This window comes from Micromonospora sp. IBHARD004 (genome assembly GCF_052814115.1).
This window is the reverse complement of the sequence record NZ_CP199934.1, coordinates 890166-946980: the sequence shown is the minus strand read 5'-3', so window position 1 is coordinate 946980 and position 56815 is coordinate 890166. Positions and strand designations below refer to the sequence as shown.

The 56815-nt window shown below is 73.6% G+C and carries 51 protein-coding genes and 1 tRNA gene (1 of these 52 running past the window's edge); 16 read left to right on the top strand and 36 right to left on the bottom strand.

All coding sequences use genetic code 11. The features are described 5' to 3' along the window. On the bottom strand, positions 1 to 1281 hold the 5' portion of the coding sequence (locus tag ACTWO6_RS04720; RefSeq protein WP_446218413.1) for a cystathionine beta-synthase. 90 nt of this gene lie to the left of the window's left edge; 1281 of the gene's 1371 nt are visible here — the first part of the coding sequence; it begins with the start codon at positions 1279 to 1281; the stop codon falls past the left edge of the window. A 76-nt stretch (positions 1282 to 1357) separates the two neighbouring features. Then, positions 1358 to 1714, bottom strand: a complete 357-nt coding sequence (locus tag ACTWO6_RS04715; protein ID WP_446218412.1) for a YkvA family protein — start codon at positions 1712 to 1714, stop codon at positions 1358 to 1360. A gap of 179 nt (positions 1715 to 1893) precedes the next feature. Here ACTWO6_RS04715 and ACTWO6_RS04710 point away from each other — a divergent pair, with 179 nt between their 5' ends. The 4 genes from ACTWO6_RS04710 to ACTWO6_RS04695 all read left to right on the top strand — a co-directional run bounded on the left by ACTWO6_RS04710 (position 1894) and on the right by ACTWO6_RS04695 (position 6656). Beyond that, the gene (locus ACTWO6_RS04710) at positions 1894 to 2940 is read left to right on the top strand and encodes an SGNH/GDSL hydrolase family protein (protein ID WP_446218410.1); all 1047 of its coding nucleotides are present in this window, start codon (positions 1894 to 1896) and stop codon (positions 2938 to 2940) included. A 46-nt stretch (positions 2941 to 2986) separates the two neighbouring features. Continuing rightward, complete coding sequence (locus ACTWO6_RS04705; RefSeq protein ID WP_446218409.1) at positions 2987 to 3784, top strand: SGNH/GDSL hydrolase family protein; 798 nt, start codon at positions 2987 to 2989, stop codon at positions 3782 to 3784. A gap of 76 nt (positions 3785 to 3860) precedes the next feature. Further along, positions 3861 to 5123 carry an acetyl-CoA C-acetyltransferase gene (locus ACTWO6_RS04700; protein WP_446218408.1) on the top strand — a complete coding sequence of 421 codons (1263 nt, stop codon included), beginning with the start codon at positions 3861 to 3863 and terminating at the stop codon, positions 5121 to 5123. 39 nt (positions 5124 to 5162) lie between these two features. Then, positions 5163 to 6656: a CYTH and CHAD domain-containing protein gene (locus ACTWO6_RS04695; protein WP_446218407.1), complete on the top strand. Its 1494-nt coding sequence runs from the start codon at positions 5163 to 5165 to the stop codon at positions 6654 to 6656. Positions 6657 to 6680: 24 nt separating this feature from the next. Here the strand turns inward: ACTWO6_RS04695 and ACTWO6_RS04690 are convergent, their stop codons facing one another. From ACTWO6_RS04690 to ACTWO6_RS04675, 4 genes are all read right to left on the bottom strand, one after another. Beyond that, a complete protein-coding gene (locus tag ACTWO6_RS04690) occupies positions 6681 to 7001 on the bottom strand; it encodes a hypothetical protein (RefSeq protein WP_446218406.1) in 321 nt (106 codons plus the stop codon). A 28-nt stretch (positions 7002 to 7029) separates the two neighbouring features. Further along, the gene (locus ACTWO6_RS04685) at positions 7030 to 7788 is read right to left on the bottom strand and encodes a Bax inhibitor-1/YccA family protein (protein WP_446218405.1); all 759 of its coding nucleotides are present in this window, start codon (positions 7786 to 7788) and stop codon (positions 7030 to 7032) included. A 126-nt stretch (positions 7789 to 7914) separates the two neighbouring features. Next, a complete protein-coding gene (locus ACTWO6_RS04680) occupies positions 7915 to 8751 on the bottom strand; it encodes a Bax inhibitor-1/YccA family protein (protein ID WP_446218404.1) in 837 nt (278 codons plus the stop codon). Positions 8752 to 8860: 109 nt separating this feature from the next. Continuing rightward, a tRNA-Leu gene (locus ACTWO6_RS04675) sits at positions 8861 to 8941 on the bottom strand. Between the two features lie 102 nt (positions 8942 to 9043). On the opposite strand from ACTWO6_RS04675, the gene ACTWO6_RS04670 reads away from it, so the two are divergent. Beyond that, entirely contained in the window at positions 9044 to 10876 is a 1833-nt protein-coding gene (locus tag ACTWO6_RS04670) for a hypothetical protein (RefSeq protein WP_446218403.1), read from the top strand. A gap of 69 nt (positions 10877 to 10945) precedes the next feature. Here the strand turns inward: ACTWO6_RS04670 and ACTWO6_RS04665 are convergent, their stop codons facing one another. From ACTWO6_RS04665 to ACTWO6_RS04615, 11 genes are all read right to left on the bottom strand, one after another. Beyond that, complete coding sequence (locus ACTWO6_RS04665; protein WP_446218402.1) at positions 10946 to 12277, bottom strand: NAD(P)/FAD-dependent oxidoreductase; 1332 nt, start codon at positions 12275 to 12277, stop codon at positions 10946 to 10948. A gap of 102 nt (positions 12278 to 12379) precedes the next feature. After that, a complete protein-coding gene (locus tag ACTWO6_RS04660; RefSeq protein ID WP_446220560.1) occupies positions 12380 to 12940 on the bottom strand; it encodes a hypothetical protein in 561 nt (186 codons plus the stop codon). Between the two features lie 67 nt (positions 12941 to 13007). Further along, positions 13008 to 14378 carry a DUF58 domain-containing protein gene (locus ACTWO6_RS04655; RefSeq protein ID WP_446218401.1) on the bottom strand — a complete coding sequence of 457 codons (1371 nt, stop codon included), beginning with the start codon at positions 14376 to 14378 and terminating at the stop codon, positions 13008 to 13010. Next, entirely contained in the window at positions 14378 to 15385 is a 1008-nt protein-coding gene (locus tag ACTWO6_RS04650) for an AAA family ATPase (RefSeq protein ID WP_446218399.1), read from the bottom strand. Before ACTWO6_RS04650 ends, ACTWO6_RS04655 begins: the two co-directional genes overlap by 1 nt. Continuing rightward, a complete protein-coding gene (locus ACTWO6_RS04645; protein ID WP_446218398.1) occupies positions 15385 to 15966 on the bottom strand; it encodes a hypothetical protein in 582 nt (193 codons plus the stop codon). Before ACTWO6_RS04645 ends, ACTWO6_RS04650 begins: the two co-directional genes overlap by 1 nt. Before the next feature lie 55 nt (positions 15967 to 16021). Further along, complete coding sequence (locus ACTWO6_RS04640; RefSeq protein ID WP_446218397.1) at positions 16022 to 16753, bottom strand: DUF4129 domain-containing protein; 732 nt, start codon at positions 16751 to 16753, stop codon at positions 16022 to 16024. Positions 16754 to 16773: 20 nt separating this feature from the next. Next, a complete protein-coding gene (locus ACTWO6_RS04635; RefSeq protein WP_446220559.1) occupies positions 16774 to 17487 on the bottom strand; it encodes a uracil-DNA glycosylase in 714 nt (237 codons plus the stop codon). A gap of 19 nt (positions 17488 to 17506) precedes the next feature. Next, complete coding sequence (locus ACTWO6_RS04630) at positions 17507 to 18193, bottom strand: dienelactone hydrolase family protein (RefSeq protein WP_446218396.1); 687 nt, start codon at positions 18191 to 18193, stop codon at positions 17507 to 17509. Between the two features lie 110 nt (positions 18194 to 18303). Beyond that, positions 18304 to 18591, bottom strand: coding sequence for an LppU/SCO3897 family protein (locus ACTWO6_RS04625; protein ID WP_446218394.1), 288 nt, complete (start codon positions 18589 to 18591; stop codon positions 18304 to 18306). Between the two features lie 102 nt (positions 18592 to 18693). Beyond that, entirely contained in the window at positions 18694 to 19719 is a 1026-nt protein-coding gene (locus ACTWO6_RS04620; RefSeq protein WP_446218393.1) for an HAAS signaling domain-containing protein, read from the bottom strand. Beyond that, positions 19716 to 20048 (bottom strand): PadR family transcriptional regulator, encoded by a 333-nt coding sequence (locus ACTWO6_RS04615; protein ID WP_446218392.1) that lies wholly within the window; start codon positions 20046 to 20048, stop codon positions 19716 to 19718. Before ACTWO6_RS04615 ends, ACTWO6_RS04620 begins: the two co-directional genes overlap by 4 nt. Before the next feature lie 289 nt (positions 20049 to 20337). Between ACTWO6_RS04615 and ACTWO6_RS04610 the strand changes: the two genes are divergently transcribed. Next, the gene (locus ACTWO6_RS04610; RefSeq protein WP_446220558.1) at positions 20338 to 20757 is read left to right on the top strand and encodes a LysE family translocator; all 420 of its coding nucleotides are present in this window, start codon (positions 20338 to 20340) and stop codon (positions 20755 to 20757) included. A 3-nt stretch (positions 20758 to 20760) separates the two neighbouring features. Here the strand turns inward: ACTWO6_RS04610 and ACTWO6_RS04605 are convergent, their stop codons facing one another. The 3 genes from ACTWO6_RS04605 to ACTWO6_RS04595 form a co-directional block, all read right to left on the bottom strand. After that, positions 20761 to 21111 (bottom strand): VOC family protein, encoded by a 351-nt coding sequence (locus ACTWO6_RS04605; RefSeq protein WP_446218391.1) that lies wholly within the window; start codon positions 21109 to 21111, stop codon positions 20761 to 20763. Positions 21112 to 21129: 18 nt separating this feature from the next. Next, on the bottom strand, positions 21130 to 22080 hold the full coding sequence (locus tag ACTWO6_RS04600) for a Ppx/GppA phosphatase family protein (protein ID WP_446218390.1): 951 nt from the start codon (positions 22078 to 22080) through the stop codon (positions 21130 to 21132). 90 nt (positions 22081 to 22170) lie between these two features. Beyond that, on the bottom strand, positions 22171 to 23175 hold the full coding sequence (locus ACTWO6_RS04595; protein WP_446218389.1) for an ArsR/SmtB family transcription factor: 1005 nt from the start codon (positions 23173 to 23175) through the stop codon (positions 22171 to 22173). A gap of 98 nt (positions 23176 to 23273) precedes the next feature. Here ACTWO6_RS04595 and ACTWO6_RS04590 point away from each other — a divergent pair, with 98 nt between their 5' ends. After that, complete coding sequence (locus ACTWO6_RS04590; RefSeq protein WP_446218388.1) at positions 23274 to 24170, top strand: alpha/beta hydrolase family esterase; 897 nt, start codon at positions 23274 to 23276, stop codon at positions 24168 to 24170. 21 nt (positions 24171 to 24191) lie between these two features. Here the strand turns inward: ACTWO6_RS04590 and ACTWO6_RS04585 are convergent, their stop codons facing one another. The 4 genes from ACTWO6_RS04585 to eno are packed head-to-tail and all read right to left on the bottom strand — an operon-like array spanning position 24192 to position 27247. Continuing rightward, positions 24192 to 24704, bottom strand: a complete 513-nt coding sequence (locus ACTWO6_RS04585; protein WP_446218387.1) for an amino-acid N-acetyltransferase — start codon at positions 24702 to 24704, stop codon at positions 24192 to 24194. 2 nt (positions 24705 to 24706) lie between these two features. Then, positions 24707 to 25264 (bottom strand): DUF501 domain-containing protein, encoded by a 558-nt coding sequence (locus ACTWO6_RS04580; protein ID WP_446218386.1) that lies wholly within the window; start codon positions 25262 to 25264, stop codon positions 24707 to 24709. A 34-nt stretch (positions 25265 to 25298) separates the two neighbouring features. Beyond that, positions 25299 to 25934 (bottom strand): FtsB family cell division protein, encoded by a 636-nt coding sequence (locus tag ACTWO6_RS04575; RefSeq protein WP_446218385.1) that lies wholly within the window; start codon positions 25932 to 25934, stop codon positions 25299 to 25301. A 29-nt stretch (positions 25935 to 25963) separates the two neighbouring features. Beyond that, positions 25964 to 27247, bottom strand: coding sequence for a phosphopyruvate hydratase (gene eno, locus ACTWO6_RS04570; RefSeq protein WP_446218384.1), 1284 nt, complete (start codon positions 27245 to 27247; stop codon positions 25964 to 25966). 233 nt (positions 27248 to 27480) lie between these two features. On the opposite strand from eno, the gene ACTWO6_RS04565 reads away from it, so the two are divergent. Beyond that, the gene (locus ACTWO6_RS04565; protein ID WP_446218383.1) at positions 27481 to 28173 is read left to right on the top strand and encodes a hypothetical protein; all 693 of its coding nucleotides are present in this window, start codon (positions 27481 to 27483) and stop codon (positions 28171 to 28173) included. A 188-nt stretch (positions 28174 to 28361) separates the two neighbouring features. Here the strand turns inward: ACTWO6_RS04565 and ACTWO6_RS04560 are convergent, their stop codons facing one another. Continuing rightward, the gene (locus ACTWO6_RS04560) at positions 28362 to 29183 is read right to left on the bottom strand and encodes an alpha/beta fold hydrolase (protein WP_446218382.1); all 822 of its coding nucleotides are present in this window, start codon (positions 29181 to 29183) and stop codon (positions 28362 to 28364) included. A gap of 239 nt (positions 29184 to 29422) precedes the next feature. Between ACTWO6_RS04560 and nudC the strand changes: the two genes are divergently transcribed. Beyond that, a complete protein-coding gene (nudC, locus tag ACTWO6_RS04555) occupies positions 29423 to 30271 on the top strand; it encodes an NAD(+) diphosphatase (protein WP_446218381.1) in 849 nt (282 codons plus the stop codon). A 69-nt stretch (positions 30272 to 30340) separates the two neighbouring features. Here the strand turns inward: nudC and ACTWO6_RS04550 are convergent, their stop codons facing one another. The 4 genes from ACTWO6_RS04550 to mfd all read right to left on the bottom strand — a co-directional run bounded on the left by ACTWO6_RS04550 (position 30341) and on the right by mfd (position 37594). After that, entirely contained in the window at positions 30341 to 31960 is a 1620-nt protein-coding gene (locus tag ACTWO6_RS04550) for a DUF885 domain-containing protein (protein WP_446218379.1), read from the bottom strand. Positions 31961 to 32058: 98 nt separating this feature from the next. Next, entirely contained in the window at positions 32059 to 33054 is a 996-nt protein-coding gene (locus tag ACTWO6_RS04545; protein WP_446218377.1) for a nucleoside triphosphate pyrophosphohydrolase, read from the bottom strand. Positions 33055 to 33056: 2 nt separating this feature from the next. Further along, on the bottom strand, positions 33057 to 33833 hold the full coding sequence (locus ACTWO6_RS04540) for a hypothetical protein (RefSeq protein WP_446218376.1): 777 nt from the start codon (positions 33831 to 33833) through the stop codon (positions 33057 to 33059). An 89-nt stretch (positions 33834 to 33922) separates the two neighbouring features. Further along, positions 33923 to 37594, bottom strand: coding sequence for a transcription-repair coupling factor (gene mfd, locus ACTWO6_RS04535; RefSeq protein WP_446218375.1), 3672 nt, complete (start codon positions 37592 to 37594; stop codon positions 33923 to 33925). Positions 37595 to 37924: 330 nt separating this feature from the next. On the opposite strand from mfd, the gene ACTWO6_RS04530 reads away from it, so the two are divergent. Beyond that, entirely contained in the window at positions 37925 to 38836 is a 912-nt protein-coding gene (locus ACTWO6_RS04530; RefSeq protein WP_446218374.1) for a cyclase family protein, read from the top strand. Between the two features lie 29 nt (positions 38837 to 38865). Here ACTWO6_RS04530 and ACTWO6_RS04525 read toward each other — a convergent pair whose 3' ends face one another. Then, a complete protein-coding gene (locus ACTWO6_RS04525; protein WP_446218373.1) occupies positions 38866 to 39342 on the bottom strand; it encodes a nuclear transport factor 2 family protein in 477 nt (158 codons plus the stop codon). A 77-nt stretch (positions 39343 to 39419) separates the two neighbouring features. On the opposite strand from ACTWO6_RS04525, the gene ACTWO6_RS04520 reads away from it, so the two are divergent. Next, a complete protein-coding gene (locus ACTWO6_RS04520) occupies positions 39420 to 39974 on the top strand; it encodes a TetR/AcrR family transcriptional regulator (protein WP_446218372.1) in 555 nt (184 codons plus the stop codon). A 153-nt stretch (positions 39975 to 40127) separates the two neighbouring features. Here ACTWO6_RS04520 and ACTWO6_RS04515 read toward each other — a convergent pair whose 3' ends face one another. From ACTWO6_RS04515 to ACTWO6_RS04505, 3 genes are read right to left on the bottom strand one after another with little or no spacing between them, the layout of a single operon-like run. After that, on the bottom strand, positions 40128 to 41153 hold the full coding sequence (locus ACTWO6_RS04515) for a glycoside hydrolase family 6 protein (protein ID WP_446218371.1): 1026 nt from the start codon (positions 41151 to 41153) through the stop codon (positions 40128 to 40130). After that, positions 41150 to 42781 carry a glycosyltransferase family 39 protein gene (locus tag ACTWO6_RS04510; protein WP_446218370.1) on the bottom strand — a complete coding sequence of 544 codons (1632 nt, stop codon included), beginning with the start codon at positions 42779 to 42781 and terminating at the stop codon, positions 41150 to 41152. The genes ACTWO6_RS04515 and ACTWO6_RS04510 overlap by 4 nt, the downstream gene beginning before the upstream one ends. Next, the gene (locus ACTWO6_RS04505) at positions 42778 to 44712 is read right to left on the bottom strand and encodes a glycosyltransferase (protein ID WP_446218369.1); all 1935 of its coding nucleotides are present in this window, start codon (positions 44710 to 44712) and stop codon (positions 42778 to 42780) included. The genes ACTWO6_RS04510 and ACTWO6_RS04505 overlap by 4 nt, the downstream gene beginning before the upstream one ends. A 248-nt stretch (positions 44713 to 44960) precedes the next feature. On the opposite strand from ACTWO6_RS04505, the gene ACTWO6_RS04500 reads away from it, so the two are divergent. Continuing rightward, positions 44961 to 45116, top strand: a complete 156-nt coding sequence (locus ACTWO6_RS04500; protein ID WP_446218368.1) for a hypothetical protein — start codon at positions 44961 to 44963, stop codon at positions 45114 to 45116. 293 nt (positions 45117 to 45409) lie between these two features. Here ACTWO6_RS04500 and ACTWO6_RS04495 read toward each other — a convergent pair whose 3' ends face one another. Next, positions 45410 to 46450, bottom strand: a complete 1041-nt coding sequence (locus ACTWO6_RS04495) for a S66 family peptidase (RefSeq protein ID WP_446218367.1) — start codon at positions 46448 to 46450, stop codon at positions 45410 to 45412. 33 nt (positions 46451 to 46483) lie between these two features. Beyond that, on the bottom strand, positions 46484 to 46891 hold the full coding sequence (locus tag ACTWO6_RS04490) for a VOC family protein (RefSeq protein ID WP_446218366.1): 408 nt from the start codon (positions 46889 to 46891) through the stop codon (positions 46484 to 46486). 82 nt (positions 46892 to 46973) lie between these two features. On the opposite strand from ACTWO6_RS04490, the gene ACTWO6_RS04485 reads away from it, so the two are divergent. Continuing rightward, positions 46974 to 48035, top strand: a complete 1062-nt coding sequence (locus ACTWO6_RS04485; protein WP_446218365.1) for a hypothetical protein — start codon at positions 46974 to 46976, stop codon at positions 48033 to 48035. Between the two features lie 123 nt (positions 48036 to 48158). Continuing rightward, positions 48159 to 50945 carry a phosphoenolpyruvate carboxylase gene (ppc, locus tag ACTWO6_RS04480; RefSeq protein WP_446218364.1) on the top strand — a complete coding sequence of 929 codons (2787 nt, stop codon included), beginning with the start codon at positions 48159 to 48161 and terminating at the stop codon, positions 50943 to 50945. A 65-nt stretch (positions 50946 to 51010) separates the two neighbouring features. Here ppc and ACTWO6_RS04475 read toward each other — a convergent pair whose 3' ends face one another. After that, positions 51011 to 51835, bottom strand: a complete 825-nt coding sequence (locus tag ACTWO6_RS04475; RefSeq protein ID WP_446218363.1) for a hypothetical protein — start codon at positions 51833 to 51835, stop codon at positions 51011 to 51013. Between the two features lie 76 nt (positions 51836 to 51911). On the opposite strand from ACTWO6_RS04475, the gene rmuC reads away from it, so the two are divergent. Next, complete coding sequence (rmuC, locus tag ACTWO6_RS04470; RefSeq protein WP_446218362.1) at positions 51912 to 53102, top strand: DNA recombination protein RmuC; 1191 nt, start codon at positions 51912 to 51914, stop codon at positions 53100 to 53102. A 152-nt stretch (positions 53103 to 53254) separates the two neighbouring features. Then, the gene (locus ACTWO6_RS04465) at positions 53255 to 56551 is read left to right on the top strand and encodes a S8 family serine peptidase (RefSeq protein WP_446218361.1); all 3297 of its coding nucleotides are present in this window, start codon (positions 53255 to 53257) and stop codon (positions 56549 to 56551) included. Positions 56552 to 56815 lie beyond the last annotated feature (264 nt).

Genomic DNA, 56815 nt, shown 5'->3' with positions numbered 1-56815 from the left:
CTCCAGCAGGCCGACCGCCTCGCTCACCGGCTGACCGCCGCCGATCATCGGCAGCGGCTCGGCCATGTGCCGCTCGATCATGTCGTGCAGGTGCGCCTGGCCGGTGAAGAGCGCGTCGAGCAGGTCCTTCTCGGCGATCGAGCCGGCCACCTCGCCGGTCACCACCGGCGGCTCGGCCTTGAGCACCGGGAGCTGGGAGACCCCGTACTCGCGCATGTAGTCGATGGCGTCGCGGACCGTCTCGGTCGGGTGCACGTGCACCAGCTCGGGCAGGCCGCCCGGCTTGCCGGCGAGGGCGTCGGCGACGGTCGGCTCGGTGCCCGAATTGTCCAGGAAGCCGTACCGGGCCATCCACTTGTCGTTGAAGATCTTCGACAGGTAGCCCTTGCCGCTGTCCGGCAGCAGCACCACGATCACGTCGTCCGGGCCGGCCTTGCGGGCCACCTCCAGGGCGGCCACCACGGCCATCCCGCAGGAGCCGCCGACCAGCAGCCCCTCCTCGCGGGCCAGCCGCCGGGTCATCTCGAAGGACTCCTTGTCGGAGACCTCGACGATCTCGTCGGCGACGCCCCGGTCGTAGGTCTCCGGCCAGAAGTCCTCACCGACGCCCTCGACCAGGTACGGCCGGCCGGTGCCGCCGGAGTAGACCGAACCCTCCGGGTCCGCCCCGATGACCTTGACCCGACCCTCCGAGGCGTCCTTCAGGTAGCGGCCGATGCCGGAGATGGTGCCGCCGGTGCCGACGCCCGCGACGAAGTGGGTCACCCGACCCTCGGTCTGCGTCCAGATCTCCGGCCCGGTCGTCTCGTAGTGCGAGCGGGGGTTGGCCGGGTTGCTGTACTGGTTGGGCTTCCAGGCGCCGGGGATCTCCCGGGCCAGCCGGTCGGAGACGTTGTAGTAGGAGCGCGGGTCCTCGGGCGCGACGGCGGTCGGGCAGACCACCACCTCGGCGCCGTACGCGCGCAGCACGTCCTGCTTGTCCTGGCTGACCTTGTCCGGGCAGACGAAGACGCACTTGTAGCCCTTGAGCTGGGCCACCAGGGCCAGCCCGACGCCGGTGTTGCCACTGGTCGGCTCGACGATGGTGCCGCCCGGCTTGAGGATGCCCGCGGCCTCGGCGTCCTCCACCATCCGCAGCGCGATCCGGTCCTTCACCGAACCGCCCGGGTTGACGTACTCCACCTTCGCCAGCACGGTCGCCTGGATGCCCGCGGTGACGTTGCGCAGCCGTACCAGCGGGGTGTTGCCGATCAGCTCGACGACGTTGTCGTAGTACTGCACCTCGTTGTGCCCTTCGTTGCGGCGCCGGCGACGGCGGCCGGGCAGACGTATTTCTCGACGCCCAGGGTACGTGCCGTCAGGGCGTCACATGTCCGGGGATGACGGAGCTGCGACGTGCCTCCCACTCCAGGAAGCGCTCGGTCTCCGACAGCACGCTGCCGGCCAGCCAGGTGACCATCACCGCGTCGTCCACCAGCCCGAAGATGGTCAGGAAAAGCTCCGGGACCACGTCGACCGGGGAGACCACGTACGCCGTCGCCGCCGTCATCATCGCCAGTCGCAGGCCGCCGTCGTACTCCCCCCGGGCGGTCGCCCTGATCATCCGGGGCAGCGCGGCCAGCCGCTCGCCCAGCGACGGCCCGCCCCGCGAGCCCGCCATGAGTGCCCGCGCCAGCGCGGTGAACGCCGCGCTCCGCTTCAACGTCTTCCCCATCGTCTGAGCCCCTTTCCGCTCGACCAGCGTGCCTCCCGGGTGCAAGCCCGGTCCGCCCGCCGACCGGACCGTCGGTCGGCGGCCCTGCCGGAACAGGTACCCAGAACGGTCGGCTCCCAGCCGCGAACCAGCCGTCGCGTGGAGAGCGGGGTGTCGGGCCGGCGCGATAATGTCGGCTCATGGGGGACGCTGGTTCCGTCGTACCGATCGGCTGGCAGCGCGCCCGGCGGATCGCCCGGGTGGCGGCGATCGGCACGGGCGCCACGGTGGCGGCCACCGTCGCGACGGGTGGGGTGCTGCTCGGCCAGGCCCGTCAGGCCCGGCGGACCATCCCGATGGCCGAGGCTCCCCCGCCGCGCTGCGACGGGACGTACGGCGCGAAGTTCCCCGGCCCGCCGGTGACCATGGTGATCCTCGGCGACTCCTCCGCCGCCGGCTACGGCGTGCACCGCCGCCGGGAGACCCCCGGCGCGCTGCTGGCCACCGGGCTGTCCCGCCGGCTGCACCGGCCGGTGCGGCTGCACCGGTACGCGGTGGTCGGCTCCCTCTCGGCCGGGCTCAAGCCGCAGGTCGAGTCGGCCCTGGAGGTCGGACCGGACATCGCGGTGATCCTGATCGGCGGCAACGACGTCACCAACCGGACCCCGCCGGCGCTGGCCGTGCGCTACCTGGTCGACGCGGTCCGCACGCTGCGGGCGGCCGGCTGCGAGGTGGTCGTCGGCACCTGCCCCGACCTGGGCGCGATCCGGCCCATCCAGCCGCCGCTGCGCTGGCTGGCCCGGCGCTGGAGCCGGCAGCTGGCCGCCGCCCAGACGGTGGCGGTGGTCGAGGCGGGCGGCTGGACGGTCTCCCTGGGCGACATGCTGGGTCCCCGGTTCGCCGCCGAGCCGGCCCGGATGTTCGCCTGGGACCGGTTCCACCCGTCCGCCGAGGGGTACGCGGTGGCCGCGGCGGCCCTCCTGCCCACCCTGCTCTCCGCGCTCGGCGCGGGCCAGGAACGCCGGGCGGCGGTCGCCCGGGGCGAAGGCGTACGGTCGCTGCCGGAGGCGGCCCACGAGGCGGCCCGGCACGCCGGCACCGAGGTCAGCGGCGTCCAGGTCCGGGGCCGCGACCGGGGGCCGGCCGGCCGCTGGGCGCAGCTGCGGCGGCGGGCCTTCTTCGGCGTCGGCGCGGTGCCGCAACCCGGCCCCGCCGCCGACTCACCCACACTGGAGGGACTGGCATGAACGAGCTGACCGGCACGTGTGCCGCCAACCGCAGGGAGGTGACGGCATGACCGAGCACCACGAGCTCGCGTTCCGGCTGGGTCGGGCCGCGGCGCTCTCGCTGGTCGCCGGCACGGTGGGCGGGGCCGCCGTCCTCGCCGGCCAGGCCATCGCCGCCCGCAACCGCCGGTACGCCCAGCCCGAGCTGGGCCTCGCCCTGCGTGCCACGGTCGGCCGGACGGGCGCGCCACCGCTGCGCCTGGTGCTGCTCGGCGACTCCTCGGCGCTCGGCGTCGGGGTGGAACGCTTCGAGGAGACCGTCGGCGGGCAGCTGGCCCACCTGCTCGCCGAGGGCCCGACCGGCCGGCAGGTGCACCTGTCCAGCGTCGGCGTCGCCGGCTCCCGCTCGACGGACCTGGCCACCCAGGTGGCCCGGGCGCTGCTGGGCGAGCGCCCCGACGTGGCGTTGATCCTGGTCGGCGCCAACGACGCGACCACGATGACCCGGCCGGCCGATGCGGCGGCCTACCTCGCCGCGGCGGTGCGCCGGCTGCGCGAGGCGCACGTCGAGGTGGTCGTGGGCACCTGCCCCGACCTCGGCGCGGTCCGCGCGGTGGCGTCCCCGCTGCGGCAGGTGCTGGGCTGGTCCGGGCGGCGGGTCGCCCGGGCCCAGACCACGGCCGTGCTGGACGCGGGCGGCAGCGTGGTCGACCTGGCCACCGAGACCGGGCCGGTGTTCCGGGCCGACGCGGGGACGCTCTGCCACGACGGCTACCACCCCTCCGCCGACGGCTACCGGGTCTGGGTGCACGCCCTCCTGCCGGCCGTCTCCGCCGCCGCGGCGGTCGCCTCCCGCCACCACTGAGCGCCCCGGCGGGGGTGACATTTCCCGCCGGGCGGGCTTCTTCCGCGTCAAGTTACTCGCGGGTTAACGTTGGTTCATGCCGATTGAGTCGTCCCGCGACGCCGTCATCGTCGCCACCGCCCGGTCCCCCATCGGCCGGGCGTTCAAGGGTTCGCTGCGTGACGTCCGTTCGGACGACCTCGCCGCGACCATCGTCCAGGCCGCCCTGGCCAAGGTCCCCGGGCTCGACCCGACCGAGATTGACGACCTGTACCTGGGCTGCGGCCTGCCCGGCGGCGAGCAGGGCTTCAACATGGCCCGGGTGGTCGCCACCCTGATGGGCCTCGACGGCCTGCCGGGCGCCACCCTGACCCGCTACTGCGCCTCCTCGTTGCAGACCACTCGGATGGCGATGCACGCGATCCGGGCCGGCGAGGGCGACGTCTTCATCTCCGCCGGCGTCGAGATGGTCTCCCGGTACGCCCGGGGCAACTCCGACACCCTGCCGCCGGAGGCGCAGGCGCTGGTCGGCGGCGGCTGGGAGAACCCGCGCTTCGCGGCGGCCCACGAGCGGTCGAAGGCCCGCGCGCAGGGCGGCGCCGGGGTGTGGACCGACCCGCGGGAGGACGGCCAGCTCCCCGACGTCTATCTGGCCATGGGGCAGACCGCGGAGAACCTCGCCCAGGTGTACGACATCACCCGCGAGGACATGGACGCCTTCGGCGTACGCAGCCAGAACCTGGCCGAGAAGGCGATCGCCGACGGCTTCTGGGCCCGCGAGATCACCCCGGTCACCACGCCGGACGGCACCGTGGTCAGCGGCGACGACGGCCCGCGCCCGGGGGTGACCCTGGAGGCGGTCTCCGGCCTGAAGCCGGTCTTCCGCCCGGACGGCCGGATCACCGCCGGCAACTGCTGCCCGCTCAACGACGGCGCCGCCGCCGTGGTGATCATGAGCGCCCAGCGGGCGCAGGACCTCGGGCTCACCCCGCTGGCCCGGATCGTGTCGACCGGCGTCACCGCGCTGTCGCCGGAGATCATGGGCCTCGGCCCGGTCGAAGCCTCCAAGCAGGCCCTGAAGCGGGCCGGGATGACCATCGACGACGTCGACCTGGTCGAGATCAACGAGGCGTTCGCCGCCCAGGTGATCCCCTCCTACCGGCAGCTCGGCATCCCCGAGGAGAAGCTGAACGTGATGGGCGGCGCGATCGCCGTCGGCCACCCGTTCGGCATGACCGGCGCCCGGATCACCGGCACCCTGCTCAACGCCCTGGAGTGGCACGACAAGACCATCGGTCTGGAGACCATGTGCGTCGGCGGCGGCCAGGGCATGGCGATGGTGCTCGAACGGCTGAGCTGAGCCCGATTCGGCGTTCCCGGGTCCGGGTACCGTTCCGACATGGCGACGGTCGTGGAGCGGGAGCGCAAGTACTCCGGTGACGAGGGATTCCGGCTGCCGGACCTGACGGGGTGCGGTGGCGTCACGACCACGTCGGACGCCACCGCCCTCGACCTCGACGCGGTCTACCTGGACACCGCCGACCTCCGGCTGGCCCGCGGCGGGTTCGCGCTGCGGCGGCGGACCGGCGGGCACGACGCGGGCTGGCATCTGAAGGTCGGCTCGGCCGGCGGCGACCGGACCGAGTACCAGTTCCCCGCCGGGGCGGGCGACGAGGTTCCGCCGGCGGAACTGGTCGCGCTGTTCCGGGCCGCGTCCCGGGGACAGCCGGTGGCCCCGGCGGCGCGGATCACCACCCGACGAATCGAGCGCCGGCTGCTCGACGAGCGGGGCCGGGTGCTGGCCGAGGTCGCCGAGGACACCGTCGAGGGACATGACCTGGTCACCGGCGAGCGGCAGGCCTGGCGGGAGATCGAGGTCGAGCTGGTCGACGGCGACGACGCGCTGCTCGACGCGGTGGACGGCCGGCTGCGCGGGGCCGGCGCCCGCCCGGTGCCGGTCTCCAAGTCGCACCGGGCGCTGGCCACCCGGCTCGCCGTCCAGGAGACCACCCCCGAACCCGGCGCCGCGCCCGTCCTCGACTACGCCCTCGCCCAGCGCGACGTGCTGATCGCCAACCACCCCGGCGCGATCGGCGGCGTTGAGGACGCGGTGCACGACATGCGGGTCGCCGTCCGCCGGCTGCGGTCCACCCTGCGGACCTTCCGCGGGCTGTGGGACCGCCGGGAGAGCGAGTGGCTGCGGCCCGAGCTGCGCTGGCTCGGCGCCCAGCTCGGGCCGGTCCGCGACACCCAGGTGATGGCGGCCCGGCTCACCGACGCGGTCCGCGCCGAGCCCGCCGACCTGGTGCTCGGCCCGGTCGCGGCGCGGATCTCCGCCCGGTTCGCCGCCGACCTGGCCACCGCCCTGGACGAGCTGCGCGCGGCGCTCGGCTCCGACCGGTACACCGGCCTGCTGTCCCGGCTGGACGCGCTGCTGGAGGGGCCGACCGCGCGGACGGTCGACGCGCGGTGGGTCGCCCGGCGGGTGCGTCGGGCGTTGACCCGGGCGGACGACCGGCTGGACCGGGCCCTCGCCGGTGACCACCCGGCCGGCGCGGCGGAGGACGTCGCGCTGCACGAGGCGCGGAAGGCGAACAAGACGGCCCGGTACGCCGTCGAGGTCCGCGAGCCGGCGGTCGGGAAGCCGGCCGCCAGGCTGGTGGACCGGCTCAAGGACCTGCAGGACCTGCTCGGCGCGCACCAGGACTCGGTGGTCACCCGCGAGGTGCTGCGGCGGCAGGCGCTGCGCGCGTACGCCGACGGCGAGAACACCTTCACGTACGGCCTCCTGCACGCACGGCAGGCCGCGGCGGCCGGCGCAGACATGCGGGCCGTCGCCCGGGCCCGCGACCGGGCCCGGCGGCGGAAGGTGCGGCGCTGGCTCAAGCGCTGAGCCGCCGCGCGCCTCGCGCCGCCGTCAGAGCGCCGAGCGGGTCGCGGTGACCGCCTCGGCGGCCCGGCTGAGCACCGCCTCCGGCGGGCCGGCCGCCAGCAGATCGGCCGCGACCACCCGGAGCTGGTCGGGCAGCACCAGGTCGTTGGCCAACCGGGGTACGTCCCGCCGCGGTTCGCCCTCCACGTCCGCCGCCAGGTTGGCGATCTCCTGCACCAGCTTGTGCACCAGGGCGGCCCGGGACACGTTGCCGCCCTCGGCCGCCGCCGACCACCGGGGCTGCTGCCAGTGACCGACCTGACGGACCAGCAGCTCCACCGCCCGCTCCAACTCCGCTGCGCTCATCGCCGCCGAGTCTACGAGGGGCCGCGGGTCACCGGCGCAGGTAGCTGAGCAGGCGCAGGATCTGCCAGTACAGGAAGATCAACCCGACCAGCAGGCCGAACGCGCAGAACCAGGCGTACCGGCGGGGCAGGCCGGCGCGGACCGACCGCTCGACCAGGTCGAAGTCGAGGATGAAGCTGAACGCCCCGGCGATGATCGCCACCCCGGAGATGACGTACGGCAGCCAGCCGACCTCGGCGGTGAGGCTGTACGCCTCCAGCCCCTGACGCCCGGTGAGCAGGTACGTCACCAGGTTGACCAGACTGAGCGCGACGATGCCGAGCAGCGCCCCGACGACGAGCCGGGCCAGCCGCGGGGTGGCCCGGATCAGCCGGGCCCGGTAGAGCAGCGCCATGCCCAGGAAGACGCCGAACGTGCCGACCACCGCCTGCACCACGATCCCGGGGTAGACCAGCTCGAAGGCCCGGCTGGCCACGCCGAGCAGCAGCCCCTGGAGCACCGCGTACGCCGCGATGGGCAGCGGGTTGGTGATCTGCTTCAGCGAGATGACCAACACCAGCACCAGCCCGGCGAGCGCGCTCCCGGCCAGCGCCGCCGGGAGCCACACCGCCTGCGGGAACACCACCCAGGCGACCGCCGCGGTGACGCCGGTGAGCAGCAGCAGGCCGGCCGTCCGGGTGACCACGTCGTCCACGGTCATCGCCTCGGCGGCCCCGACCCCGAGCACCTGGCGTTCGGTCCGGCCGACGTCGTCCAGTCGGGTCAGCACCGGATTGGCACTCCGCACCGCGACCTCCTCGCCGACGTACCCCCGGGTCCCACTCTGCCCCGGACGGCCCGGCGGCGGCGGGTAAACGACGGCGCCCGCCGCCGCTGTCGCGGAGGCGGGCGCCGGGGTCGTGCGGCGGGCGGGTCAGTCGTCGCCCTGGAAGTAGCTGAGCAGGCGCAGGATCTCGAGGTAGAGCCAGACCAGGCTGACCAGGATGCCGAAGGCGGCGGTCCAGGAGTAGCGCTGGGGCAGCCCCATCCGGACGCCCTCCTCGACCTCGTGGAAGCTGAGCACGAAGCTCAGCGAGGCGACCACGATGCAGACCAGGCTGAAGCCGATGGCCAGCGGGCTGCCGTCGCGCAGCCCGGTGTTGACGCCGAAGAGCGCCAGCACCAGGTTGATCAGCATCACCGCGAAGAGGCCGGCCATCACGGCGATCATGCCCTTGACGAACTTCGGGGTGGCCCGGATGACGCGCGCCTTGTAGAGCACGGCCATCAGGAAGAAGACGCCGAAGGTGGCGGTCACCGCCTGGAGCACGATGCCGTCGTAGAGCGAGTTGAACGCCTTGCTCACCATGCCGACGAAGACGCCCTCGACGATCGAGTACGCCACGACCAGCGCCGGGTTCGCCATCCGCGAGAACGAGATGATCAGGCCGAGCACCAGGCCGACGACGGCGGCGCCGATCCAGGCGACACCGACCAGGGCGTCGGGCACGAGCACCCACGCCGCCGCGGCGGAGGCGCCGAGGATGCCGAGGAGCATGACCGTCTTGACGACGACGTCGTCGAGGGTCATCGGGGTCACGGTGGGCGGCGCCGCCGGGTAGCCGACGCCGGTCGGGTACTGCTGCTGGTACGGCGCGTACTGCTGGGGGTAACCGGGCTGTCCGTACGGCCCGGGCTGGGCGTACCCGGCCGCCCGCTCACGCTCGGCCGCCTGGCCGAGCCGGGCGAGCACCGGGTTCGAGGTCTTCACTTCTCAGGCCTCCCTCAGGGGGTCAGTGCACGTGAACGTGCACCTCAAGGGTAAACGGGGCTCGCAACCCACGCCGGGCGCAAAGCTGTGGGAAACCTGAGAGTCTGGGTGCCCGGGGCGGGGGTCGAACCCGCACGCCTTGCGGCAGCCGCTTTTAAGGCGGCCGTGTCTGCCGTTCCACCACCCGGGCGGGTGACACCGGCGCGCCGACACGCGGCGGTGCAGTCTCACCGTAGCCGTTGCGTCCCGACCCGGCGTACCCCGTGGTGGCCGCGCCACTATGGTCGAGGCCGTGACCAGCGCAGCCCGTACCGCCCCCGGGCCCGACCCCGGCCAGGCTGTCCACCTTGAACCCGAGGTCGCCCGCCCGTCCCGGTCCGCCCAGCTGCTGGCCACCGCGATCCGCCACCGCGCGGACCTGCTGGCCGGGCTGCTCTTCGTGCTGCTGGCCGGCTGGCTCACCCACGGGCTGTGGCCCGCGCCCGGGCAGCGGATGCTCGCGCTCAACCCCGAGGACCAGACCCTCTACGAGTGGTTCCTGGCGGTCGACTCGCGGGCCCTGCTCGGCGACTTCAGCCTGCTGACCGACCGGCTCAACGCGCCGGACGGGGTCAACCTGATGACCAACACCACGGTGATCGCGCTCGGGGTGCTGCTCGCCCCGCTCACCCTGCTGCTCGGCGCGCCGGTCACCTTCGCGCTGCTGGCCGCCGGGAACCTGGCCGGCACGGCGGCCGCCTGGTACCTGCTGTTCACCCGGACCCTGCGGGCCCACCGGCTCGCCGCCGGGCTCGGCGCCGCACTGTGCGGCTTCGGCCCGGGGATGATCTCGCAGAGCAACAGTCACCTGCACATGACCGCGCAGTGGCTGGTCCCGGTGATCGTCTGGCTGGTGGTCCGGCTGCTCCGGGCCGCCGACCCGGACGGCACCCTGGACGGGCCGGACCACCGCCGGGTGGTCAGCTCGGCGGTCGGGCTGGCCGCGGCGGTCACGGTCCAGGTCTTCATCGGCGAGGAAGTGCTCTTCCTCGCCGCGGTCACCCTGCTGGTGATGACCGTCGTGTACGCGGTGACCGACCGGCCGCTGTTCCGGCGGGCCGTGCCCACGTTCGGCGGCGGGCTGCTGCTCGCCGCCGGCCTGGCGCTGCTGGTGCTCGCGTACCCGCTCTGGTACCAGTTCGCCGGGCCGCAGGGGGTCGCCGACGGGATGTTCAGCCCGCACTACTTCTCCGCCGACCTGAGCAGCTGGTGGACGATCTCCCCGCTCTCCGTGACGGGCAGCGACACCTCGTCCCGCCTGACCACCGGGCCGGCCGAGTACAACACCTTTCTCGGCTGGCCGCTGCTGCTGGTCACCGCCGCGTGCGCGGTCTGGCTCGGCCGCCGGCCGGTGGTCGTCGCCTGCGTCGCCGGGGCGCTGGTGATGGGCGCGCTGTCGCTCGGCCCTGAGCTGGTGATCTCCGGCGAGCGGACCGCGCTGCCCGGCCCGTACGCCCTGCTGGCCGGCCTGCCGGTGGTGGACGGCGCGCTGCCGATGCGGTTCGGCCTCGCCCTGCTGCCGCTGATCGGCACCCTGCTGACCCTCGCGGTGGACCGCGCCCTGCGGGAGCGGGGCCGGGCCCGGCGGCTGGTCCCCCTCGCGGTCGGCGCGGCCCTGCTCAGCGTCTTCCCGGCGCCGCTGCCGACCACCGACCGGCCGGCGCTGCCCGAGTTCGTCACCGCCGGACACTGGCGGCAGTGCGTACGCCCCGGCGGGGTACTGGTCCCCGTGCCGCCGGCGACCCCGAAGGACCCGTGGCCGATGCGCTGGGCGACCGCGGCGGACGCGAAGTTCGGCATGCCCGAGGGCTTCTTCATCGGCCCGTACGGCCGGGGCGGCTCGGCCACCATGGGCACCTACAAGCGACCCACCTCGGCGCTGCTGGCCGACGTGGCCAGGCGGGGCGTCCCGGCGGCCGTCGGCAACGAGCAGCGCCAGCAGGCCGCCCGGGACATCACCTTCTGGGGAGCGTCGTGCGTGGCGCTCACCGACGATGCCCCGCACGCGGAGACCCTGCGCCGGACGCTGGAGGAGCTCTTCGGCCCCGGCACCCGGATCGCCGACGCCTGGACCTGGCGCTTCTGAGCCGCCGCTGGCGCGAAAAGGGCCCGTCGCCACGACAGACGTGGCGACGGGCCCTTTCAGTACGAGAACTCAGCCGCGCAGCGCGCCGACCGGCTGGGAGGCCTCGGCGAACTCCTCACGCGGGTCGTGCAGCTGGCCCAGGGCGACCACCTCACGCTTGAGGAAGAAGGCCAGCGACCAGTCGACCACGACCCGGACCTTGCGGTTGAACGACGGGATCCGCGACATGTGGTACGTCCGGTGCATGAACCACGCCGGCCAGCCGGTCATCTTGATCCCGTAGACCTGCGCCACGCCCTTGTGCAGGCCGAGGCTGGCCACGCTGCCCACGTGCTTGTGCTTGTAGTTGACCGGCTCGCGACCGCGGATCACGTTCGCGATGTTGTCGGCCATCCGGGCGGCCTGCCGGACCGCGTGCTGTGCGCTCGGCGAGCAGAAGTTGCCCGGCTCCTTGGTCAGGTCCGGCACCGCGGCGCAGTCGCCGGCGCTCCAGGCACCCTCGACGACCCGGTCGCCGTCCACGATCTGGAGGGTGGGCAGGCAGGTGACCCGCCGGCGCTCGTCACGCGGGAAGTCCGTCGCGTCCAGCATCGGCGACGGCTTCACGCCGGCCGTCCAGACGATGGTGTCGGACCGGAAGCTGTCGCCGTCGGAGAGCTTGACCACCCCGTCGACGCAGGACTCCAGCCGGGTGTCCAGCCGGATGTCCATGTTCCGCTTGAGCAGCTGCTGCACCGTGTAGGCGCCCATGTCCCGATCGACCTCGGGCAGCACCCGCTGGGTGGCCTCGACCAGGACCCAGCGCATGTCCTCCGGCTCGAGCTCCGGGTAGTAGCGCATCGCGTCCCGGGCCATGTCCTCCATCTCGGCCAACGCCTCGATGCCGGCGTAGCCACCGCCGACGAAGGTGAAGGTCAACGCGGAACGGCGGACGTCCGGGTCGGTCGTGGCGGCCGCCACGTCCAGCCGGTCCAGCACGTGGTTCCGCAGGTAGATGGCCTCGCCGATGGTCTTGAACCCGATGCCGTGCTCGTGCAGGCCCGGAATCGGCAGCGTCCGGGACACCGAGCCGGGGGCGACGACCACGTGGTCGTACTGGATCTCCCGGGTCGGGCCGCTGATCGGCTGCACGATCGCCGTCTTCCGGCCGTGGTCGATCCGGGTCACCGTGCCGGCCACGACCTTGCACTTACGCAACTCGCGCCGCAGCGGCACCACGGAGTGCCGGGGCGAGATGTTGCCGGCCGCCGCCTCGGGGAGGAACGGCTGGTAGGTCATGTGCGGCTGCGGGTCGACGACCACGACCTCGGCCTCACGGGAGCTCAGCTTCTTCGACAGGCGCAGAGCAGCGTACAGGCCGACGTGCCCGGCACCCACGACAACGATCCGCTTCGGATTCACGCCATCTATCTTTCCCCGGGCGGCCCGGCTAATCCCGTCCGAGACCCCCTTCTGTGACGGAGCACAACACCTGTGACCTGCACAACGTCCTGCACCATCCCGCTATCTGCGACGCAGCAGCCACCCGAGCAACCCGCTGAGGGCCACCGCGACCAGCAGCCCGGCCACCGTGGCCGCCTGGAAGCCCCGGTCCGCCCCCACTCCGCCGAGCCCGGCCAGCAGGATGCCGAGCGCCGCGCTGGCGAGGACCACCCCGCCGGCCCGGGTCAACCACCGCAGGATCAGGTCCGGGTCGACAATCCCGTCGAAGGGGAGCAGCGCGGCGAGCGCGCAGAGGGTGTGCGCCAGGTAGAGCAGCGTCGCCACCGCGAGCAGCCGCCACAGCGCGATCGGCCGGTCGAAGCCGGCCGCGGCCAGCAGCCACCCGCCGACCGTGACCAGGGCCGCGAAGGTCGGCCAGACCCGGCGCGGCCCGATCGCCGGCAGCACCGCCAGCACCGTCAGGGCCAGCAGCGCCCGTGCCGCGAAGACCTGCACGGGGTACGCCAGCAGGAAGCCGACCAGCACGGTCAGGAAGATGGCGACCCGGACCAGCAGTGGGGCGGGGCTGACCCGGGTGGCCGCGTACCGCACGGCGCGGACCCGCTCGTTCAGGGCGTCCAGCATGTCGTTCACCGGTGCCCGCCTTCGTTCGCGACTGCGGGACTCCGCTGCGCTGCGTTCCTCGCGCTCACCGGACACCCACCCGGGGGGCGGTCGCCAGTCGGGCCACGTCCCGGAGCACCTGGTCCAGGCTGCCCGCGCCGGCCCAGCGCACCACCGGCACACCGTGCTCACGGAGCTGGCCGATCATGGTGTCCCGGTCCAGCCGCCACAGCCGGTACGCCACCTCGGCCCAGCCCCGCTCCTTCGGCGGCGGCAGGTCGGCCGGCAGGGTGTCCACCGCCACCACGAACCGGCCGCCCCGGGCGAGCCGGGCCAGCATCTGCGCCGACCGCTCGTCCAGCAGCGGGGTGAGCACCACCACCAGCGCGTCGGCCGAGAGCACCTGCGGCCCGAAGACCTGGTCGTACGGCTCGTGTGGGGAGGACTCGGCGTGCACGTCGAGCAGCCACTCCAGCACGGTCAGGTACTGCCGGCGACCGGTGGCCGGGCGCAGCCGGCGGGCGGCCGGACCGTACTCCAGCATCGCCACCCGGTCGCCCCGGTGCAGGTAGTGCTCGCCGATCGCGGCCGCCGCCCGGACCGTGGTGTCCAGCACCGAGGCGGGACCGTTGACGCCCCCCGAGCGACCCGCCTCGGCCAGCACGTCGAGCAGCACCACCACCTCGGCGTCCCGGTCGGAGAGGGTGGCCGCGACGTGCAGCTGGCGGGCCCGCAGCGAGACCCGCCAGTCGATCCGGCGCAGCCGGTCGCCGGGGGCGAAGACCCGCACCCCGGCCAGCTCGCCGCCCTCCCCCGGCCGCCGGGAGTGGTGCGCGCCGACCAGCCCGGCCGCGCGGGGCATCGCCTCCACCGCCTCGAACGGCTCGGTCCGCGGGTAGACCCGCATCCGCACCGGGTCGGTGATCACCGCCCGGGAGACCAGCAGCCCGTCCGCGGTGGCGACCCGGGCGCCCGCCGGACCGATCGGGTGCCGGCCCCAGCGCAGCGCCGTCCCGGACAGCGCCAGGTCGACCGCCCTACCCGTCGGCACCGAGGTGACGAAGGGCCGGTCGGCGCCCCCGGAGCGGGCCACCTCCACGCCCGCCCCGCCGAAGCCGACCTTCTCCACCCGCAGCCACGGCGACGTCCGGGTCCGCACCACCGCCACGTCGTACGACACGGTGTCCGGGTTGCCGACGGCGACCGTGGCGGCCATCGGGCCGCCCTCGACCAGGTGAGCGTCCCCGGCGCTGATCTCCAGCTCCGGGCCGGCGGTGGGCCGTCGGCGCAGCGCGTACGCGGTGCCGAGGGCGAACGGCGTGGCCAGCACGACCAGGTCGACCCGGCCGAACAGCACCGCCGCGATCAGCAGCAGCCCGGTGAGCAGCACGGCCCGGCCGAGCGCCCAGGTGGGCGCCCAGCCCGTCGCCGGCTCCGGCTCGTCACGGCTGGCCATCAGCGCCCGGGCCGCCCGGCCGCGTAGCTGGGCAGCGCGCCGCTGGCCGGGGCGGGCGTCTGCTCGAGAACCTCACCGACGACGAAGGAGGGGTCGACCCGGCGCAGCCACATCTCCGGGCGCAGCGTGATCCGGTGGGCCAGCGCGGGCGCCGCCACCTCCTTGACGTCCTCCGGCACCACGTAGTCCCGGCCGGCGAAGACGGCCCGGACCCGGGCCAGCAGCAGCAGCGCCAGCGAGCCTCGCGGCGAGGCGCCGACCAGTGCGGACGGATGCTCCCGGGTGGCCGCGGTGAGCGCCACGATGTAGCGGCCGATCGAGTCCTCGACGACCACGTCCTCCAGCGCGGCCTGCATGGCGCGCAGGGTGGCCGCGTCGACCACCGGCTTGATCTCGGCCTCCTCGCGGCGGCGGGCCATCCGCCGGCGCAGCACCTCCCACTCCTCCTCGTGGTTCGGGTAGCCGAACGACACCCGGAGCAGGAACCGGTCGAGCTGCGCCTCCGGCAGCGGGTACGTCCCCTCGTACTCGATCGGGTTGGCGGTGGCGAGCACGTGGAACGGCTCGTCCAGCCGGTAGGTGACGCCCTCGACGGAGACCTGCTTCTCCTGCATCGCCTCCAGCAGCGCCGACTGGGTCTTCGGCGGGGTCCGGTTGATCTCGTCGGCGAGCAGCAGGTTGGTGAAGACCGGACCGGCGCGGAACGAGAAGTCGCCGCTGCGCTGGTCGTACAGGAAGGAGCCGGTGACGTCGGCGGGGAGCAGGTCGGGGGTGAACTGGAGCCGACGGAAGTCCAGCCCGAGGGCCTGCGCGAAGGAGCGCGCGGTGAGCGTCTTGCCCAGCCCCGGCAGGTCCTCCAGCAGCACGTGCCCACCGGCGAGGATGCCGGCGAGGACGAGTTCCAGCGCCTCCCGCTTGCCGACCACGACCGTGCCGACCGCGTCCAGCACCGCCCGGGCCAGCCGGCCCACCTCGGCGGGGGGCATGCTCGGGTCCACGTCGTTCATCACAGCTTCTCCAGTTCGGCGACGATCGCCGCGAGATCGCGCGGCGACGGGGGGCGGCGGGAGGGCGTGCTGAGGAACGTCCACAGCGGCTCCTTCAGCAGGGTGCGGGCGCGGGCCGGGTCGGACTCGCGGGTGATGCCGTGCTTCTGGCGAAGCCGCTCGTCGGCCAGCTCGCCGATCCGGGGCAGGACCCGCTCGGTGAACCGCTCGCGGTTGCCCGCGCACCAGTCCAGCGGGCGTTCCCAGCCGTTGATCGCGGCGCGCAGCGCGTCCCGGGCGGCCCAGTTCCAGGTGCCCGGCTCCTCGCCCGCCGGCGCCCGGTAACCGGCCCGGGGCGGCGGTGGGGGCGACAGCGCCCCGGTGACCCGCCGGACGGCGAGCAGCGCGAGCACACCGGCGACGACGATCCACAGGGAGACCTGGAGGCCGACCACCCGCAGGCCCGCCACGACGACGGCCACGATCGCCGCGGTGACCAGGAGGGCACGCAGCACCGAGCGCACCCGGCCGCCGCGGGACGCGACGGCCGGTCCCGCCGGCTCCTCCTCGAACGACAGCAGGTCGTCGATGCTGGTACTCACGGCACCACCTCGGTTCCCGACTGCGGGGCTCGCAGGACCGGCTCACTCCTCGCGCTCACGGCTCCACCTGGCCGGCGAGGCTGGTCAGCTCGCCGCGCAGCCGGCGCAGCGCCGCGCCGGCCTGGTCGCGCATCCGCTCGTCGACGGTATGCGTGGCGTACCGGGCCTCACGGTAGACGTGCGCGAACCCGTCCAGCACGTCGGCGCTGGCGATCGCCGGGACGCCGGCGGCCGGATCGCCGCGCAGCAGCCGGCTGACCAGGTCGGTGGGGGTATCCCCGGCGAGCCGGGGGACGCCGGCCTCCTCGGCGGCCTCCTCCAGCCGGACCCAGCAGGCGATCACCGCGGTCCGCGGGTCGGTGTCCCGGTCGTCCAGCTCCACCAGGCCCGCGTCGAGCGCGGCCACCACCTCCCGCGCGGTGCCCTCGGCGGTACGCCGGGCCCGCTGCACGGGGATCGCCCGGGTGGTACGCCGCAGGGCGCCACCGATCAGCGTCCAGCCGACATACCCGATGGCGAGCAGGGCCGCCAGGCCGAGCACGACCATCGCGGTGGTGACGATCCAGGACGGAATCTGCGCCTGGGTGGCCCCGGCGGCGTCCCGGGGCTCGACGGCAATCGAGGGCGCGGGCTCGGCGGAGGGGTAGTCCGGCACGTAGGGGATGTTGTCCGCGGCGGGCGGGATCCGGCTGGCCCCGATGGAGGAGTGCCCGGCCGAGAACGCGGCGACGGCCAGCAGGACCGTCACCGCCGCGACCGGCCACCACCTGCGCACGCCGAGGTCCATCCCACCGCCCCACGCATTCCTCAGTCCACCCCGGCCAACTGCTTCGCCCGGGCGAACACGTCGTCCAGCATTCCTGGTGTCAGCCGCCCGGTGAAGGTGTTCTGCTGGCTGACGTGATAGCAGCCGAGCAGCGCCGGTGCGGAACTGTCGGACCAGTGTGCCCCATGGCCGAACGCCGGTCGCGGACTGGGCGGCCGGACCCCGTACACATCGCGGAGGACCGGCCACCACGCGGCCCAGGCGAAGGCACCCAGCGCGACCACGACGCGCAGGGTGGGCCGGATCAGCGCCACCTCCCGGTGCAGCCACGGCGCGCAGGTGTCCCGCTCCACCGGGGTGGGCTTGTTGTCCGGCGGCGCGCAGCGAACCGCGGCGAAGATGCGGGTGTCCCGCAGGGTCAGGCCGTCGTCGGCGGCGACGCTGGTCGGCTGGTTGGCCAGGCCGGCGCGGTGCAGCGCGGCGAAGAGCACGTCGCCGGAGCGGTCGCCGGTGAAGATCCGGCCGGTGCGGTTGCCGCCGTGCGCGGCCGGCGCCAGGCCGAGGATGGCGATGCGCGCGTCGGGAGCCCCGAAGCCGGGCACCGGGCGCCCCCAGTAGTGCTGGTCGCGGAAGGCCGCCCGCTTGACCCGGGCGACCTCCTCCCGCCAGGCGACCAGGCGCGGGCAGGCGAAGCAGTTGCTCACCGCGCCGTCGAGGTCGGCGAGGTCGGTCGCCCGCGCGGCGCGGGCGACCACCTCGTCGGGGGTACGCGGCTCAGCCAAGCTTGGCCCGGAAGAGTTCCAGGGTGCGGGCCCAGGCGGTGGCGGCGGCCCGCTGGTCGAACTTCTCCGGCCGGTCCTCGTTGAAGAACGCGTGTGACGTGCCCGGGTAGTCGTAGGTCTGGCAGGTGCCGCCGGCCGCCTCGATGGCCCCGCGGGCGGCCTGTACGCCGTCCGCGGACGAGAGGCCGTCCTCTTCGGAGCAGTGGATGAGGGCGGCCTTGCCGGCGTAGTCGGCCCAGTCGGCGCGCATCCCCTCCCAGGGCAGCCGGGGGTAGAAGCCGGCGGTGGCGACGATCCGCTTGGAGAACGTCGCCGACCAGAGCGCCAGGCTGGCGCCGGCGCAGAAGCCGGCGCAGCCGACCTTGCCGGTGACCTCGGGACGGCCGGCGAGGTATTCCGCCGCGGCGGCGATGTCCGTCGCCGCCTCGTCCATCTGCGGCGCGTTCAGCATCTGCCGGGGCTCGGTCGGCTTGCTGGCCGGCTCGCCGTGCCGGAAGTCCGGGGCGAGGGCGACGAACCCCGCCTCGGCGAAGCGGTCCACGACCGCCCGGACGTGGGGCACGAGGCCCCACCAGTCCTGGATGACGATGACCGCCGGGCTGGCCACACCGCCGGAGGGTATCGCGAGATACCCCTCGCTCGTCCCTCCGTTGCTGGTGAAGCTCACCGTCTCGCCCATGGCCCGTCCTCCTAGCGGTCAGTCATCGTTGGCTGGTCGCCCAGTGGTCCTACGTGCCGGTAGCCTGCCACGCCGCCACCGCGCCGGGGAAGACGCGGGAACAGTGGCATTCACCTCCCGTTCGTCTTCCGGACAAGGCAGAGCAGATAGCCGTCGCCGTCGCCGCCGACGCGGTAGAGGACGTACCCGTCGTCCCCGGGCCGGAAGTGCGGCTCGCAACCCGCCGCCGAGCGGCTCCGCGCCGCCGCCGGGTCGTCCACCCGGCCGACCACGGCGTAGGCGGCCCGGGCGCCGGCGCAGGGGACGATCGTGGCGTCGTCGACCGACTCCGCCCGGCTGCCGGCGACCCGGGGCAGCTCGGCGACGCAGTCGCCGGCCTTCGGGGGTGGAGTGAGCAAGCGACACCGTAGCGATCAAGCTTCGAGTGCGCTGCACCACCCCGTCCATCGTGGACATGCCGAGGGACGCCCACCGGATCGGCGGGCGCCCCTCGGCATGGTTCAGCGGGTCGGACTCGGTACCGGAGCCGTGCTGGTCGGGCCCGGGGTCACCGTCGCGGTGGGGACCGGGGTCGGCGTGGCGGCAGCCGTCGGCAACGAACTGTCCGTCGGTTTCGGCGACGCCGGGGTCGCGGCGGGCGCTCCGCCCGCCGGCGGCACCGGGACCGCGGCGGGCGGCCGCGGCCGGAACGGCGCGAGTTGCGGGCAGTACGGATAGCCGGTCCGCAGCGCGGCGTCCGGTTGGGCCGGGTCGACACACGACGGGTAGCCGAGCCGGATCGGCACGCCGTTCTGGTCGAACAGGCGGGCGTTCTCCACCAGCCGCCCCTCGCTGTCGTAGACGAAGACGTCCTGGACGGAGTCGTACCGGTCGCCGACCGACACCCCCTTGTAGCCGAACTCGTCCGACCTGGCGTTCTGGTCCACGTTGACGAGCATGGCGAAGGAGAAGAGCAGCAGCGCGGCGGTGCCGAGGCGCAGCAGACGGCGGGACCAGCCCCGCAGGCCGGCGGAGCGGTGACCCAACCAGACCGAGGCGAGGACGCCGCCGGCGAGCAGGAACAGGCCCGCCACCGCGCTGTCGCCGAGCCGGGGCAGCAGGCCCGACGGCTCGCCGAGGGCGGCGGAGACCAGCAGGGCCGCCAGCCAGCCGCGCAGCACCCACCAGGCCGGCCGGAGCAACCGGAGGAAATCGGACGCCTTGGCGTACCCGAGGAGCGGGCCGAGACGGACGTCGAGGCCGGACAGCCGGGCGCGGGCCCGGTGCGCGGTGGCGGCGATCCGCCGGTCCAGGCCGCCGCGACCGCCGAGCGGCTCGCCGGCGCCGGCGGCCGCGCGCAGCTCGGCGGCGTACGCCTCGGGCTCGCCGAGCCGGTCGACCAGCGAGCCGTCCGCCTCGGCGGCAACCTCGGCCAGGTGCTCCGGCAGGTCCTCGGTCAACTCGTCGCGGACGGTGGGCGGCAGGTCGGCCAGTGCGGCCCGCACCCGGTCGACGTAGTCCGCGATGTCCTGCCCAGTGACGGTCATGCCGCCATCCCCCGATCCTCGAGCAGTGCGTCCATGGTCGTGGCGAAGGAGCGCCAGGTCTTGCCGGAGCGGGCGAGCTGGTCCCGGCCGGCGGCGTTGAGGGCGTAGTACTTGCGGTGCGGGCCGGATTCGCTCGGCACGACGTAGGTGGTGAGCAGGCCGGCGGCGAAGAGCCGGCGAAGCGTGCCGTAGACCGAGGCGTCGCCGACCTCCTCCAGGCCGGCGTCGCGCAACCGGCGGAGGATGTCGTAACCGTAGCCGTCCTCCTCCCGGAGCACGGCGAGGACGGCGAGGTCGAGCACGCCCTTGAGGAGCTGCGTGGTATCCACGCTTCCGACACTAGTGTGGATTGCGTAGTACCGTCAAGAAAACACTAGTGAGTGTCGGACCCTCGTAGGGTCGGAAGGATGTCGTGGAGCAGCTACGGATCGTTCCTGGTGTTCGCCACGGTGCTGATCCTCATTCCCGGCCCGGACTTCGCGGTGGTCACCCGGAACACGCTGGCCGCCGGTCGACTGCGCGGCAGGTGGAGCGCGGTCGGGGTGACCGGCTCGAACGCCGTGCAGGGCGTGGCCGCGGCGGCCGGGCTGGGCGCGCTGATCGTCCGCTCCCAAACCGCTGTTCGAGACGATCCGCTGGGCCGGCGTCGCGTACCTGGCGTACCTCGGCGTTCAGGCCTGGCGCTCGGCCTGGCAGGGCCGGTACGCCCCGCTGGCCGACGGCGGCGCCACCCCGTCCGGCGAGGCGCTGACCGGCTTCCGGCAGGGCTTCCTCTCCAACATCACCAACCCGAAGGTGCTGGCCTTCTACCTGGCCGTGCTGCCGCAGTTCGTCGGCGGCTCCGCGCCCCTGGGGGCGCTGCTGGTGTTCGCGCTCAGCCACGCGGTGCTGGGGCTCGCCTACCTGCTGGTGCTGGTCGGGGCGATGAACCGGGCCCGCGAGCTGCTGTCCCGCCGCCGGGTACGAGGTTGGCTCGACGGGCTGACCGGGGTGGCCCTGCTCGGCTTCAGCGCCCGCCTCGCCACCGAACGCGCCTGACCGCTACTCGGTGTGCTGGGTCACGTTGATGACCGCGCCGTTCGGGTCGCGGACGAAGAACCGGCGTAGCCCCCAGGGCTCGTTGGTGAGCGGGTAGACGATCTCAGCGCCGGCGGCGAGGCACCGCGCGTGCACGTCGTCGACGTCATCCACCTCGATCGACACGTCCGGATGGACGCCCGCCCGGATGTCACGCTTCATCACCGAAAGCTGGACCTCACGGGTCTCCCCGCCGAAGAAGAGGATCCAGTCGAGCCCATCGCCGCCGCCGAGCCCGATCAGGTCGGTGTAGAACCGACGGCTCCCCTCGAAGTCCTCCGAGCGGATGTTCGGCTTGATCCGCTTGACCGCCATTTCGGAAGCCTAGGCGGCTCAGCCGGTCGGCGCGAGGCTCCAGGCGATGCCGTCGAGGATGTCGTGCTCGGAGGCGACCACCGACGGCATGCCGGCCCGCTCCATGATCACGCGGAGCACCAACGCCCCCGCGCCGATCACGTCGGCCCGGCCCGGGTGCATCACCGGGATGGCGAGCCGCTGCTCTCGGGTCTTCGCCAGCAGGTCGGCGGTGACGTCGGCGACCTGCTCGTACGACACCCGGGCGTGGTGGATGCGCGCCGGGTCGTACTCCGTCAGGCCCTGGGCGATGGCGACCACGGTGGTGACCGACCCGGCGAGCCCGACCAGCGTGGCGGCCTCGCGGCCCGGCACGGCCATCAGCGCCCGGTCCACCGCGACCGCGATGTCGGCCTGGGCGGCGGCTATCTCGTCCAGGGTCGGCGGGTCGCCGTGCAGGTGCCGCTCGGTCATCCGGACGCAGCCGATGTCCATCGAGATGGCGGCCTCGACGCCGCCCTCACGGGTGCCGACCACGAACTCGGTGGAGCCGCCACCGATGTCGACCACCAGGTACGGCGGCTCGGCGTCGGCGGGCAGGCCGCGCACCGCGCCGGTGAACGAGAGTCGGGCCTCCTCGTCGCCGGTCACCACCTCGGGCTCGACGCCGAGGGTCTGCTCGACCATGGCCCGGAACTCCGCGGCGTTGGCGGCGTCCCGGCTCGCCGAGGTGGCACACATCCGGACCCGCTCGGCGCCCAGCTTCTCGATCTCGGCGGCGTAGGACGCCAGCGCGACCCGGGTGCGTTCGATGGCCTCGGGGGCGAGCCGGCCCGTCTTGTCGACGCCCTGGCCGAGCCGGACGATCTCCATCCGCCGGGTCACGTCGACCAGCGGTGCCTGCGGGCCGGCCGACGGGTCGGGCAGGTCGGCGACCAGCAGTCGGATCGAGTTGGTCCCGCAGTCGATGGCGGCCGCACGCGTCGTCACGGCAGCAACCCTACGGCAGCGCCCCGGTCCGGACGCCACGGTCACGGGCGCAGCCCGATCCCGACGACGGGTCTCGTCCCTCCCGGGGCGTCACTCGTCGGGCAGGTCGCTGCCGGAGTCGACGTCCCCGGACCGGCCCAGCAGGTGGCCGCCGAGCGGCGTCAGCCGGTGCAGCACCGCGGCGCCGTCGCGCCCGGTCCGGATCAGACCGGCGGCCCGCAACGCCGTCATGTGCTCCGACGCGGTGGAGAGACTGACCCCGACCGCCCGGGCCAGCGCCGTGGTGGTGTGCCGGCCGGGCTCACCAAGCCGGCGCAGCAACGCCGCCCGGGTGGCCCCGAGGAGCCGGCCGAGCGGATCGGCACCCGGGAGGGCCGCGCTGCGCGGCATCGCGGCGGGATAGACGAGCAGGACCGGACGGTCAGGCTCGACCAGCACCCGTGGGCGCGGACCGGCCAGCGGCGAGGGCAGCAGCAGGAGCCCTTCGCCGGTGCCGGTCACCTCCCCACTCCACCAGGTCCGCACCTCCAGCACCGGCGGGCGCCAGCGAATCGCCGGATGCAGCCCGGCGAAGAGGCCCTCCAGGCCATTCACGGCCAGCCGGTGCGTGGCGGTCGCGACCTGGTGACGGTGGACGGACGTCAGCTCGGTCCAGTGCGGCGCGAGCACGGCCCCGAACCAGGTGGCCACCGACTGATCGAACAGGTCCAGGATCTCCGGGTCCGCCTCGGCGAACCGGCGCCGCAACGGCGTCGCCGGCAACTCGCCGTACGCGGCGGTGAGCTCGGCCCGGACGCGTCGGGGCGGGGTGGCCCGGATGGCCGCGAGGCCGGCCGACACCGATTCCAGGCCCTGGAACGGGGTGAGGAAGTCCGGCAGCCGACCGCGGGCCGGCAGCAGGTGCGCCAGCGACGCGGCGGCGGCGCGCACCGACGCGGTGCCGCGCGACTGCTGCGCGGCGAGGGCCGGCACCAACCCGGCGGCGGCCGGGTCGCGCAGCGCCTGACGGGCCAGCATCGCCGTGCCGACCGGATGCAGACCCCCGGCGAACCGCACCCGGCACAGGTCCACCGGGGTGAGATGAAGGCGGAGCATACGGGCAGCCTGCCGCTATTCGGCGAGAGCCGAAAGGGTTGACCCCGCCGGATCCGGCTCACCACTGTGGACGTCGGAGTCCACGAAGGGGGCGGGGCGTGCGGCGGACGATGGCGGTGCTGACGGGGTTCTGCCTGGTCATCTTCGGCGCGGCGTGCGGTGACGAGCGGGGGCGTACCCGGGCGACGGCCTCCCCACCCCCCTCGGCCGCCGAGCGGCAGACGGCCGGCGACCACCGGTTGACCCTGCGGCACGACGGGACGGACCGCCGCTACCTGCTGCACGCCCCGCCCGGCTACGACCCGGCCACGCCGCTTCCGCTGGTGATCGTGATGCACTTCTACCCCGGCGACGGGGAGGCGATGCGGCAGATGGTGGGCCTGGACGCCAAGGCCGACCGGGAGCGTGCGCTCGTCGCCTACCCGGACGGGCGGAACGGCGGCTTCAACGCCCTGATCTGCTGCGGGTCGTCGGACGACGTCGGCTTCCTCAAGGCCCTCACCGCGCACCTGGTCGAGACCTGGCGGGCCGACCCGGACCGGGTCTACCTCACCGGCATCTCCAACGGGGGCGACATGAGTTTCCGGGCCGCGGTCGAGGCCGAGGGAGTGTTCGCGGCGATCGGCGTGGTCAGCGGCGGCTACAGCGGGCCCCGGGCGGCGGCGGAGGACTACGTGCCGAAGCGCCCGGTCTCGGTCATCACCTTCATCGGCGGCCAGGACATCTACGCCGACATCTTCAGCGAGGGCATGCGCACCTGGCAGCGGCGGCTGGGCTGCCGGCAGGCACCCGGCCCGCGCCGCACGGCGCCCGCCGGGATCTCCCGGACCGACGCGCGCTGCGCCGACGGCAGCGACGTCACCGTCTACACGCTCCCGGACATGGGTCACTCGTGGCCCGGAGCGGCCTCCGGTCAGCTCGCCGCGCCGCGGACGGGTGTGGTGGCCACCGACCTCGTCTGGGCCTTCTTCGCCGCCCACCCCCGGCGGACCTGACCCCGCTCCGCGGGCCGGCCGTCACAGGCGCAGCAGCATGCGGGTGTTGCCGAGGGTGTTCGGCTTGACCCGTTCCAGGTCCAGGAACTCGGCGACGCCCTCGTCGTACGAGCGCAGCAGCTGCTCGTAGACCGGCTGCGGTACCGGCGCGCCGTCGATCGCCTGGAACCCGAACGAGCCGAAGAAGCGGGTCTCGAAGGTGAGCACGAAGATCCGGGCCACGCCCAGTTCCCGGGCCGCGTCGATCAGTTCAGCGACAATCCGGTGCCCGATCTTCCGGCCCCGGCAGGCCGGGTCGACCGCCACCGTGCGGATCTCGGCCAGGTCCTCCCACATCACGTGCAGCGCGCCGCAGCCGACCACTGTGCCGTCGGGCGCCACGGCGACCCGGAACTCCTGCACGTCCTCGTACAAGGTGACGGTGGCCTTGCTGAGCAGCCGCCGGTCGTCGGTGTAGGTGTCGACCAGCCGCCGGATGCCCCGCACGTCGCCGGTGCGGGCGCGGCGCACCACGATCTCGTCGGAGACCGACATGCTCACTCGCCCGCCGGGACGTCCACGCACGGGCCGGCGGCCCACCACTTCTCCACCAGGGCAAGGGTCTCGTCCCCGAACGGGTTGACCCCCGGCCCGGCGCCGAGCGCGTGTCCCAGGTGCACGTGCAGGCACTTCACCCGGCCGGGCATGCCGCCCGCCGAGATGCCGGCGATCTCCGGCACCTCGCCGATCGCCTCCCGCCGGGTCAGGTAGTCCTCGTGCGCCGCCCGGTAGCGGGCGGCCAGCTCCGGGTCGGTGGCCAGCCGGTCGGCCATCTCCTTCATCAGCCCGGCCGACTCCAGCCGGCTGCACGCCGCGGTCGCCCGCGGGCAGGTCAAATAGAACAGCGTCGGGAAGGGCGTGCCGTCGGCCAGCCGGGGCGTCGTCTCCACCACGTCGGGCAGGCCGCAGGGGCAGCGGTGGGCCACCGCCCGGGTGCCCCGGGTCGGGCGTCCGAGCTGCGCGGCCACCGCGGCCAGGTCGGCCTCGGTGGCCGGTTGGCGCTCCGGCGGGGGTACGGAACCCGCCGCCGGGTCCTGCGGTGGTACGACAGTCACGGTGCCCATCTCTCGTTCGGCGCTCAGGTGGTGCTCACTTGTCGGGGCGCTCGGCGTTCGCCGCCTGCACGCTCGACCACAGCGTGTCGTACCAGGGATCGGGCGCCTTGGGCGGCCCCGGCTTCGCGCCCTTGCCGGCGTCCTTCGCGGCGCCCTCCGGGTCGGAGAGCACCACCAGCAGCGTCTCCCCCGGCTTGCCCATGAAGAACCGCTCCCGGGCCTGCGTCTCGATGTACGCCGGGTCCTGCCACTTGGCCGCCTCGGCGGAGAGCTCCTCGATCACCCGGCGCTGATCGGCCTGGGACGCCTCCATCCGCTCGATGTCGGCCTGCTGGTCCAGGTAGACCCGGACCGGATAGGTGTACGCCAGGGCGAGCGCGATCAGCACCGCGAAGAGCACGGTGGCCCGCCCGGTGAAGCGCCGGGGGTGGGGTGCGGAGAGCCGCTTGACGCCGCCCCCGGCAGCCGTCCGCCGGGCGGCGGGCCGGTTCGCGGAGCGTACGCCCTCGGCGCCTCGGGCCGTGCCGGACGACCGGCCGGCGGCGCCGCGCGGCTCGGCGCGGACGCCACCCTCGCGGGCCGACGACCGGGCCCGGGCCCCGCCCGCCCGGCCGGCCTGACCCGGCCGGCGGACGGGACGCTGACCACCCGGTGTGCGGCGCTGCTGCATCGTCACACCCCTCCCCCGGAGCTACGCGCTCAGGCCGAACGGTAACGCGGGAACGCACCCGCACCGGCGTACCGCGCCGCGTCGGCCAGCTCCTCCTCGATGCGCAGGAGCTGGTTGTACTTGGCGACCCGGTCGGAGCGGGCCGGGGCGCCGGTCTTGATCTGGCCGCAGCCGGTGGCCACCGCCAGGTCGGCGATGGTGGTGTCCTCGGTCTCACCGGAGCGGTGGCTCATCATGCACTTGAAGCCGGCCCGGTGGGCCAGGTCCACCGCGTCCAGGGTCTCGGTCAGCGAACCGATCTGGTTGACCTTCACCAGCACCGCGTTGGCGGCCTTCTCGGTGATGCCGCGAGCGATCCGCTGCGGGTTGGTGACGAAGAGGTCGTCGCCGACGATCTGGATCCGGTCGCCGACCGCCGCGGTCAGGGTGGCCCAGCCGCTCCAGTCGTCCTCGGAGAGCGGGTCCTCGATGGAGACGATCGGGTAGTCGCCGATGAGCTTGGTGTAGTAGTTGCTCATCTCCTCGGCGGTCTTCGGGCTGCCCTCGAAGGTGTAGGTGCCGTTGTCGAAGAACTCGGTGGCGGCGACGTCGAGGGCGAAGACGATGTCGGTGCCCAGCCGGTAGCCGGCCTTCTCCACCGCCTCGGCGATCAGGTCCAGCGCGGCGGCGTTGGTGGGCAGGTTCGGGGCGAAGCCGCCCTCGTCGCCGAGGCCGGTCGAGAGGTTCTTCTTCTTCAGCACCGACTTGAGCGCGTGGTAGACCTCGGCGCCGGAGCGCAGCGCGTCGCGGAAAGTGGGCGCGCCGATCGGCGCGATCATGAACTCCTGGACGTCGACGTTGGAGTCGGCGTGCGCGCCACCGTTGAGGATGTTCATCATCGGCACCGGCAGCAGGTGCGCGTTCGGGCCGCCCAGGTAGCGGAACAGGCTCAGCTCGGCGCTGCCCGCGGCGGCCTTCGCGATCGCCAGGGAGACGCCGAGGATGGCGTTGGCGCCGAGCTCGGCCTTGTTGTCCGTGCCGTCGAGGTCGAGCATCTTCTGGTCGATCAGCCGCTGCTCGCTGGCCTCGTACCCGATGAGCTGGTCGACGATCCGGTCCTCGATGTTCGAGACGGCCTTCTCGACGCCCTTGCCCTGGTAGCGGTCCGCGTCACCGTCACGCAGCTCGATCGCCTCGAAGGCGCCGGTGGAGGCGCCGGAGGGCACGGCGGCGCGGGCGATCGTGCCGTCGTCGAGCCCGACCTCGACCTCGACCGTCGGGTTGCCCCGCGAGTCCAGAATCTCCCGGGCGACGATTCCCTCGATGGTTGCCACTGAGTCGCTCCTCGTTTGTGTGTTCCGGTCCGGTATGGGCCGCGACGGTGCGGCTGAGGCAGGTGTTGAACGCAGCGTATCGGGCGACGGTCGAGCGCACGTCGTGGCCCGGCGCACCCCGAACGGGCCGGAGCGACGTCGGCCACCCCGCCACGACGGACATTCCCGGATTCTCGGGCGTCAACCGGCAACGGGTTTGCGAGAGGTTGCCCCGATCGACAAGGCTGGGCGACATGCCCGCCGCCTCGACCACTCTCCGCGTGCTCGCCACCTCGGTCATCGCGTCGCTGACGGTCACCGGGTGTCAGGCGCTCGACGACGCCGGACAGGCCCTCGGCCGCGCCGACCTGGTCAACGACCTGGCGGCCCGGATGGACCGGGCGCTGGAGCAGACCTGGGCCGCCGACTACCAGCTCCCCGGTGGGAAGACCGCCTCGATCGCCCAGACGGCGGACCCGCTCCGGTCGGCGTACACCTGGCCCGCCGGCAAGATCACGGTGACCCAGGAGGCCGTCACCACCTGCGCGATCGCCGCCGGCCGGACCTCGTGCACCGTGGTGCCCCCGGTGCTCACCGCCGGCAAGCCGTCGGTCGCCGTCTACACGGAGGCCGGCAAGCTCGGCCTGGTCACCCCGCCGGCCGTGATCAGACTGCTCACCGCCGCGGCCCTCGACCCGGAGGCGACCATCACACAGAGCGACACCACGCTCTCCGGACACCACGCCACCTGCGTCGACGTCACCAGCTCCGGCGACCGGTTCAACGCCTGCGTCACCACCGAGGGGGTGCTCGGCAGCTTCACCGGCACCCTCGACGGCAAGCCGGCGGAGGTGGCGCTGACCGGCTACACCGAGACGGTCGATCCGGCCGCCTTCCACGTGCCGCCCGGCGCGGGCGTCGTGGACCGCCGCAGCGCGTCGTCCTGACCGCAGCGGCGCCTCCGACCCCTCACCGCCGGAGCCGGCGCTTCCGACGCGGGTGACCTCATCTGGCGCGGGCCAGCCGTTCGCCGACCGCCGCGGCGACGAGAAGCGCCGCGAGCACGCCGAGCGCTGCCGCCGGCGGCAGCACCCGCCCGACGGCCGGAACCGCACGTCGTCGGCCCGGGACGCGATCAGCTGCGGAGGAACGCGAGCAGATCCTTGTTGACCTGATCCTGGTGGGTCGAAGTGATGCCGTGCGGCGCGCCCGGGTAGTAGATGTCCTGCGCGTTCCGGACGAGCTGGGCGGTCTTCCGCGCCGAGTCCTTCACCGGGACGATCTGGTCGTCTTCGCCGTGCAGCACGAGCGTGGGGACGTCGAACTTGGCGAGGTCGTCCCGGAAGTCCGTCTCCGAGAACGCCTTGATGCTCTCGTACGCGTTCCACAGCCCGGCCTGCATGCTCCACAGCCAGAACTGGTCGAGGATCCCCTTCGAGACCTTCGCGCCGGGCCGGTTTGCGCCGTAGAACATCTGCGCCAGGTCCTGGTAGAACTGCGACCGGTCCTTGACCAGGTTCGCGCGCAGCTCGTCGAACACGCTGGTCGGGAGGCCCTCCGGGTTGTCCGGGGTCTGCACCATGATCGGCGGTACGGCCGAGATGAGCACCGCCTTGGCGACCCGGCCGGTGCCGTGCCGGCCGACGTAGCGGGCCACCTCGCCGCCGCCGGTCGAGTGGCCGATCAGCGTGGCGTCCCGCAGGTCGAGCGCCTCGATGACCGCGGCGAGGTCGTCGGCGTACCCGTCCATGTCGTTTCGGGTGCCGGCCTGGCTGGACCGGCCGTGGCCGCGACGGTCGTGGGCGACCACCCGGAAGCCGTTGTGCGCCAGGAAGTGCATCTGCCCGTCCCACGCGTCCGCGCTGAGCGGCCAGCCGTGGGAGAAGGTGACGACCGGACCCTCGCCCCAGTCCTTGTAGTAGATGTCCGTGCCGTCGCTGGTCGTGATGAAACTCATGCCGCTACCTTCCTGGTCACAGCCGTGGGGTGCGGACGACCGAGCCGCGCGCGCCGTGTCGCCGCAGGCCAGCAGGGGGAGGGTCGACTTCACCCGATGCTAGGCCGGCCCTCGGCCGGGGGACGGCCGGTTCACCGAAACGCGCTGCGAGCGAAGGGGGAGGGCCCCGACCGGTCGTTGCCGATCGGTCTCCATCGCCACGTCCACCACCGCGAACCCCACCCGTTAGGGTCGTACGGATGTCGGTCCCCCAGCCCGTCCGCGCAGGCTTCCTGCCGGGATCGGACGCCACCGTCCCGCCCGGCCCCGACGACCTGGCCCTGCCGGTGGCCGGCCGCCGGCTGCTGACCGCGCCGGACGGGGCCTTCCCCCGGGTCGCCGACCTGCCGCCGGAAACCCGCTGGGTGCCACTGGGCACGCTCGACGGGGTACCCGCCTGGGGCGCCGAGGTGATCCCGGGCGAGGACGACGGAGGGCGCTGGCGCAGCTGGCGCGCGCTCGCCGCCGAGCTGCCCGAACCGCTCGCCACGCTCGCCGGTCGGGCGCTGGCGGTGCTCACCTGGCGGCGTACCCACCGCTGGTGCGGCGCCTGCCGGGCGGAACTGGCCGACGTGCCCGGCGAGACGGCCCGCCGCTGCCCCGGCTGCGATCTGTACGTCCCGATGGGGCTCTCCGCCGCCGTGCTCACCGCGATCACCCGCCCCGGCCCGGCCGGTGGCACCGACGAGCTGCTGCTCGTCCGGCACGCGTACGGGCCGACGGAGCTCTGGGCGCTGGTCGCCGGCTTCCTGGAGGCGGGCGAGTCGCTGGAGGCGGCGGTGCACCGGGAGGTGGCCGAGGAGGTCGGGCTGGCCGTCGGCCGGGTCACCTACTTCGGCAGCCAGCCCTGGGCGATGTCCGGGCCGGGGACGCTGCTGGCCGGCTTCACCGCCACCGCCGCCGACCCCACGGCCGAGCCGGTGGTCGACGGGCGGGAGCTGGTGCAGGCGCGCTGGTTCCCACTGGACGCGCTGCCGGCGGAGCTGCCGCCGGCGTACTCGATCTCCCGCTGGCTGATCGACGCGACGGTGACCGCCGCGCGGCGCTGAGCCCGTGCGGCGCCCGCGGCCTCAGGCCGAGGCCAGGTGAAGGGCGCCGCCCGCAGGTGCTCCGGCGGCTCAGACACCGAGCAGGGTACGCAGGTGCCGGGGCGGCGGGCAGTCGTGCGCCAGCATCGCGTCGTGCCACTCGCGCACCGGCACCCCGTCCGGGCGGGACCGGGCGATGTCGGCCATCTCGCTGTAGCCGACGAAGTAGGTGGAGAGCTGGGTGGAGGTGAGCAGCGCCCGGCGCCATTTGCCGGCCGCCTCGCCCTCCTCCTGGAAGCCGCGCCCGGTCATCAGCGCCATCGCCTCCGACTCGGGCAGCTCCTCGCAGTGCACGAGCTGGTCGAGCAGCGCGTTGATGGTCATCCGGAGCTGCATCTTGAGCTGCTGCAACCGCACCGGCAGGCCGCCGAAGCCGAGGCCGGCCATCAGCTCCTCGGTGTAGACCGCCCAGCCCTCGACGAACACACCGGACTCGGTCAGCGCGCGGACCCGGGTGGGGCCGGCGTACCGGCGGGCGTGGGCGAGCTGGAGGAAGTGGCCGGGCATCGCCTCGTGCACGGTCAGGTTGCGGATCATGTGGTCGTTGTACTCGCGGTAGAACGACTCGACCCGGTGCGCCGGCCAGTCCGCCGGGGTGGGCGCGATGCAGTAGAAGGTCGGCAGGTCGGCCGTCTCCAGCGGGCCCGGCGAGTCGCAGTACGCCACCGCGACGCCCCGGGCGAACTCCGGCATCTCCTGGATCACGCACGGGTCGTCGATCAGGGTGATCAGGTCGTGCGCGCGAACGAAGTCGCTCGCCTCGTCCAGGGTGACCGAGGCGAGGTCCACGATGGAGTTGTCGTCCGGGTGCTCGGCGGCGAGCAGGTCCAGCGCGCGGCGCACCGTCCCGTCGTCGGCCGGACCGCCGACCAGCTCGACGGCCGCCTCGCGGATCTCCGCGGTGACCCGCTCCAGGTTGGCCCAGGCCCGGCGCTGCACCTCGGCGGCGCTGAGCTCGGTGTCGAGGGTGTGCCAGAGCCGCGCCTCCCAGCGGCGCCGGCCCAGCCGCGGGTCGCGCCCGGGCCCGGAGTCGGCGGCCAGGCCCATCCGCAGCCAGGCCACGAACTCTTCCAGCGCGGCGATCGCGTCGATCGCGACCGGCTCGATCCGGCCGTACAGCCCCGGCGCCTCGGCCAGCAGCCGGGGCACCTCGTCGCGGATCAGCGCCGCCGTCCCGGTGAACTGCCCGACCGCCGTCTCGGCGTGGATCCGCGGCATGTCGCGCAGCGTGGCGCGCGCGGTCGCCAGGGCGTCCGGTACGTCCGACAGCCGCCCGGCCAGGTGGGTCAGCCGCTCCTCGACGGGCGCGTACGGGCGGGCGAGCAGCGCGTGCAGCAGCGGGCCCGGGTTGTGCCGCAGCGGGTCCCACTCGTGCGCGCGGATCTCCGTCGACTCGAAGAGCGCCCGGTCGACGAGGCTGCTCAGCAGCGCGTGGTCGACGCCCTCCTCCAGGTCGAGCGAGTCCGGGTCGATCTCGGAGAGCGCGTCGGCGGCCTCCTTGAGCATCCCCTGGTCCGCCGCGACCGCGTCCGCGGAAAGGTCCGGCAGCCGGTCGTCGTACCGGTGGTCCCCGGCCGACGTGGCCAGCCCCGGCCGGCTCTCCAGCAACGCTTCGACGATCCGCTCAGCGAGCGGCACGAACGACTCCATCCCTCGACCCTACCGACCGACCCCGACGTCGGCCCTCCCTCAGCTGATCATGACGTTGTCGTCACGACACGCCGTGCCGGACGACAACACCTTCATGGTCAACTGGGCGGGTTGGTGCGGGCCTCGCGTTCGGCGGTGCGGACGGCTTCGGCGTAGGCGAGGGTGGTGCGGCGGAGGGCGGCCTCGGGGTCGATTCCGGCCTCGCGGGCGGCCGCGACGGTGGAGAGGAGGCTGGCGCCGAGTCTGGCCTCGGGGTCGACCTGGGAGTCGGCGAGCGGTGGCGGGACGGCGAGGCCGACCCGGGCGGCGCGATCGAGGATCTTGGCGGCCAGGGCGAGGGCGGGCTGGCTCAGCGCGATGCCGTCCAGCACCGACTCGCGGGCCTTCTCGGCGCGCTTGATCCGCTCCCAGTTCGCCTCGATCTCCTCCAGCGAGCCAGTCTGCGCGCCCGAGAAGACGTGCGGGTTGCGGCGGACCATCTTGTCGACCAGCCCGCCGGCCACGTCGTCGACGTTCCACCGCTCGCCCTCGGGCAGATCCTCGGCGAGCCGGGCGTGCAGCAGCACCTGGAGCAGCACGTCGCCCAACTCCTCGCGGAGGGCGTCGGTGTCGTCCGCGCTGATCGCGTCGTACGCCTCGTAGCACTCCTCCAGCAGGAAGCCGGCGAGACTCCGGTGGGTCTGCGCGAGCTTCCACGGGTCACCGCCCGGCGAGGCCAGCCGGTCCATCACCTCGACCGCGTCCAGCAGCCGAGCGCCCGGTGGATCCCAGGAGCCGTACATCAGCTCCAACTCGGCCAGGCCCGGCTCCCGGGCCAGCCGCAGTCCCAGCTCCCGGGCCAGCGCCTCGTCGCCGGCCGGGCCGGCCAGCCAGACCGCCGTGCCGTGCGCGGCCACCGCGTCCAGCAACGCCTGGGTCGCGCCTCCGCCGACCCGCACCGAGACCTCGGCGCCCGCCGAGCGGACCGCCGCCGTCAGCGCGCTCTCCACGCCCGCCAGCACCGGAGCGGACCGTACGACGTCCCAGGCGGCCGCGGTCAGCAGGCCGGCCGGCAGCCGGGGCGAGGTGACCAGCAGGACGATCCGCGCGGACATGCTCAGGAGGCCGCCTGCTCGGTCGCCTCGGTGGCCACCGGCTCCGGCGTGGAGATGTCGGTCACCTGGCCGTTGCCGTCGACGTACGGCAGGTCGTACTGGTGGAGGCCGTTCTGGGTCTGCAGCAGCGCCGGGATCTCCAGCGCCGCGAAGCGCGGGTTGACCGTGACGTCGAGCTTCTCGACCTCGTCCTGGAGCGCCGCGCTCACCGCGGAGACCTGGCGGGTGAACGGCGCCTGCTCGAACTGCTGGCGCTGCTCGTCGGCGGACCAACCGGCCGGGGCCACACCTGCCTTGACCAGCGCGTCGTAGAGATCGCCGCGCGAGTCGTCGGTCAGCTCGGCCGGCGGCAGCCCCGCCTCCAGGCCCAGGTAGAGGTCGTACCACTCGGCGGCGAGCTTCGCGTACTCGGTGTTCGGCACGCGCAGCTCCCGGCCGATCTGCTCGGCGCTGAGCTGGTCCGCCACCTGGACCTTCCGCTCTGTGGCGATCCGCTTGCCCAGGTCGATGCCGACCAGCAGGTTGAGGATGTCCTGCCGATCCACGTTCAACTTCAGCTGCTCCGGCGCGGGGGTCGCCCCCTGCTGCGCGGGGGCGGCCTTCATCGCCTCCGCGTACGCCACCTGGGCCTCGTCGAGGATGGCGTCCACCCGGTCGACCGAGTAGGTCCGGTCACCCACGTACGCGGCGACGTCCGGCGCCGACCGTCCGCAGGCGGCGAGGGGGAGCACAGCGAGGGCCGCGACGCTGGCGGCGGCGATGAGACGGCGAGCACGCATGCCGGTCACTCTCTCACGCCCGCCACGCGGCTGTGACGCCACCCACCGGGCCCGCTCACCGGGCCCCCGCCAGGGCCGGCTCGCCCGTCTCACCTTCCGCTCGCCACTGCGGGGCGGGCAGAACCGGCCCGCTCCTCGGGCTCGCCCAGCACGTCCTTGAGGAGCTGGGCGCACCACTCCAGGAGGGCCTGGTCGCGCAGCGGCTCGCCGCCGACCCGGCGGGTGCTCGGGCGCGGGACGCTGACCTGGTCCGCGGCCTGCTTGTAGACCGAGTCCGGGTGGTAGCGCTTGAGCCGGAGCTGCTTCGAGTCCGGCAGCGGCAGCGGGCCGAACCGGAGGTGCTTGCCCTGCATCGAGACGTCGGTGAGGCCGTACCGGCGGGCCAGCAGCCGGAACCGGGCCACCGCGACCAGGTTCTGCACCGGGGCTGGCGGCTCGCCGTACCGGTCGGTCATCTCCGCGACCACCTCGCTCAGCCGCTCCTCGTCGCGCGCCTCGGCGAGCTTGCGGTACATCTCCAGGCGCAGCCGCTCCACGCCGACGTAGTCGTGCGGCAGGTGCGCGTCGACCGGGAGGTCGATCTTGACGTCGGCCTCCTCCTCGGGCTGCTCGCCCTTGAACGCCGAGACCGCCTCGCCGACCATCCGGATGTACAGGTCGAAGCCGACGCCCTCGATGTGGCCGGACTGCTCGCCGCCGAGCAGGTTGCCGGCGCCCCGGATCTCCAGGTCCTTCATCGCCACGTACATGCCGGCGCCCAGCTCGGTGTGCTGGGCGATGGTGGCCAGCCGCTCGTGCGCGTGCTCGGTGAGCGGCTTCTCCGGCGGGTAGAGGAAGTACGCGTACGCCCGCTCCCGGGCCCGGCCGACCCGGCCGCGGATCTGGTGCAGCTGGGCCAGGCCGAGCAAATCGGCCCGCTCCACGATCAGGGTGTTGGCGTTCGGGATGTCGATGCCGGACTCCACGATCGTGGTGCAGACCAGGACGTCGAACTCCTTCTCCCAGAAGCCGACCATGACCTTCTCCAGCGCGTCCTCGCCCATCTGACCGTGCGCCACCGCGACCCGCGCCTCGGGCACCAGCTCCCGGATCCGGCGGGCCGCCCGGTCGATCGACTCGACCCGGTTGTGCAGGTAGAAGACCTGCCCGTCGCGGAGCAGCTCCCGGTGGATGGACGCCGCCACCTGCCGGTCGTCCTGCGCCCCGACGAAGGTCAGCACCGGGTGCCGCTCCTCCGGCGGGGTGGCGATGGTGGACATCTCCCGGATGCCGGTGATCGCCATCTCCAGCGTCCGCGGGATCGGCGTGGCCGACATGCTCAGCACATCGACCGAGGCGCGAAGCGTCTTCAGGTGCTCCTTGTGCTCGACGCCGAACCGCTGCTCCTCGTCGATGATCACCATGCCGAGCTGCTTGAACCGGGTCGCCGTCTGGAGCAGCCGGTGGGTGCCGATGACGATGTCGACGGTGCCGTCGGCGACCATCTCCAACGTCCGCTCGCTCTCCTTCGGCGTCTGGAACCGGGACAGCTGCCGGATGGTCACCGGGAACTGGCCCATCCGCTCGGCGAACGTGTTGTAGTGCTGCTGCACCAGCAGGGTGGTGGGCACCAGCACGGCGACCTGCTTGCCGTCCTGCACCGCCTTGAACGCCGCCCGGACCGCGATCTCGGTCTTGCCGTACCCGACGTCGCCGCAGATCAGGCGGTCCATCGGGACGGTCTGCTCCATGTCCCGCTTGACCTCCTCGATGGCGGCGAGCTGGTCCGGCGTCTCCTGCCAGGGGAAGGCGTCCTCCAGCTCCCGCTGCCACGGGGTGTCCGGGCCGAACGAGTGCCCCTTGGACGCCTTGCGGGCGGCGTAGAGCTGGATCAGCTGCGCGGCGATCTCGCGGACCGCCTTGCGGGCCCGGGCCTTCGACTTCTGCCAGTCCGAGCCGCCCATCTTGTGCAGGGTGGGCTGCTCGCCGCCGACGTACCGGGAGAGCTGGTCGAGCTGGTCGGTGGGGACGAAGAGCCGGTCGCCGGGCTGGCCCCGCTTGCTCGGGGCGTACTCGATGACCAGGTATTCCCGGGAGGCGCCGTTGACGGTGCGCTGCACCAGCTCGACGTACCGGCCGATGCCGTGCTGCTCGTGCACGACGTGGTCGCCGGCCTTCAGCTCCAGCGGGTCGATGGTGTTGCGCCGCCGGCTCGGCATCTTGCGCATGTCCCGGGTGGAGGTGCCCCGGCCGCCGGTGACGTCGTTGCCGGTGAGCAGCACGAACCGGGACGCCTCGTCGACGAAGCCGGCGGTCAGGCAGCCGCAGCTCACCAGCAGCTCGCCGGGGGCGGGGGCGGCCGGCACCTCCTCGGCGAGCCGGGCGCCGAGGCCGGCGTCGCGGAGCACCTCGACGGCCCGCTGGGCGGGGCCGTGCCCCTCGAAGACCAGCGCGATCGACCAGCCCTCGCCGGCCCAGCGCTTCAGGTCGTCGACCACCCGCGCGGTTTCGCCGTGGTAGAGCGGCGCGGGCTGGGCGGCCAGGGACACCGCGATCGCGTCGTCGGGAGTGACGTCGACCTCGGTCGGCGCGTCCTCCCAGGGCTGCCGGGCCGGGGCGGTGGCGTCCGCCTCGACCAGGCCGAACGGCGCGAGGGTCCACCAGGGCTGGCGCAGGGCGCGGGCCGCCGTGCGTACGTCGGCCAGGGTCTTGAAGGCGGCGGCGCCGAGGTCGACCGGGGCCTGGCCGCCGACGGCGGCCGCGGCCCAGCTCGCCTGGAGGAACTCCTCGGAGGTACGCACCAGGTCGTGCGCCCGGGTGCGGATCCGCTCCGGGTCGCAGAGCAGCACGTGGGTGCCGGCCGGCATGCAGTTCACCAGCAGTTCCAGGCTCTCGTTGCCGAGCAGCGCCGGGACCAGCGACTCCATCCCCTCGACCGGGATGCCCTCGGCCAGCTTGTCGAGGATCTCGGCCAGCTCCGGGTGCTCCTGGGCCAGGGCGGCGGCCCGCTTGCGGACCGCCGGGGTGAGCAGCAGTTCCCGGCAGGGCGGCGCCCAGAGCTGCGGCACGCCCTCGATGGTGCGCTGGTCGGCGACGGCGAAGGTGCGGATCTCCTCCACCTCGTCGCCCCAGAACTCGACCCGGGACGGGTGCTCGTCGGTGGGCGGGAAGACGTCCAGGATGCCGCCGCGGACGGCGAACTCGCCCCGCTTGGTGACCAGGTCGACCCGCGCGTACGCCATGTCGATGAGCCGGCGGGCGACCTCCTCCAGGTCCGCCTCCTCACCGGCGGTGAGCTGCACCGGCTCCAGGTCGCCGAGCCCCTTGAGCTGGGGTTGCAGCAGCGACCGGACGGGCGCCACGACCACCCGCAGCGGCCCGGTACGCCCGTGCAGGTCGGCCGAGCCGGGGTGCGCCAGCCGGCGCAGCACCGCCAGCCGCCGCCCGACGGTGTCGGAACGCGGGGAGAGCCGCTCGTGCGGCAGCGTCTCCCAGGACGGGAAGACCGCCACCTGCTCCGCCGGGAGCAGGCTGCCCAGCGCCGAGGCGAGGTCCTCGGCCTCCCGGCTGGTGGCGGTGACGGCGAGCACCGGCCGACCGGCGCCCCCGCCGCCGACGGCGCCGTCGGGCTCGGCCGCGACCGCGGCGACCGCGAACGGGCGCAACGCCGCCGGGGCGGTCAGGTCGAGCCCGTCGACCTGAGCGGCACCGGAGCGCGCCAGGTCACGCGCCCGGGCCAGCCCGGGGTCGGCCAGGGCGGCGGAGAACAGTCCGGTGAGCATGTGATCACTTCCAAGGATGTCGCCGGGCCGGCGCGGGGCGTGGCACACGACAGATGCCCCGCGTCCGGACGGACGGGGGGTCCACGTCTGCCAGCTTATCTCCGCCCGCCGACCTTCTCCCCCTTCCCGCGCCCCCACCATCCCCACGCGCCGACCCCGCCGCGCCCCCGCTCACTGCCCGCCTGCGCGCCTCCACCGCCAAGATCCGCGCAACTTCGGGGAAAGAGTGGTCATTCCGCGCCCGGAGGTCACTCTTTCCGTGAAGTTGTGCGGATCTTGACCGGGCGGACGGATCTTGACCGATGCGGGCGGGCGTGATCGGGTCGGGGCATGGCAGAGCAGTGGCGGGCGCGGTTCGACGCGGAGGTCGACTTCGCCAACGGTGGAGGGCTGCGGACCGAGGGCTTTCGGCTGGACATCCCGGGCCCGGAGATCAGCGACGACGACCTGGGCATCCTCTTCGTCCGGCACCTCGGGCTGCTGATGGTGGCCGACGTCCGGATCACCGAGAAAACGATCATCAAGGAGCCGCACAAGGGCGGCCGTGGCGTGGTGACCGGCGCGCCGACCGGCCGGCGCCTGGTGGAGCTGAGCCACGTGATCCGCGACGGCATGACCACGCTGCCGGGCTGGCCGGCGCCCCGGATCACCGAGTGGCTGACCCGGGAGGCGTCCCGGGCAAACTACGCCCCCGGGACCGAGTTCCACGTCGCCCGCGTCGACATGATCGCGAACACCGGCACCTACCTCGACACGCCCGCGCACCGCTGGGCCGACGGCCCCGACCTGACCGGTACGCCGCTGGACCGCCTCGCCGACCTGCCCGGGCTGGTGGTCCGGGTGCCGGCCGGCACCCGCGCGGTGGACCCGCTGCTGCTGGCCCCGTACGAGGTGGCCGGGCGGGCGGTGCTGCTGCACACCGGCTGGGACGCGCACTTCGGCACCGACCGGTACGCCGGACCCGAGGCGCCGTACCTGACAGGGGACGCCGCCCGCGCCCTGGTGGACGCCGGCGCCGCTCTGGTCGGCATCGACTCGATCAACATCGACGACATGAGCCCGGCGGCTGCCGGCGAGCGCCCGGCGCACAGCGCGCTGCTGGCGGCCGGCGTGCCGATCGTGGAGCACCTGACCGGCCTGGACGCGCTGCCGCCGACCGGCTTCCGGTTCACCGCCGCCCCGCCGCGGGTGGCCGGCATGGGCACCTTCCCGGTCCGCGCGTTCGGGGTTGTCGAGGGCTGAGCCGCGTACGGGGGGACGGCCCGGCCGGGTCACGGCGTGGCGGCCGTCCGGCTCTCCATCGCCCGGAGGAGATGTCCCAGGCCACCGTGGATCCGGGCGAACTCGAGGTGGTTGACGTAGTCGCGGGAGGCGACGATCTGGCCGTCGCGTACCCGCAGGACGAAGACGCACGGCACCTCGAACGGGTTGCCCGCGCCGTCGCCCCGATAGACGAACTCGACGACGACGACCTCCGGGTCGGTCGTCTCGTGGAGGTGAATGTCCTCGGCACGGAACCCGGCGAGGACCGGCGTGCCGGCCGGGATGCCGTTGGCGAAGTGCTCGCGCACGTCCTCCCGGGTCAGCAGCGGCGTGTCACCGAGTGGCGCCATCGGGTGCGCGACGTGGGTTCGCTCGGCGTACAGCGCCGCGAGCCGGTCGATCTGGGCGCGGTCTCCGGTGACGAGGGCGACGACGCCGTCGAGCAGACGGTGGGCGACGTCGCGGGGGATGAGCGGTTCGGGCATGATGACTCCGAATAGTTAAGTGGAGTAGATACTCCGAATATACGGAGCAGCAACTCCGTTTATCAAGGGGGGATCCGATGCGCAGTGACGCCCGGGCCAACCGGGACCGCCTGCTCGCCGCCGCCGAGGAGGTGTTCGGCGAGGCCGGCGCCGGCGCCGCCACGGACGAGATCGCCCGCCGCGCCGGCGTCGGCATCGGCACGTTGTTCCGGCACTTCCCCACCAAGCAGGACCTGATCGAGGCCACCCTGCTGCGCCACCTGGGACTGCTCGTCGACGAGGCGCACCGGCTGGCCGACGACGCCCCGCCGGGCGAGGCGCTGAGCACGATGATCAGGACGATGGTGTCGGGTGCGCCGGCGAAGGTCGCACTGTTCGGTCTCCTGTCGGCCGAAGGCGGCATGACCGCCGCCGCGATCCGGGCCTCCGGGGAGCTGCGCGCGGCGGTGGCCGACCTGCTCGTCCGGGCGCAGCAGGCCGGCATGGCCCGCGCCGACGCCAGCGTCGACGAGGTCTACCTGCTGCTGCGGGGACTCAGCCAGGCCACCACGATCGCCGGCGCAGACCCGGACACGCTGGACCGGGCCGTGCGCATCATCCTCGACGGGCTGGCCGCGCCGGCCGCCCGATGAGGCTCGGGGGCACCCGCCGCGGCCTGCTCACTGCTGCCCGCCCCGTACGACGTCGCTGGCGGTGCTGTCAGCTGGTCGCGCGGCAGCCTCCCCTGCCGTGACACCCGGTTCTCCTTCGCCTGCGACGCGAGACGGCTGTGCGAGTAGTCCGGTCTAGCCGGCGTCGATGACCGGGGCCGGGCGGGCCGCCTTCGCCGCCGCCCGCTCCCCCGCCGGCAGCCACGCCGCGCCGGCGACGAGCGTGCGGGCCTGGTTCGGGCTGAACAGGTACGTCCGCTCGCCGCCGCACTTCCCGTCCGACTCCCCCGGGTCCTTGATCCAGAGCAGCGCGGCCAGGCCGGGCCGGTCGGTCACCGGTCGAGGCGGCTCGCCGAGCGCCTGCCGCGCCGGATTGCACCACTCGTCGTCGCGGTCCGGCTCGTCCGGCGGCGGGCCGGCGCCGTTGCGGGAGGTGTCGATGACGAACTCCCGGCCACCGACCAGGTCAGACAGCTCGCGCCCCCACCGGTAGCTGTCCTCGGTGGTCTGCCGGTTCGACACGTTCACCGCGAAGCCCTCCGCCGCGGTGATGCCGGAGGCGAGCAGCCGCTCGGCGGTCTCCCCGGTCGAGCGCCACTTCGCGTGCCCGGCGTCCAGGTAGACGACGTGGCCGGCGTCGGCGAACCGCTTCGTCGCCTCGGCGATCAGCCTGCCGCGCGCGGCGTCGAAGCAGTCGGCGGCGATCGCGTCCGGCTCCATCACCACCACCGACCGGGTCCGCCCCAGCGCCCCGATCAGCTTCCCGATGTAGCTCCGGTACGCCGTCACGTCCGGGGCGCCCTCACGGAAGTTGGCGCACCCCCGGTTCGGGATCCAGTACGCCACCACCACCGGCAGCTCGCCGCGCTGCCGCGCCCGCTCGGCCAGGGTGGCGACCGCCGGCACGTCCCGCGGGTCGTTGACCCAGCGCGCCTGCGGTCGTCCGGTGATCGGGTCGAGCCAGCCGGCGCCGTGCGCGGCCTGCCAGCGGGCGGCCGCGGTGTTCCGGTCGACGTAGAGGGTGGCGTCGCGGAACGGGTGCTTCGGCGCCGCGTACCGGACCGACGGCGGGTCGGGGTGCAGCGCGGTGTCCGGCGCGTGGGAGCACGCGGCGGTCAGGGCGGCCACCAGCAGCAGGGCGGGGGCGAGTCGGCGGATCATCGCAGGTTCCACTGGTCGCTGACCCGGAACACCTGCACCCGGTCGTCACCGCTGCCGAAGCTGGCGACCGGAACGGCGTGCTTGCGGGCCTCCATCAGGGTCGGGTACTTCTCCTCCGCGTCGGCGGTGCGGTAGTACCAGTCGGGTACGACCAGGTAGTCGACCCGCTTCACCGCCTGCCTGACCGCGGGGTCCGTGTCGAGCTTGTAGACGATCACCGGGCGGGTTTGGTAGCCGTAGTGGTTCACCAGGTCCGTCCAGATGGCGTCGTGCACCACCAGGGTCTTGTCCCGGGGCACGTTGCGGGCCACCCACTCGGTGGCCGAGCGCAGCGGCGGCTCCTCGCGGACCGTCATCATCTGGCGCAGCTCGGGCGTCCACGTGACGGTCGCCACGCCGGCCAGGCCCACCAGCAGCAGGACGGAGGTGGCGACCCGGAAGCCGTACCCGAAGCCCTGCGCGGCCCGGCGGCGCAGCCAGCCGGTCGGGACCAGGCCGGGGGTGCCGGCGATCGCGCTGCCGACGCCGGCGATCAGCAGCGCGCTCCAGGGCAGCAGGTTGATCACGTGCATGAACGGCACGTAGCCGCCGCGGACCAGTACCAGCCAGCCGATGACCAGGGCGAGAGCGGCCGGGCGCAGCCGCCGGACCAGCAGCGCCAGTGGGATCGCGGCGAGGCCGAGCAGCGGCAGCCAGTGGTCGTACTGGAGCCAGTTGTGCACCTGGTGGGAGGTGGCGCTGCCGGGTTCGAGGAGTGAGCCGCTGGACGCGCGGCCGTCGAGCTGCCACCGGGCCGTGCCGAGCAGGCTGTTGTGCCCGGGCCCCTCGAACAGCTCCCCCTTGAACAGGGCGAAGAGCGGATACATCGCCATCAGCAGGAAGCCGGCGAAGCCGGCGGTGACCAGCACCTGCGGCCGGTTGCGCCGGTCCAGGTTCTGCACCATCGCCCAGCCGAACGCGGGCAGGAGCAGCAGCGTGGTCTCCTTGGTCAGCGCGGCCGTCGCGAAGGCGAGCGTCGCGCCGATGCCGGCGGCGATGCTGCGTCGCGGCGAGTACGCGAGCACGAAGGCCAGCAGCAGCCACGAGGTGACCAGGTTGTCGAGGAACGTCCACCGGCCGTAGACCACGGCCAGCGGGGACAGGCCGAAGAGCAGCACCGCCACCGAGGCGGCGACCCGGCCCAGGCCGAGCCGGCGGACCAGCACGTAGAGCAGCCCGGCGCTGACCACCTTGGCGATCAGCATGCACTCGTTGCCGAAGGCGATCGCCGAGTCGTACCGGTCGAAGCCGTCGGTCAGCGCCGCCCACGCGGCGATCTGGATCCAGCCGCCCGGCGCATGGTCGTAGAAGTAGGAGTAGGGCGAGAGCTGTCCCTCGTACCGCAGCGCCCACGCCTGGGACAGGTAGGTCCCCGGGTCGTCGATGTACCCCGGGAACGTGGACATGCCGATGGTGTGCACCGTCCCGACCAGCGCGAGCAGCGGCAGCAGCAGGGCGATGCTGCGGCCGTGCCGGGCGGCCCACACCTGCAGCCCGACGCGCGCCCGGCGGTGCGGCGGCAGCGCCCGGTCGATGTCGGCGACGGCCCGCAGGTCCAGGGTGGCGGTGTCCTCCAGGGTCCGGGTCACGCGACCGCCCCCGCCGTCACGGGCGTCCGGCCGCCGTCGCCAGCGGGCGCCGCGCCCAGGTGCGCGCCGCTGTGCGCGGTCTTCACCCAGTTGGTACGCCCCATCAGGTGCCGCAGCAGCGCCCACACCCCGGCCACCGACAGCACCACCTGGTACGGGTAGCCGCCGACGATCACGCCGAGGTGGTCGCGCAGCCGCACCTTCTGCCCGAAGGTACGGCCGAACTGGTGCAGCATCAGCACGTCCAGCGCGATGGTGAGCAGGCTGATCCCGAGCGGCACGCTGGCCAGCAGGGCGACCGCGATCGGCGACTTGTGGGCCAGCGCGAGGGCCAGCGCCACCGGCGCGAAGACCACGGAGAACGCCTGGAAGAACTGGAAGCCGAGCACGTACACGGCGAGCACCTTCTGCCACATCCGGGGCAGCGCCAGCCACTCCCGCTCGGTGAACACCTGGATGAAGCCCTGCATCCAGCGCACCCGCTGGCGGACCAGCGCGCGCAGGGTGTCCGGGGTCTCCTCCCGCGTGACCATCTCGTCCACGTAGACGACGTCGACGTCGTAGCCGAGCACCGAGGCGACCATGCCGATCTTGCAGTCCTCGGTGAGGCAGTCCTCGTCCCAGTACGCCCCGTACCGCCGGCGCAGGGCGGCCAGGAACTCGCGGCGGAAGAAGACCGTGTTACCGCCCAGCGGCATCACCTTCGTCGCCGCCTGGAGCTTCAGCCGGGACTGGAACCACTTGTAGTACTCCAGCACGTTGGCCGCCCGCCACCAGCCGGAGGTGTTGGCCCGCGCCCAGCGCCGCAGCCGGGGCAGCCGCCCGTCGGGCAGCGCCATCGCGCGCGGGTCGGCACTGAAGTTCATCAGCTGCACCCCACACTGCACGATGCCCGCGCCGGTCTTGCGAAACCGGTAGTCGACCATCCGGAGCAGATCGGGGTGGAAGAGGTCCTCGGCGTCGGCGACGCCGATCCACTCGTACCGGACGCCGAGCCGGTCCAGCTCGCGGACGGCCGCGTTCAGCCCGATCGGCTTGTTGTGCACCTCGGTGTCCTCCGGGTACGGAGCCACCAGCACCCGCCCCGGATACCGCGCCGCCTTGGCGTGCGCGATCGCCGCCGTGCCGGGGTCGTCGGGATGGTCGACGATCGGCACCACCCAGTAGTCCGGGTGGTCCAGGTTGGCCAGCCGCTCCAGGGTGTGGCCGGCGACGGCCTCCTCGTGCCGCATCGGCACCAGGATCACGCCCGGCAGCCGGGGCTCGTCGGGCTCACCGTACCGGTCGGGGTCGTTGTGCTCCGGCAGCCACCACTTGTAGAGCTGGAACGCCAGCGTGGTCACCGCGACGACCAGCATGAACAGCGACACCGTGACGAGGAAGACGTCGAGGAAGAGGACCGCCAGCAGGCTCAGCACGGCCAGCGCCGCGCCCGCCCGGGCGACCCGCCAGGCCAGCGGGGCCGGCCGCCGGTGCACCCCGCGGTGCGGGGGGCGGGAGTCGACGTCGGTCATGGTGGCGACACCTTCCTCGTGGGAGAAGGACCAGAAGCGGTCGGAGCAGTAGTTGACGGCCGTGCCGGCCACGAGCAGCCCCCAGTACGCCACGGCGGTGCCGGTGACCGGGGCGAGGAACGGGAACGCGACCAGGCTGAGCAGCGCGCTGGCGCCCCGGGCGGTCTGGAACCGCCGCCAGCGGCGGCTCCGGCGGTCGGCCCGGACGGCGGTGTGCCGGCGCCAGGTGAGCTGGTCGTGGGCGACGAAGCTGAGCTGGAGGGTGACCACGAGCTGCACCGCGTTGGCGGCCGCCGGGGCGAGGCCCTGACCGGTCAGCAGCGCCAGCAGGGCGTGGCCGACCACCGCCACGACCGCGCCGACGGCGAGGAAGAGCCACGACTCACGGGCACGGAAAAGGCTGATGACGGGAGGCACGCTGTCCTTTCGCTGCCGACACGGTGGGGCCGGGATCTCCGGTCGCGGCGACACTGCCGCGGTCGGCGGTCGGTCCCGCCGTGTGGCCGGCGGGGCCCGCTGGCCCGGACACGGCTCGACCCGACAGGGGGACGTGTGCGCTCCCCGCCGGGTCCGACGCCCCTCCTACCCCCGGCCCGGCGTCCCAACCCCACTCGTGGCGGGGGACACACCCGCAGGTCAGGGGTGGTTCACGGGGCCCGGCGCGCGTGCGTTCAGCCGATCCGCCGCAGCCACCGGCGCTGTCCGGTCAGCGGCCGCCGATCCCGAACCGGTCACGGCGGCGCTACGCCAACGCGGCCAGCGCCATGCTGCACACCGGGCACGCCCACTTCGGCACCGACCGGTACGCCGGCCCTACCTGACCGCGCCCTGGTGGACGCGGGCGCCGCCCTGGTCGGCATCGACTCGATCAACATCGACGACATGAGCCCGGCGGCGCGGGGCGAGCGCCCGGCGCACAGTGCCCTGCTGGCCGCCGGCATCCCCCATCGTCGAGCACCTGACCGGACTCGACGCGCTGCCGCCCCTGAGCGTCGGTGGAACACCATGGGTGGCAAACCGGGGCGGTGACACCCATGGTGTTCCACCCGGTCCGGCGGCGTCGGTCACCGGCGGAGGGGGGTACGCGGGATCGGGTAGGCCCGCGAGTTGCTCGTCAGTAGCGCACTGAGATCCGGCGCTCGACCGCGTCGACCCGGATCTCCCCGCCGTACGGGATGATCAGCTGCGGGTCGGTGTGGCCCAGGTCGACGTCGAAGACGACCACCACGTCGGGCGCGTACTCCGCCAGCGCCCGGGTGACCGCCTCCCGCTGGTCGTCCGCCCACGCCCGCCGCTCGTCTACCGTGTGCGGCCGGTCGAAGTCCCACGCCTTGGCCCGGCCGACGACGACCGCCGGGAAGCCGGCGAGCAGCCCACGCTCCCCCATGTTCCGCAGGATCCGGAACACCTCCTGCGCGCCGGGCAGCTCGTTGGAGGTCTCGAAGACCAGCACCGACCCGGCCAGCTCGGCGGCGGACGGGACCCGGTCGGTCGCCATCAGCCAGTGCAGGATCTCCAGGCAGCCACCCCAGGTCCGCCCCTGGACCACCCGCGACGGCCCCTGCCAGCGCCAGCCGTCGCCGGGGAGCATCTCCGGTTCGAACGCCAACGTCTCCGGCTCGTCCCACGGGTTGGGCTTGTCGCCCCACTCCGGGGCGGGCGCCAGGTCGTACCAGCCGGAGGTGAAGAGGGCGGCACGCAGCGAGTCGAAGGTCAGCGGGTGCGGTTTCCCCGGCCGGCCGAGGTGCACCAGCACCGACCCGCCGTGGTACGCCACGATCCCCAGCCGGTACAGGTGGTTGAGCACGTTGGTGTTGTCCGAGTAGCCGAAGTACGGCTTCGGGTTGGCCCGCAGCACCTCGTCGTCCAGGTGCGGGGTGACCGTGATCAGGTCGTCCCCGCCGACGGTGGCGAGCACCGCGGTGATGGTCGGGTCGGCGAAGGCGGCGGTGAGGTCGCGGGCCCGGTCGCGCGGGTCGGCGCCCATCACGCGGGTGGTCGGGTACTCCACCGGCTCCAGGCCGAACTCCTCGCGCAGCCGGCGCAGCCCCAACTCGTGGACGTGCGGGAAGAGGCCCGACAGGCCGCGGGAGGGAGAGACCACGGCGACCCGGTCGCCGGGGCTGGGCTTTGGCGGGTAGCTGGGCGAGCTCATGCTCGAAAGCTACCGAGCCGCGCCAACGGGTTTTCAGACGGTCTGGCCGACCTCGATCAGGTGGCCGTCCGGGTCGCGCAGGTAGCAGCGGATCTCCCTGCCCCGGTCCTGCGGCGGGGTCAGGAAGATCGCGCCGCGGGCGGACCACTCCGCGTGCACGGCGTGGATGTCGGCCACCCGGATGTTGAGGAACGCGCTGGTCCGGTGCGGGTCGCTCGGGGTCTCCAGCGTCACGTCGGGCTTGTCCTCGGTCGGTCCGCCGCCGACGGCGATGATCACCCAGCTGTTGGCCAGCCGGACGATCGCCGGCTCAGCCTCCCGGACCACCGTGCCGCCGAGGACGTCCCGGTAGAACGCCGCCGACCGGGCCACGTCGGCGGCCACCACGAAGTGGGCCAGCAGGATGCCCTCGGCCGGGTTCGGCAGGTCCTCGCGCGCCATGCTGCCAGCCTGGCAGCGGCTGCCGGAGCGCGGGGCGGCGAAACCCCACAACCAGGGCGAACCGCGACCCTAGGCTGGCGGCGTGGACGAGGACCGGGAACTCGCGGTGCGGGACTGGCTGCCGCGTACCGCGGCGCTGCTGGTCGGCACGCTCGCCCTGGCCACCGCGTTCATCGCCGCCTACGTGGGAGCGCTGCACCAGCCCACCCCGCGCGACGTGCCGGTCGGGGTGGTCGTCGGCGACCAGCGCGCCGAGCAGGTGATGGCCGCCCTGCGCGCCCGGACCGACAAGATCAAGCCGATCCGGTACGACAGTCCGCAGGCCGCCGACGACGGACTGACCGCCCGCGAGGTGTACGCGGTGCTCACCTCCGGCCCGGACAACGGGTTGCGCCTCACCACCGCCAGCGCCGCCGCGCCCGCCGCCGCCCAACTGGTCACCGAGGTGCTCACCCAGTCCGCCCGGCAGGCCGGCCTGCCCCTCCAGGTCACCGACGAGGTGCCGGTCGAGGCGAGCGACCCGCGCGGGCTGGTCCCCTTCTACCTGGCGGTCGGCTACATCCTCGGCGGGTACCTGGCCTCCACCGCGCTCGGCCTGCGGACCGGCACCGCGCCGGTGAGCCTGGCCCGGGCCGGGCTGCGGATCGCCGCGCTCGCGGTCTACGCGATCGTGCTCGGCGCGGCCGGCGCGGCAGTCGTCGGCCCGATCCTGGACATCTGGCACCACGACGTGCCGACCGTCGCCACCGTCGGCGCGCTGGCGGTCTTCGCCGCCGCGATGGTGGCCTCCGCCTTGCAGGGCTGGCTCGGCCTGCCCGGCACCGGGATCGTGATCCTGCTGCTGGTGGTGCTTGGCAACCCCGGCTCCGGCGGCATCTACGCCCCGGAGTTCCTCCCCGACTGGCTGCGCGGCATGCACCGGTGGAACCTGCCCGGGCTGACCACCGACCTGATCAAGTCGGCGGTCTACTTCGACCGCCGATCGACGGGCTGGTCGCTGACCGGCCTGGTGGTGTGGGCGCTGCTCGGGATCCTCGGGCTGATCACCGCCACGATGTTCCACACCCACCGGCGATCCCGGCGCGCCGCCCGGACCGCCGGACCCCGCCCGACCGGACCCGGCGAGCCCGCCACCGATGGCTGAGCACTCCCGCCCGTCCCAGGGTGCAGATCATCACGCCGGCCCCCTCCTTGCGGCGGGGCCGGCGCGGATACGATCCAGGGAGTCGGACAGCGCTGTCCTTCGTACTCACGTAAGGAGCGCACCGTGACCGACCAGCACGACCACGACGGCCCGGACGCCGCGCTGCGGGCCGACATCCGCCGCCTCGGCACGCTCCTCGGGCAGACCCTCGCCCGGCAGGAGGGTCGCCCCCTGCTCGACCTGGTCGAGGAGATCCGCGCCCAGGTCCGCTCCGACGCCCCGGCCGCCGCGCAGCGCCTCGGCGGCCTCGACGTCACCACCGGCACCAAGCTGGCCCGGGCCTTCTCCACCTACTTCCACCTGGCCAACATCACCGAACAGGTGCACCGGGCCCGCGACCTGCGCCGCCGCCGGGCGGTCCAGGGCGGCTGGCTGGACCAGGCGGCCAAGATGATCGCCGAGCGCGGGGTGCCGGCCGAGGAGATCGCCGCCGCGGCCCGCCGGCTCGCGGTCCGCCCCGTCTTCACCGCCCACCCGACCGAGGCGGCCCGCCGCTCGATCCTGTCGAAGCTGCGCGCGATCGCCGACGAGCTGGACGCCGAGACCGCCAACGCGATCCTCTACGGGGCCAGCGACGAGGGGCCGGCCAACCGGCGCCTGGCCGAGCTGCTGGACCTGATGTGGCAGACCGACGAGCTGCGGCTGGACCGGCCGGACCCGACCGACGAGGCCCGTAACGCGATCTACTACCTGCGCGACCTGTACGCCGAGGCCGCGCCGCAGGTCCTCGACGACCTCGCCGACACGCTGCGCACCCTGGGCGTGGAGACCTCGCCGACGTCCCGCCCGCTGACCTTCGGCACCTGGATCGGCGGCGACCGGGACGGCAACCCGTTCGTCACCCCGGCGGTCACCCGGGAGGTGCTGCGGATCCAGCACGAGCACGGCATCGCGGCCACCGAGAAGGCGATGGACCACCTGATCAACGAGGTGTCGGTCTCCCGCCGGCTGCGCGCGGTGTCGCTGGACCTCTCCGCCAGCCTCGCCGCCGACCTGGACGCGCTGCCCGAGGTGGCGCCCCGGTTCCGCCGGGTCAACGCCGAGGAGCCGTACCGGCTCAAGGCCCGCTGCGTGAAGGCGAAGCTGGCCAACACCCGGGAGCGGCTGCGGGCCGGCACCGCGCACGTGCCCGGGCGGGACTACCGGGGCTCCGCCGAGCTGATCGCCGACCTGGAGCTGCTGCGCGCCTCGCTGGCCCGCAACTCCGGGCAGCTCACCGCCGTCGGCCGGCTGGCCTCCACGATCCGTACGGTCTCCGCGTTCGGCCTGCACCTGGCGACCATGGACGTCCGGGAGCACGCCGAGGCGCACCACGCGGTGCTCGCCCAGCTCTACGCGGCCGTCGGCGAGGTGTCGGACTACCCGTCGCTGACCCGGCTGGAGCGGACGAAGCTGCTCGCCGACGAGCTGGCCGGCCGCCGGCCGCTCTCCACTCTGGACACCCCGCTGACCGAGGCCGCGCAGAAGACGTTCGACGTGTTCGGGGCGATCCGGGAGGCGCAGGACCGGTTCGGGTCCGAGGTGATCGAGTCGTACATCATCTCGATGACCCTGGGCGTGGACGACGTGCTCGCCGCGGTGGTGCTGGCCCGCGAGGCCGGCCTGGTCGACGTGCACAGCGGGCGGGCCCGGATCGGCATCGTGCCGCTGCTGGAGACCCCGGCCGAACTGAACGCCGGCGGTGAGCTGCTCGACGAGCTGCTGTCGCTGCCCGCGTACCGGGCCCTGGTCGCGGCCCGCGGCGACGTGCAGGAGGTGATGCTGGGCTACTCCGACTCGAACAAGGAGGCGGGCATCACCACCAGCCAGTGGTCGATCCACCGGGCCCAGCGCGCGCTGCGCGACGTGGCCGCCCGGCACGGCGTGCACCTGCGGCTGTTCCACGGCCGTGGCGGCACCGTGGGTCGCGGCGGCGGGCCGACGCACGACGCGATCCTCGCCCAGCCGTACGGCACGCTGGACGGCGCGATCAAGGTGACCGAGCAGGGCGAGGTCATCTCCGACAAGTACACGCTGCCCGCGCTGGCCCGGGAGAACCTGGAGCTGACCGTGGCCGCGGTGCTCCAGGCGACGCTGCTGCACACCGCGCCCCGGCAGCCGGCCGAGATGCTGGAGCGCTGGGACGCGACGATGGACGTGGTCTCCGAGGCGGCGTTCCGGTCGTACCGGTCGCTGGTCGAGGAGCCGGACCTGCCGTCGTACTTCTGGGCCTCCACCCCGACCGAGCTGCTCGGCGCGCTGAACATCGGCTCCCGGCCGGCGAAGCGGCCCAACACCGGGGCCGGGCTGGCCGGCCTGCGGGCCATCCCGTGGGTCTTCGGCTGGACGCAGACCCGGCAGATCGTGCCGGGCTGGTACGGCGTCGGCTCCGGGCTGGCCGCCGCGCGGGCGGCCGGGCTGGAGGACGTGCTCGCCGAGATGAACCGCAACTGGCACTTCTTCCGCACGTTCCTGTCGAACGTCGAGATGATGCTGAGCAAGACCGACCTGACGATCGCCCGGCGGTACGTCGAGACCCTGGTGCCGAAGAAGCTGCACCCGATCTTCGACAAGATCCAGCAGGAGTACGAGCTGACCAAGCAGGAGGTGCTGGCGGTGACCAACTCGCCGGCCCTGCTGGAGAACTCGCCGGTGCTCCAGCGCACCCTGGCGGTGCGGGACACCTACCTGGAGCCGCTGCACCATCTCCAGGTGGCGCTGCTCCAGCAGTACCGCGAGTCCGGCGCCGCCGGCCGGGCGGTGGCCACCGCGCCGGGCGGCCGCCGCGCCCCCAACGACGGTACGGCGCTGGAGCGGGCGCTGCTGACCACGGTCAACGGCATCGCGGCCGGCATGCGCAACACCGGCTGATCCCCACCGCCGGCCGGCCCGCCCACCCCGGTCGCGCCGGCCGGCTCAGCCCGGCCGGCGCGGCCTCACCAGTCGCCGCCGCCGCCGAAGTCCCCGCCGCCGAAGTCGCCCCCACCGAAGTCGCCGCCGCCGGAGAAGTCACCGCCGGCGTAGTCGCCACCGCCCTGGTCGCCGGCGAACTGGTCGCCCCCGCCCTGGTCGCCGACGTCCCCGCCCTGGTCCTGGCCGTCGCCGAAGCCGTCGTTGAAGCCCTCCTGGTAGCCGGCCTCGTAGCCGTAGCCCGGGTCGGCGAAGGCGGGCGAGAAGAGCGCGTCGGCGATCAGGATGCCGCCAAGCACGCCGGCCCCGGTGCCGAGCGCGGTCTTCCACCACGGCGTCGAGTACCAGCCGGCCGGCACCGGACGGCCCTGCCAGTTGCCGCCCGGGTAGTAGTAGGGCGTCCGGTTCCCCGGCTGCGGGCCGGCCCGGTAGGTCTGCCCCTGCACGTCGACCTCGCGCTCCTTGGTGAGCATGCCGGCGCCCCGGGCGGCGGCCAGCGGCGGCAGCTCCGGGCCCGGGTCGATGCCCATCGCGGTGCGGGCCGCCCGGATGTAGGCCAGCCCCTCCAGCGCGGTCTCCCGGGCCAGCGCGAACTGATTCGGGGTCCCCGCCTGCTCCAGCTGGGAACCGGCGGCGTTGTAGCGCTCACCCGCGTCGGCCAGCGCCTGACGCACCGCCGGCGCGTCGCCGTGCAGGTTCATCAGCTGGCCGCCGAGGCGCTCGTACCAGCGCTGCGCCTCCGCGCGGGCGTCGGCCAGCTCGGTGGCCCGCCGGGACCTGCTTCCCCACCGCCAGAACACGAGCGCACCTCCGAGCATCAGGACCAGGATCACCCCCAGGGCAACTTTCATGCTCCCGAACGTACCCACCGGGCTCCCGAACGTACCCACCGGGCGCTCGTCGTACCCGTTTGGCAAGCTCTCGGGCATGGACTTCGCGACGCTGGCCGTGGTGGTGCTCTGCCTCGCCGCGGGCGGCGCGGTCGGCTGGCTGGCCGCCCGGTCCCGCGCCGCCACCCAGATCGCCCGGTTGGAGGCGACCCTGGAGGCCACCCGGGCGGGTGAGGGGCGGCTGGAGCAGTCGATGCGGGCGCTCAGCTACGAGGCCACCGCCCAGTCGCAGGAGGCGGTCGCCCGGGCGGTGGCCCCGCTGCACGACACCCTCCGGCGGTACGAGCAGCGGGTCGCCGAGCTGGAGCACGACCGGGTCGACGCGTACGCCGAGCTGCGTGAGCAGGTCCGGGCGATGAGCACGGTCTCCGGGGAGCTGCGCACCGAGACCAAGCAGCTGGTGGCCGCGCTGCGCGCGCCGCAGGTGCGGGGCCGCTGGGGCGAGCACCAGCTCCGCCGGATCGTGGAGGCCGCCGGCCTGCTGGAGCACTGCGACTTCGACGAGCAGGTCACCGCCGCCACCGAGCACCAGGGGGTCCGCCCCGACCTGGTGGTCCGGCTGCACGGCGGGCGCAGCGTGGTGGTCGACGCGAAGGCGCCCTTCGACGCGTACCTGACCGCGATGGAGGCGCGCGACGAGCGGGGGCGGGACACCCACCTCGACGCGCACGCGAGGCACCTGCGGGCGCACGTGGACGCGCTCGCCGCCAAGACCTACTGGGCGGCGTTCGACTCGACCCCGGAGTTCGTGGTGCTCTTCGTGCCGGCCGACCCGTTCCTCGACGTGGCGTTGCAGCGTGACCCGACGTTGCTGGAGCACGCCTTCGCCCGCAACGTGGTGCTCGCGACGCCGGCCACTCTGGTGGCGCTGCTGCGGACGGTGGCCTACTCGTGGCGGCAGGAGGCGTTGGCGCGCAACGCGGTGGCGGTGCACTCCCTGGCCCGCGAGCTGTACGGGCGACTGTCCACCCTGGGCGACCACGTCGGCAAGCTCGGCGCGTCGCTCGGCGGGGCGGTGACCGCGTACAACCGGGCGGTCGGGTCGCTGGAGGCGCGGGTGCTGGTCAGCGCGCGCAAGCTCGCCGAGCTGGGCGTCTCCGACCAGGAGCTGGCCACCCCGGCACAGGTGGAGCTGGCACCCCGGCAGCCGCAGGCCCAGGAGCTGGTCGGGACCGTGGACGAGGGCCGGTCCACATCGGCCGAACGGTCAGCAGACATCGACGTTTAACACGACCGCTGTGACGATGGCGGCCTATTCACGTCACGGAGTGGTCACAACCTACTTCGGAGTAGTGACATCGACGCCGGCCACCCCGAAGGATTTCGGTCACGCGTGCCCTGTTTCTCTCTGCAGGGCCCTGTTCTCTGGAGGAAGAGAACGTGAGTCAACCCCGCAACCGGAGCCGGCGTACCTCCGCCGCGCTCTTCGCCTCGGTCCTGGCCGCTGGCGCCATGACCGTGGGGGGTGGCGCCGCGACCGCGAGCGCAGCCCCCGCCACCGCCCCCGACGCCTCGCAGCCGACCGCCGTCGAGACGCTGGGCGCGCACGACGCCAAGCTCCTGGACGAGGCGGAGGCGAAGCACGCTCCGACCGTCACCCTGATCATCGCCGCCAAGAAGGGTTCGGTTAAGAAGGTCGCGGACGGCCTGAAGGGCCTGGGCGCCTCCATCAGCCAGCGGTACGACCAGGTCGGCTACCTGCTGGCCAAGGTCCCCACCTCGAAGGTGCTCAAGGCCGCCACGCTGCCCGGCGTCTCCGCGGTCGACCTCGACGAGACCATCCAGCTCCCCGACCCCGCCCCCGAGGCCGCGCCGGCCGGCGCGAAGACCGCCGCGGAGGGCGAGACCCTGGCCGGTCCCGGTGGGGACACCGGCGCGGTCAACCCGTACATGCCGACCAACGAGACCGGCGCGGAGGCCTTCAAGGCCGCGCACCCGGAGTGGGACGGCCGCGGCGTCACCATCGGCATCATGGACTCCGGCATCGACCTGGACCAGCCGGCGCTGCAGAAGACCACCACCGGCGAGCGCAAGATCGTCGACTGGGTGACCGCGACGGACCCGCTCGAGGACGCCACCTGGCGCGCGATGATCACCGAGGTGACCGGCCCGTCGTTCACCAACTCCCTCGGCACCTGGACGGCGCCGGCCGGCACGTACAAGTTCAACACCTTCCGCGAGTCCATCACCGCCGCCAGCGACCCGGCCGGTGACGTCAACCGCGACGGCGACACCACCGACGTGTGGGGCGTCCTCTACAACCCGGTGACCCACGACATCCGGGTGGACGTCAACCAGAACAAGGACTTCACCGACGACGAGGTGATGCGGCCGTACAAGGAGAAGTTCCAGGTCGGCCACTTCGGCACGGACAACCCGGCCACCGCGGTCCGCGACCAGATGCCGTTCGTCGTCGAGTACCGCGAGGACGTCGACACCGCTCCGGTCGGCGGCCCCGGCCTGGTCGACTACGTGAACATCGGCATCATCGAGGCGACCCACGGCACGCACGTCGCCGGCATCACCGCCGCCAACGACATGCTGGGCAACAGCGCCTTCGACGGCGCCGCCCCCGGCGCCAAGCTGGTCTCCGCCCGGGCCTGCTCCTGGGGCGGCGGCTGCACCGCCGCGGCGCTCACCACCGGCATGGCCGACCTGGTGATCAACCGCAAGGTCGACGTGGTGAACATGTCGATCGGCGGCCTGCCGGCGCTCAACGACGGCTCGAACGCCCGCGCGAACCTCTACAACGACCTGATCAACACGTACGGCGTGCAGATGTTCATCTCGGCCGGCAACTCCGGCCCGGGCCTGAACACCGTCGGCGACCCCTCCGTCGCCACCGACGTGGTCAGCGTCGCCGCGAGCGTCAGCAAGGACACCTGGCTGGCCAACTACGGCTCGGTGGTCCGCAAGGACAACGCGCTGTTCAACTTCTCCTCGCGCGGTCCGCGTGAGGACGGCGGCTTCAAGCCGAACATCTCCGCCCCCGGCTCGGCCATCTCCACCGCGCCGACCTGGCAGGCCGGCGTCCCGGTCCCGGAGGCCGGCTACCCGCTGCCCCCGGGCTACCAGATGCTGAACGGCACCTCGATGGCCTCCCCGCAGGCCACCGGCGCCGCCGCGCTGCTGCTCTCGGCCGCCAAGGCCAACGCCAAGGGCGTCACCCCGGCCGCGCTGCGGCGGGCCATCTACACCTCCGCCAAGCCGATCGCCGGCGTCCCCACGTACGGCCAGGGCTACGGCATGTTCAACGTGCCCGGCGCGTGGGGCCTGCTGGACGCGGGCGTGCAGACCCGGACCTACACCTCCGCGGCGCCGGTCTGCACTGAGCTCTCCGAGAACCTGACCAGGTACAACAAGGCCTCCGGCGAGTTCGAGCCGACCCCGAACGTGGGCACCGGCGTCTACAACCGCTGCGCCGCCGACCGCGGTGGCCAGAAGGTCAAGGAGAGCCGCTACTACGAGGTCAAGCTGACCCGGACCAGCGGCCCGAGCAAGGGCATCGCCCACAACGTCGCGTTCCGTGGCAACGACGGCACGTTCAGCGCGCCGCAGGTCGTGTGGCTGCCGCTGAACAAGACCGTCACCGTCAAGGTCAAGGCGAAGCCGCTGACCGCGGGGGCGCACGGCGCGATCATGACGATCGACGACCCGGCCACCTCGGTGGTCGACTTCGAGGTCTCCACCGTCGTGGTCGCCTCGAACGCGGTCTCCGCCCCGGCGTACTCCTTCTCCACCGGGGGTTCGGTCGAGCGGAACGGCTTCACCTCGTACTTCGTCACCGTGCCGCAGGGCGCGGGCGCGCTCCAGGTCAACCTCTCCGGCATCGCGACCGGTTCGCAGACCCGGTTCATCGCCTTCAACCCGTACGGCGTGCCGGTGGAGAGCACCGCGAGCACCGGCTGCTACACCAACTTCTCCGACGCCGCCGTCTGCAAGCCGCAGGAGCGGGACTACCAGAACCCGATCGCCGGGGTCTGGGAGATCGAGGTGGAGGCCCGGCGGACGTCGCCGACCCTGGACAACCCGTTCCAGCTCCAGGCGCGGGTGCAGGGCGTGAAGGTCGAGCCGGCCGTGGTCGAGCTGCCGTCGGTGACCGCCGGCACCCCGACCGAGGTGAGCTGGGGCCTGACCAACACCTTCGGCCCGGTCCAGGTGGCCGGCGTCGGTGGCCCGCTCTCCAGCGTGCGTGCCGAGCGGCCGAGCATCGCCCAGGGCGTGCAGCAGGAGTACCTGGTCGACGTCCCGGCAGGAGCGGCCTCGTTCACCGCCCGGATCGGCAACCCCTCGGACCTCGGCGCCGACCTGGACCTGTCGGTCTTCCTCGGCGCCACCCGGGTGGGCATCTCGGCTGACGGCGACTCGGAGGAGGCCGTGACGCTGACCAACCCGGCCGCCGGCACCTACCGGGTGGTCGTGGACGGCTACGCGGTCGACGACCCGACCACCGCCTACGACTACCGGGACTCCTTCTCGGCCCCGGCGCTGGGCAACCTGTCCGCCCCGAACACCCCGCTGGCCCTGGCCAACGGCGCCACCGCCACCCTCACCGGTACGGTGACCGCCCTGGCCACCCCGGCCGCCGGTCGCGAGCTCTACGGCGACCTGGCCGTCACCACCATCGAGGGCGCGGTCGTCGGCCGTGGCTCGGTGGCCATCGGCGCGGTGAACTGACCGCCCGCCGACCACAACACATAGGAGCCCGCCCCCGGTCCACCGGGGGCGGGCTCCTGCCCTGTGGGGCCGCCCGATGGCCGACCGGTTAGTCCGTAACGGCCGATCGACGGCGGAACATGGCCCCTTTTCCTTGCCGTCGGGCAATCACTCGGGCCATTGTTACGGGGCGGCCGTTCGATGTGACGTATCTGTCACACCGGTCGCTGGACCAGTGACGGCGGCGTCCCCGACGCCCCGCCCCTGGTACGCCCTCCCCCCTCG

Bases quoted from the DNA above. Each gene is read 5' to 3' on its own strand.
- ACTWO6_RS04575 (WP_446218385.1), bottom strand. From the start codon at position 25,934: ATGCAGCAGCGCCGCACACCGGGTGGTCAGCGTCCCGTCCGCCGGCCG.
- ACTWO6_RS04695 (WP_446218407.1), top strand. From the start codon at position 5,163: ATGGCGACGGTCGTGGAGCGGGAGCGCAAGTACTCCGGTGACGAGGGA.
- ACTWO6_RS04565 (WP_446218383.1), top strand. From the start codon at position 27,481: ATGCCCGCCGCCTCGACCACTCTCCGCGTGCTCGCCACCTCGGTCATC.
- ACTWO6_RS04540 (WP_446218376.1), bottom strand. From the start codon at position 33,833: ATGCGTGCTCGCCGTCTCATCGCCGCCGCCAGCGTCGCGGCCCTCGCT.
- ACTWO6_RS04715 (WP_446218412.1), bottom strand. From the start codon at position 1,714: ATGGGGAAGACGTTGAAGCGGAGCGCGGCGTTCACCGCGCTGGCGCGG.
- ACTWO6_RS04515 (WP_446218371.1), bottom strand. From the start codon at position 41,153: ATGATCCGCCGACTCGCCCCCGCCCTGCTGCTGGTGGCCGCCCTGACC.
- ACTWO6_RS04475 (WP_446218363.1), bottom strand. From the start codon at position 51,835: ATGAAAGTTGCCCTGGGGGTGATCCTGGTCCTGATGCTCGGAGGTGCG.
- ACTWO6_RS04545 (WP_446218377.1), bottom strand. From the start codon at position 33,054: ATGTCCGCGCGGATCGTCCTGCTGGTCACCTCGCCCCGGCTGCCGGCC.
- ACTWO6_RS04495 (WP_446218367.1), bottom strand. From the start codon at position 46,450: ATGAGCTCGCCCAGCTACCCGCCAAAGCCCAGCCCCGGCGACCGGGTC.
- ACTWO6_RS04525 (WP_446218373.1), bottom strand. From the start codon at position 39,342: ATGCCCGAACCGCTCATCCCCCGCGACGTCGCCCACCGTCTGCTCGAC.
- rmuC (WP_446218362.1), top strand. From the start codon at position 51,912: ATGGACTTCGCGACGCTGGCCGTGGTGGTGCTCTGCCTCGCCGCGGGC.
- ACTWO6_RS04700 (WP_446218408.1), top strand. From the start codon at position 3,861: ATGCCGATTGAGTCGTCCCGCGACGCCGTCATCGTCGCCACCGCCCGG.
- ACTWO6_RS04630 (WP_446218396.1), bottom strand. From the start codon at position 18,193: ATGGGCGAGACGGTGAGCTTCACCAGCAACGGAGGGACGAGCGAGGGG.
- ACTWO6_RS04490 (WP_446218366.1), bottom strand. From the start codon at position 46,891: ATGGCGCGCGAGGACCTGCCGAACCCGGCCGAGGGCATCCTGCTGGCC.
- nudC (WP_446218381.1), top strand. From the start codon at position 29,423: ATGTCGGTCCCCCAGCCCGTCCGCGCAGGCTTCCTGCCGGGATCGGAC.
- ACTWO6_RS04560 (WP_446218382.1), bottom strand. From the start codon at position 29,183: ATGAGTTTCATCACGACCAGCGACGGCACGGACATCTACTACAAGGAC.
- ACTWO6_RS04605 (WP_446218391.1), bottom strand. From the start codon at position 21,111: ATGGCGGTCAAGCGGATCAAGCCGAACATCCGCTCGGAGGACTTCGAG.
- ACTWO6_RS04655 (WP_446218401.1), bottom strand. From the start codon at position 14,378: ATGGCCAGCCGTGACGAGCCGGAGCCGGCGACGGGCTGGGCGCCCACC.
- ACTWO6_RS04550 (WP_446218379.1), bottom strand. From the start codon at position 31,960: ATGGAGTCGTTCGTGCCGCTCGCTGAGCGGATCGTCGAAGCGTTGCTG.
- ACTWO6_RS04650 (WP_446218399.1), bottom strand. From the start codon at position 15,385: ATGAACGACGTGGACCCGAGCATGCCCCCCGCCGAGGTGGGCCGGCTG.
- ACTWO6_RS04705 (WP_446218409.1), top strand. From the start codon at position 2,987: ATGACCGAGCACCACGAGCTCGCGTTCCGGCTGGGTCGGGCCGCGGCG.
- mfd (WP_446218375.1), bottom strand. From the start codon at position 37,594: ATGCTCACCGGACTGTTCTCCGCCGCCCTGGCCGACCCCGGGCTGGCC.
- ACTWO6_RS04640 (WP_446218397.1), bottom strand. From the start codon at position 16,753: ATGGACCTCGGCGTGCGCAGGTGGTGGCCGGTCGCGGCGGTGACGGTC.
- ACTWO6_RS04520 (WP_446218372.1), top strand. From the start codon at position 39,420: ATGCGCAGTGACGCCCGGGCCAACCGGGACCGCCTGCTCGCCGCCGCC.
- ACTWO6_RS04710 (WP_446218410.1), top strand. From the start codon at position 1,894: ATGGGGGACGCTGGTTCCGTCGTACCGATCGGCTGGCAGCGCGCCCGG.
- ACTWO6_RS04530 (WP_446218374.1), top strand. From the start codon at position 37,925: ATGGCAGAGCAGTGGCGGGCGCGGTTCGACGCGGAGGTCGACTTCGCC.
- ACTWO6_RS04585 (WP_446218387.1), bottom strand. From the start codon at position 24,704: ATGTCGGTCTCCGACGAGATCGTGGTGCGCCGCGCCCGCACCGGCGAC.
- ACTWO6_RS04620 (WP_446218393.1), bottom strand. From the start codon at position 19,719: ATGACCGTCACTGGGCAGGACATCGCGGACTACGTCGACCGGGTGCGG.
- ACTWO6_RS04690 (WP_446218406.1), bottom strand. From the start codon at position 7,001: ATGAGCGCAGCGGAGTTGGAGCGGGCGGTGGAGCTGCTGGTCCGTCAG.
- ACTWO6_RS04595 (WP_446218389.1), bottom strand. From the start codon at position 23,175: ATGCTCCGCCTTCATCTCACCCCGGTGGACCTGTGCCGGGTGCGGTTC.